The organism is Mycobacterium sp. NGS22 (assembly GCF_059813095.1).
In genome coordinates this window covers 1-56,929 of record NZ_JCALDY010000023.1, presented here as the reverse complement: position 1 = coordinate 56,929, position 56,929 = coordinate 1, and the positions used below count along the sequence as shown (strand labels likewise).

General features: G+C 67.0%; 53 protein-coding genes and 2 pseudogenes (1 of these 55 cut by a window edge). 39 read left to right on the top strand and 16 right to left on the bottom strand.

All coding sequences use genetic code 11. The features are described from left to right. The 3 genes in view from AC5Y47_RS19870 to AC5Y47_RS19860 are tightly spaced (at most 47 nt apart) and all read left to right on the top strand, a layout consistent with a single transcriptional unit that may run on beyond the window. Positions 1–2,417, top strand: the end of a protein-coding gene (locus AC5Y47_RS19870; RefSeq protein WP_499945967.1) for a type I polyketide synthase. It extends 10,009 nt beyond the left edge of the window; the window shows 2,417 of its 12,426 coding nt (coding positions 10,010–12,426); its start codon lies off the left edge, out of view; it ends in the stop codon at positions 2,415–2,417. 10 nt (positions 2,418–2,427) lie between these two features. Beyond that, the gene (locus tag AC5Y47_RS19865) at positions 2,428–4,962 is read left to right on the top strand and encodes a PEP-utilizing enzyme (protein ID WP_499945966.1); all 2,535 of its coding nucleotides are present in this window, start codon (positions 2,428–2,430) and stop codon (positions 4,960–4,962) included. A gap of 47 nt (positions 4,963–5,009) precedes the next feature. Beyond that, entirely contained in the window at positions 5,010–6,593 is a 1,584-nt protein-coding gene (locus tag AC5Y47_RS19860) for a PE family protein (RefSeq protein ID WP_499945965.1), read from the top strand. Here the strand turns inward: AC5Y47_RS19860 and AC5Y47_RS19855 are convergent. Then, entirely contained in the window at positions 6,590–7,219 is a 630-nt protein-coding gene (locus tag AC5Y47_RS19855; RefSeq protein ID WP_499945964.1) for a TetR/AcrR family transcriptional regulator, read from the bottom strand. The two genes, AC5Y47_RS19860 and AC5Y47_RS19855, sit on opposite strands and share 4 nt — an antisense overlap. Before the next feature lie 93 nt (positions 7,220–7,312). Between AC5Y47_RS19855 and AC5Y47_RS19850 the strand changes: the two genes are divergently transcribed. Both AC5Y47_RS19850 and AC5Y47_RS19845 read left to right on the top strand, forming a co-directional pair. Then, positions 7,313–8,527, top strand: a complete 1,215-nt coding sequence (locus tag AC5Y47_RS19850; protein ID WP_499945963.1) for a cytochrome P450 — start codon at positions 7,313–7,315, stop codon at positions 8,525–8,527. A gap of 2 nt (positions 8,528–8,529) precedes the next feature. Further along, positions 8,530–9,486, top strand: coding sequence for an SDR family NAD(P)-dependent oxidoreductase (locus tag AC5Y47_RS19845; protein ID WP_499945976.1), 957 nt, complete (start codon positions 8,530–8,532; stop codon positions 9,484–9,486). On the opposite strand, the gene AC5Y47_RS19840 is transcribed toward AC5Y47_RS19845, so the two are convergent. Next, positions 9,473–10,105 (bottom strand): hypothetical protein, encoded by a 633-nt coding sequence (locus AC5Y47_RS19840; protein ID WP_499945962.1) that lies wholly within the window; start codon positions 10,103–10,105, stop codon positions 9,473–9,475. The genes AC5Y47_RS19845 and AC5Y47_RS19840 overlap by 14 nt on opposite strands. Positions 10,106–10,183: 78 nt before the next feature. Between AC5Y47_RS19840 and AC5Y47_RS19835 the strand changes: the two genes are divergently transcribed. The 3 genes from AC5Y47_RS19835 to AC5Y47_RS19825 are packed head-to-tail and all read left to right on the top strand — an operon-like array spanning position 10,184 to position 14,235. Continuing rightward, positions 10,184–11,689: a carboxylesterase/lipase family protein gene (locus AC5Y47_RS19835; protein ID WP_499945961.1), complete on the top strand. Its 1,506-nt coding sequence runs from the start codon at positions 10,184–10,186 to the stop codon at positions 11,687–11,689. An 18-nt stretch (positions 11,690–11,707) separates the two neighbouring features. Beyond that, complete coding sequence (locus tag AC5Y47_RS19830; RefSeq protein ID WP_499945960.1) at positions 11,708–13,720, top strand: DUF7064 domain-containing protein; 2,013 nt, start codon at positions 11,708–11,710, stop codon at positions 13,718–13,720. Further along, the gene (locus tag AC5Y47_RS19825) at positions 13,687–14,235 is read left to right on the top strand and encodes a gluconokinase (protein WP_499945959.1); all 549 of its coding nucleotides are present in this window, start codon (positions 13,687–13,689) and stop codon (positions 14,233–14,235) included. The genes AC5Y47_RS19830 and AC5Y47_RS19825 overlap by 34 nt, the downstream gene beginning before the upstream one ends. On the opposite strand, the gene AC5Y47_RS19820 is transcribed toward AC5Y47_RS19825, so the two are convergent. Further along, on the bottom strand, positions 14,204–15,289 hold the full coding sequence (locus AC5Y47_RS19820) for a DoxX family membrane protein (protein WP_499945958.1): 1,086 nt from the start codon (positions 15,287–15,289) through the stop codon (positions 14,204–14,206). The two genes, AC5Y47_RS19825 and AC5Y47_RS19820, sit on opposite strands and share 32 nt — an antisense overlap. Positions 15,290–15,404: 115 nt before the next feature. Between AC5Y47_RS19820 and AC5Y47_RS19815 the strand changes: the two genes are divergently transcribed. The 14 genes from AC5Y47_RS19815 (at position 15,405) to AC5Y47_RS19750 (ending at position 26,789) form a co-directional block, all read left to right on the top strand. Then, a complete protein-coding gene (locus AC5Y47_RS19815) occupies positions 15,405–15,968 on the top strand; it encodes an isochorismatase family protein (RefSeq protein WP_499945957.1) in 564 nt (187 codons plus the stop codon). Further along, positions 15,965–16,762: a nuclear transport factor 2 family protein gene (locus tag AC5Y47_RS19810; protein ID WP_499945956.1), complete on the top strand. Its 798-nt coding sequence runs from the start codon at positions 15,965–15,967 to the stop codon at positions 16,760–16,762. The genes AC5Y47_RS19815 and AC5Y47_RS19810 overlap by 4 nt, the downstream gene beginning before the upstream one ends. A 134-nt stretch (positions 16,763–16,896) precedes the next feature. After that, complete coding sequence (locus AC5Y47_RS19805) at positions 16,897–18,216, top strand: ABC transporter substrate-binding protein (protein WP_499945955.1); 1,320 nt, start codon at positions 16,897–16,899, stop codon at positions 18,214–18,216. Continuing rightward, the gene (locus AC5Y47_RS19800; protein ID WP_499945954.1) at positions 18,213–19,139 is read left to right on the top strand and encodes a carbohydrate ABC transporter permease; all 927 of its coding nucleotides are present in this window, start codon (positions 18,213–18,215) and stop codon (positions 19,137–19,139) included. Before AC5Y47_RS19805 ends, AC5Y47_RS19800 begins: the two co-directional genes overlap by 4 nt. Continuing rightward, positions 19,126–19,968 (top strand): carbohydrate ABC transporter permease, encoded by an 843-nt coding sequence (locus tag AC5Y47_RS19795; RefSeq protein WP_499945953.1) that lies wholly within the window; start codon positions 19,126–19,128, stop codon positions 19,966–19,968. Before AC5Y47_RS19800 ends, AC5Y47_RS19795 begins: the two co-directional genes overlap by 14 nt. Positions 19,969–19,973: 5 nt before the next feature. Next, positions 19,974–21,074, top strand: a complete 1,101-nt coding sequence (locus AC5Y47_RS19790) for an ABC transporter ATP-binding protein (protein WP_499945952.1) — start codon at positions 19,974–19,976, stop codon at positions 21,072–21,074. Positions 21,075–21,138: 64 nt separating this feature from the next. Further along, positions 21,139–21,972, top strand: coding sequence for a DUF3097 domain-containing protein (locus tag AC5Y47_RS19785; protein WP_499945975.1), 834 nt, complete (start codon positions 21,139–21,141; stop codon positions 21,970–21,972). Positions 21,973–22,052: 80 nt separating this feature from the next. Then, entirely contained in the window at positions 22,053–22,577 is a 525-nt protein-coding gene (locus tag AC5Y47_RS19780) for an OsmC family protein (protein ID WP_499945951.1), read from the top strand. Between the two features lie 9 nt (positions 22,578–22,586). Next, positions 22,587–23,654, top strand: coding sequence for an acyl-CoA dehydrogenase family protein (locus tag AC5Y47_RS19775; RefSeq protein WP_499945950.1), 1,068 nt, complete (start codon positions 22,587–22,589; stop codon positions 23,652–23,654). 25 nt (positions 23,655–23,679) lie between these two features. Continuing rightward, positions 23,680–24,285, top strand: a complete 606-nt coding sequence (locus tag AC5Y47_RS19770) for an RNA polymerase sigma factor (protein WP_499945949.1) — start codon at positions 23,680–23,682, stop codon at positions 24,283–24,285. Further along, on the top strand, positions 24,282–24,545 hold the full coding sequence (locus AC5Y47_RS19765) for a hypothetical protein (RefSeq protein WP_499945948.1): 264 nt from the start codon (positions 24,282–24,284) through the stop codon (positions 24,543–24,545). The genes AC5Y47_RS19770 and AC5Y47_RS19765 overlap by 4 nt, the downstream gene beginning before the upstream one ends. Positions 24,546–24,667: 122 nt before the next feature. Further along, entirely contained in the window at positions 24,668–25,534 is an 867-nt protein-coding gene (locus AC5Y47_RS19760; RefSeq protein ID WP_499945947.1) for a universal stress protein, read from the top strand. A gap of 132 nt (positions 25,535–25,666) precedes the next feature. Further along, positions 25,667–26,560, top strand: coding sequence for a universal stress protein (locus AC5Y47_RS19755; RefSeq protein WP_499945946.1), 894 nt, complete (start codon positions 25,667–25,669; stop codon positions 26,558–26,560). 40 nt (positions 26,561–26,600) lie between these two features. After that, positions 26,601–26,789, top strand: a complete 189-nt coding sequence (locus tag AC5Y47_RS19750) for a hypothetical protein (RefSeq protein ID WP_499945945.1) — start codon at positions 26,601–26,603, stop codon at positions 26,787–26,789. A gap of 256 nt (positions 26,790–27,045) precedes the next feature. Here the strand turns inward: AC5Y47_RS19750 and AC5Y47_RS19745 are convergent, their stop codons facing one another. After that, on the bottom strand, positions 27,046–27,492 hold the full coding sequence (locus AC5Y47_RS19745; protein WP_499945944.1) for an Hsp20/alpha crystallin family protein: 447 nt from the start codon (positions 27,490–27,492) through the stop codon (positions 27,046–27,048). A gap of 141 nt (positions 27,493–27,633) precedes the next feature. On the opposite strand from AC5Y47_RS19745, the gene AC5Y47_RS19740 reads away from it, so the two are divergent. Then, positions 27,634–27,999, top strand: coding sequence for a MerR family transcriptional regulator (locus tag AC5Y47_RS19740; RefSeq protein ID WP_499945943.1), 366 nt, complete (start codon positions 27,634–27,636; stop codon positions 27,997–27,999). Here the strand turns inward: AC5Y47_RS19740 and AC5Y47_RS19735 are convergent, their stop codons facing one another. Beyond that, on the bottom strand, positions 28,000–29,466 hold the full coding sequence (locus tag AC5Y47_RS19735) for an aminotransferase class I/II-fold pyridoxal phosphate-dependent enzyme (RefSeq protein WP_499945942.1): 1,467 nt from the start codon (positions 29,464–29,466) through the stop codon (positions 28,000–28,002). 76 nt (positions 29,467–29,542) lie between these two features. Between AC5Y47_RS19735 and AC5Y47_RS19730 the strand changes: the two genes are divergently transcribed. From AC5Y47_RS19730 to AC5Y47_RS19705, 6 genes are read left to right on the top strand one after another with little or no spacing between them, the layout of a single operon-like run. After that, a complete protein-coding gene (locus AC5Y47_RS19730; protein ID WP_499945941.1) occupies positions 29,543–30,172 on the top strand; it encodes a flavodoxin family protein in 630 nt (209 codons plus the stop codon). Positions 30,173–30,198: 26 nt separating this feature from the next. Next, positions 30,199–30,738, top strand: coding sequence for a DUF1360 domain-containing protein (locus AC5Y47_RS19725; protein WP_499945940.1), 540 nt, complete (start codon positions 30,199–30,201; stop codon positions 30,736–30,738). Positions 30,739–30,762: 24 nt separating this feature from the next. After that, entirely contained in the window at positions 30,763–31,179 is a 417-nt protein-coding gene (locus AC5Y47_RS19720; protein ID WP_499945939.1) for a ChaB family protein, read from the top strand. A gap of 6 nt (positions 31,180–31,185) precedes the next feature. Further along, positions 31,186–31,839 carry a UdgX family uracil-DNA binding protein gene (locus AC5Y47_RS19715; protein ID WP_499945938.1) on the top strand — a complete coding sequence of 218 codons (654 nt, stop codon included), beginning with the start codon at positions 31,186–31,188 and terminating at the stop codon, positions 31,837–31,839. A 52-nt stretch (positions 31,840–31,891) separates the two neighbouring features. Continuing rightward, entirely contained in the window at positions 31,892–32,275 is a 384-nt protein-coding gene (locus AC5Y47_RS19710) for a hypothetical protein (protein ID WP_499945937.1), read from the top strand. A gap of 5 nt (positions 32,276–32,280) precedes the next feature. Next, on the top strand, positions 32,281–32,967 hold the full coding sequence (locus AC5Y47_RS19705) for an HAD family hydrolase (RefSeq protein WP_499945936.1): 687 nt from the start codon (positions 32,281–32,283) through the stop codon (positions 32,965–32,967). 50 nt (positions 32,968–33,017) lie between these two features. Here the strand turns inward: AC5Y47_RS19705 and mbp1 are convergent, their stop codons facing one another. Both mbp1 and AC5Y47_RS19695 read right to left on the bottom strand, forming a co-directional pair. Beyond that, positions 33,018–33,251 (bottom strand): microaggregate-binding protein 1, encoded by a 234-nt coding sequence (mbp1, locus tag AC5Y47_RS19700; RefSeq protein WP_499945935.1) that lies wholly within the window; start codon positions 33,249–33,251, stop codon positions 33,018–33,020. A 217-nt stretch (positions 33,252–33,468) separates the two neighbouring features. Then, positions 33,469–35,263: pseudogene (locus AC5Y47_RS19695) on the bottom strand (thiamine pyrophosphate-requiring protein). 128 nt (positions 35,264–35,391) lie between these two features. Here AC5Y47_RS19695 and AC5Y47_RS19690 point away from each other — a divergent pair. Next, a complete protein-coding gene (locus AC5Y47_RS19690) occupies positions 35,392–35,568 on the top strand; it encodes a DUF3349 domain-containing protein (RefSeq protein WP_499945934.1) in 177 nt (58 codons plus the stop codon). Positions 35,569–36,222: 654 nt separating this feature from the next. Here the strand turns inward: AC5Y47_RS19690 and AC5Y47_RS19685 are convergent. Together AC5Y47_RS19685 and AC5Y47_RS19680 are read right to left on the bottom strand one after the other, a co-directional pair. After that, on the bottom strand, positions 36,223–37,005 hold the full coding sequence (locus AC5Y47_RS19685) for an acyl-[acyl-carrier-protein] thioesterase (protein ID WP_499945933.1): 783 nt from the start codon (positions 37,003–37,005) through the stop codon (positions 36,223–36,225). Further along, positions 36,998–38,398, bottom strand: a complete 1,401-nt coding sequence (locus tag AC5Y47_RS19680; RefSeq protein WP_499945932.1) for an NAD(P)-binding protein — start codon at positions 38,396–38,398, stop codon at positions 36,998–37,000. The genes AC5Y47_RS19685 and AC5Y47_RS19680 overlap by 8 nt, the downstream gene beginning before the upstream one ends. 81 nt (positions 38,399–38,479) lie before the next feature. Here AC5Y47_RS19680 and AC5Y47_RS19675 point away from each other — a divergent pair, with 81 nt between their 5' ends. Genes AC5Y47_RS19675 through AC5Y47_RS19665 form a run of 3 tightly spaced genes read left to right on the top strand, consistent with a single transcriptional unit; the run spans position 38,480 to position 41,834 of the window. Continuing rightward, the gene (locus AC5Y47_RS19675) at positions 38,480–39,280 is read left to right on the top strand and encodes an enoyl-CoA hydratase/isomerase family protein (protein WP_499945931.1); all 801 of its coding nucleotides are present in this window, start codon (positions 38,480–38,482) and stop codon (positions 39,278–39,280) included. Further along, on the top strand, positions 39,277–40,173 hold the full coding sequence (locus AC5Y47_RS19670) for an alpha/beta hydrolase (RefSeq protein ID WP_499945930.1): 897 nt from the start codon (positions 39,277–39,279) through the stop codon (positions 40,171–40,173). Before AC5Y47_RS19675 ends, AC5Y47_RS19670 begins: the two co-directional genes overlap by 4 nt. Next, positions 40,170–41,834 carry a tetratricopeptide repeat protein gene (locus AC5Y47_RS19665; RefSeq protein ID WP_499945929.1) on the top strand — a complete coding sequence of 555 codons (1,665 nt, stop codon included), beginning with the start codon at positions 40,170–40,172 and terminating at the stop codon, positions 41,832–41,834. The genes AC5Y47_RS19670 and AC5Y47_RS19665 overlap by 4 nt, the downstream gene beginning before the upstream one ends. A 6-nt stretch (positions 41,835–41,840) precedes the next feature. On the opposite strand, the gene AC5Y47_RS19660 is transcribed toward AC5Y47_RS19665, so the two are convergent. Beyond that, entirely contained in the window at positions 41,841–44,063 is a 2,223-nt protein-coding gene (locus tag AC5Y47_RS19660; protein ID WP_499945928.1) for a molybdopterin-containing oxidoreductase family protein, read from the bottom strand. A gap of 30 nt (positions 44,064–44,093) precedes the next feature. Further along, positions 44,094–44,840 carry a GAF and ANTAR domain-containing protein gene (locus tag AC5Y47_RS19655; protein ID WP_499945927.1) on the bottom strand — a complete coding sequence of 249 codons (747 nt, stop codon included), beginning with the start codon at positions 44,838–44,840 and terminating at the stop codon, positions 44,094–44,096. Positions 44,841–45,177: 337 nt separating this feature from the next. Between AC5Y47_RS19655 and AC5Y47_RS19650 the strand changes: the two genes are divergently transcribed. Genes AC5Y47_RS19650 through AC5Y47_RS19640 form a run of 3 tightly spaced genes read left to right on the top strand, consistent with a single transcriptional unit; the run spans position 45,178 to position 46,754 of the window. After that, positions 45,178–46,044 (top strand): hypothetical protein, encoded by an 867-nt coding sequence (locus AC5Y47_RS19650; RefSeq protein WP_499945926.1) that lies wholly within the window; start codon positions 45,178–45,180, stop codon positions 46,042–46,044. Between the two features lie 42 nt (positions 46,045–46,086). Beyond that, entirely contained in the window at positions 46,087–46,353 is a 267-nt protein-coding gene (locus AC5Y47_RS19645) for a type II toxin-antitoxin system Phd/YefM family antitoxin (RefSeq protein ID WP_499945925.1), read from the top strand. 5 nt (positions 46,354–46,358) lie between these two features. Next, the gene (locus AC5Y47_RS19640) at positions 46,359–46,754 is read left to right on the top strand and encodes a type II toxin-antitoxin system VapC family toxin (protein ID WP_499945924.1); all 396 of its coding nucleotides are present in this window, start codon (positions 46,359–46,361) and stop codon (positions 46,752–46,754) included. Positions 46,755–46,764: 10 nt separating this feature from the next. On the opposite strand, the gene AC5Y47_RS19635 is transcribed toward AC5Y47_RS19640, so the two are convergent. The 5 genes from AC5Y47_RS19635 to AC5Y47_RS19615 all read right to left on the bottom strand — a co-directional run bounded on the left by AC5Y47_RS19635 (position 46,765) and on the right by AC5Y47_RS19615 (position 53,755). Beyond that, complete coding sequence (locus AC5Y47_RS19635; protein ID WP_499945923.1) at positions 46,765–49,674, bottom strand: MMPL/RND family transporter; 2,910 nt, start codon at positions 49,672–49,674, stop codon at positions 46,765–46,767. Further along, a complete protein-coding gene (locus tag AC5Y47_RS19630; protein ID WP_499945922.1) occupies positions 49,671–50,099 on the bottom strand; it encodes an MmpS family transport accessory protein in 429 nt (142 codons plus the stop codon). Before AC5Y47_RS19630 ends, AC5Y47_RS19635 begins: the two co-directional genes overlap by 4 nt. 185 nt (positions 50,100–50,284) lie before the next feature. After that, the gene (locus AC5Y47_RS19625) at positions 50,285–50,893 is read right to left on the bottom strand and encodes a TetR family transcriptional regulator (RefSeq protein ID WP_499945974.1); all 609 of its coding nucleotides are present in this window, start codon (positions 50,891–50,893) and stop codon (positions 50,285–50,287) included. Positions 50,894–50,933: 40 nt separating this feature from the next. Next, positions 50,934–52,094: an AAA family ATPase gene (locus AC5Y47_RS19620; RefSeq protein ID WP_499945921.1), complete on the bottom strand. Its 1,161-nt coding sequence runs from the start codon at positions 52,092–52,094 to the stop codon at positions 50,934–50,936. Between the two features lie 74 nt (positions 52,095–52,168). Next, positions 52,169–53,755, bottom strand: coding sequence for a PecA family PE domain-processing aspartic protease (locus AC5Y47_RS19615; RefSeq protein ID WP_499945920.1), 1,587 nt, complete (start codon positions 53,753–53,755; stop codon positions 52,169–52,171). A gap of 206 nt (positions 53,756–53,961) precedes the next feature. Between AC5Y47_RS19615 and AC5Y47_RS19610 the strand changes: the two genes are divergently transcribed. From AC5Y47_RS19610 to AC5Y47_RS19600, 3 genes and pseudogenes are all read left to right on the top strand, one after another. Beyond that, a complete protein-coding gene (locus tag AC5Y47_RS19610) occupies positions 53,962–54,966 on the top strand; it encodes a CobW family GTP-binding protein (RefSeq protein ID WP_499945919.1) in 1,005 nt (334 codons plus the stop codon). A 25-nt stretch (positions 54,967–54,991) separates the two neighbouring features. Beyond that, positions 54,992–55,814 (top strand): annotated as a pseudogene (locus tag AC5Y47_RS19605) (acyl-CoA thioesterase). 101 nt (positions 55,815–55,915) lie between these two features. After that, positions 55,916–56,929 (top strand): AbrB family transcriptional regulator (locus AC5Y47_RS19600; protein WP_499945918.1); only part of this gene is annotated, 1,014 nt, incomplete at its 3' end.

Below are 56,929 nucleotides of genomic sequence, written 5' to 3'. Positions count from 1 at the left end.
CGCAGGTCTTGTTGCGCAACGGAACCACCCACATCGCACGGGTACACGGCAGCCGCGCCGCACGCGGGCTGTTGACCCTGCCCGCCGAGGGCCCCTGGCGATTGGGCATGAGCACCCCGGGCACGTTCGAGAACCTGCGCGCCGAACCGATCCCCGACCTCGAGGGTCCGTTGCCGCCGCGTCAGGTCCGCATCGCCACCACGGCGATGGCCGCCAACTTCCGCGACGTGATGATCGCGCTGGGACTCTACCCCGACGCCCACGCGGCCATGGGCGTCGAGGCCGCCGGAACGGTGATCGAAACCGGTTCGCAGGCAACCCGTTTCGCGGTGGGCACTCGGGTCACCGGGCTGTTCCCGGACGGAACCGGGACCGTGGCCACCACCGACGAACGGCTGCTGATCGAGATACCGGCCGGGTGGTCCGACACCGCCGCGGCCACCGCCCCCGTGGTCTTCGCGACCGCCTACTACGCGCTGAAGGTCCTCGCCGATGTGCGGCCCGGGCAACGGCTGCTGGTGCATGCGGCCGCCGGCGGGGTGGGCATGGCCGCGGTGCAGCTGGCCCGGCACTGGGGTGTGGAGGTCTTCGCCACCGCCAGCAAGGGCAAGTGGGACACGTTGCGGGCCTTGGGGTTCGATGACGATCACATCGCCGATTCACGCAGCCTGGAGTTCGAGGAGAAGTTCCGCGCGGTAGCCGCCAGGGCAGGCGCAGCCGGAATGGATGTCGTGCTCGATTCACTGTCCGGCGATTTCGTCGACGCCTCGTTACGACTGGTCACCCCGGGCGGGATCTTCCTGGAAATGGGTAAGACCGACATCCGCGATGCCGCTGTGGTGGCCGAGCAACACACCGGTGTGCGCTACCGCGCCTTCGACCTGTTCGAGGCCGGGCCCGACCACATCCAGCGGATGCTGAGCGAACTGTCCGAACTGTTCGCCGCCGGCGTGCTGAATCCGTTGCCGGTTACCACGTTCGACGTTCGACGGGCACCGGCCGCGTTGCGCTACCTGAGCCAGGCGCGTCACGTCGGCAAGGTGGTGATGACCACCAGTTCTGCGGTGGCGGACGGCACGGTCCTGATCACCGGCGGCACCGGCATGGCGGGTTCCGCGCTGGCCCGGCACCTGGTCACCCGCCACCGGGCGCGCCACCTGGTGCTGGTGAGTCGTCGTGGGCCGGATGCACCGGGGGCGGCGGAACTGACCGAAGAGTTGACCGAGGCCGGCGCCGCCGTTCGGGTAATCGCCTGTGACGCCGCCGATCGGGACGCCTTGGCCGAGGTGATCGCCTCCATCCCGGCGCAGCATCCGTTGTCGGCGGTGATCCACGCGGCGGGGACCCTGGACGACGCGGTGGTGACGTCGCTGACCCCGGACCGCGTCGATGCGGCGCTGCGGGCCAAGATCGACGCGGCCTGGAACCTGCACGAGTTGACCCGCGACCTGAAACTGTCCGCGTTCGTGATGTTTTCGTCGATCGCGGGTCTGGCCGGCGCCTCCGGGCAGGCCAACTACGCGGCGGGCAACTCGTTCCTGGACGCGCTGGCCGCCCACCGGCACGCACACGGGCTGCCGGCCATCTCCCTGGGCTGGGGGCTGTGGGACCAGACCAGCAGCATGACCGGCGAATTGGGCAAGGCCGATCTGGCCCGCTTCGCCCGCGACGGCATCGTGGCGATGTCGTCGGACGAAGCACTCGAACTGCTCGACACCGCGCTGATCCTCGACGAGCCGTTCCTGCTGCCGGCCCACATCGACCTGGTGGCGCTGCGCGCCAAGTTCGACGCCGGCACGTTGCCGCCGATGTTCGTCGACCTGATCAACGCTCCGGCGCGACGGCAGGTCGACGACTCACTGGCCGCCGCCAAGTCGAAATCCGCGCTGCTGCAACGCCTGGACGGCCTGCCCGAGGATGAGCAGCACACCATCCTGCTGGATCTGGTGCGCTCGCACATCGCCACCGTACTGGGCAGCGGCACACCGGAATCCATCCATCCCGACCGCGCCTTCCAGGAACTGGGCTTCGACTCGCTGACCGCGGTCGAGATGCGTAACCGGCTCAAAGCCGCCACCGGCCTGCCGCTTTCGCCGACACTGATCTTCGACTACCCGAACTCGGCGGCGCTGGCCGGCTACTTCCGTCAGGAGTTGCTCGGCAGCGACAGCCCGCAGGCTCAACCCGCGGCGCCGGGTGAAGAGGAGCTGCAGCGCGTGGTCGCGTCCATTCCGGTGCGGCGACTGCGTCAGGCCGGCGTGCTGGATCTGTTGCTGAGCCTTGCCGACGAGGCCAACGCTACGGACGGCGACCGCAACGGCGCCCAGGACGCGCCGGGTGGGACGGCCGTGAAGGACATCGCCGACATGGACCTCGACGATCTGGTCAGCGCGGCGTTCATGGACGACGACGAATAGTGGCAATGCAGTGAGGGTCGCCGTCACCGGGGCCAGCGGAGTCCTCGGCCGCGGCCTGGTCGCCAGGCTGCTCAGCCAGGGCCACGAAGTGGTGGGGATCGGCACCCGCCGGCCCGAAAGCTGGCCGAGCGCAGCCGAGTTCGTTGCCACGGACTTCCGCGACGCGGCGACGGTGCGGCGGGCCGTTTCCGGCGCGGACGCGGTCGCGCATCTCGAGCCCGCACCCGACGCCATGTCCGACGTCCTGGAGGCCGACAGCAAACGCATCGTGTTCGCGTCCTCGGCGCGCGTCTACGGCGACGTGATCGGACCGGTGACCGAGGACGCCGTGATGGCTTCCGACGGCCCGGGAAACGCGCACGCCGAACGGCTGCTTGCGGCGTCCGGAACACCGTGGGTCGCGGTGCGTTTGCCGCTCGTGGTGGGCCGCGGTGCCGACGACGAGCTGCGCCGTGTCGCGGCGCTACCGGTGCTGCCCGTCGACTCCGCCGATCGCCGGGTGCAACTGGTGCACATCGACGACGCGCTGCGGCTGCTGAACGCAGCACTGGTGGTCGACGAGTTCGTCAGCGGCCCAGTCAATCTCGCGGCGTCAGGCTCGCTGACCTGGCGGCAGGTGGCGGCGGCCCTGGGTCGTCGGGTCCTGCCGGTCGGCACCAAACTCGCCGGGCGGAGCGGTTTCTCGGTCCTGCGGAGTGCTGCACTGCTGGATACCTCGCGGTTGCAGCACGTTTGGGAGTTCACCCCGGCCTGGACCGCCGAGGAATGCCTGGAGGATTTCGCCTTGGCGGTGCGAGGTCGAGTCACGCTGGGCAAGCGGGTGCTGTCGGTGCCGTGGCGATTGGCGCCCGTCCAGGATCTGCCGGCGGTCGACACCGCCGCAGACGACGGCGTCGTACCGCAATTGGCCGGCCCGGAAGGGGCCAACGGCGAGTTCGACACCCCGATCGACCCGCGGTTCCCGACGTTCCTGGCCACCAACTTGTCCGAGGCGCTGCCCGGGCCGTTCTCGCCGTCGTCGGCGTCGGTGACGGTACGGGGACTCCGCGCCGGCGGTGTCGGTATCGCCGAACGGTTGCGGCCGGGTGGTGTGGTGCAGAAGGAGATCGCGATGCGCACGGTCGCGGTGTTCGCGCACCGGCTCTACGGCGCGATCACGTCAGCGCACTTCATGGCCGAGACCGTCCCGTTCGCCAAACCGACGACCATCGTCAGCAACAGCGGATTCTTCGGTCCGAGCATGGCCTCGCTGCCGATCTTCGGTGACCAACGGCCACCGTCGCAGACCAATCCCGTTCGCCGCCAACTGCGGACCTTGCGCAACATCGGGGTGTTCGGCGTCAACCTGGTGGGTCTGTCCGCCGGCTCGCCGCTCGACACCGGTGACTACATCGCCGATATCGAGCGCCTGGAACAACTCGTCGGTGACGACGTCGCCGGCCTCGGCGATCGGAGGCTGCGCAGCCTGATCCTGTTGGCGCGCGACCACGTCGTGCACGGCTGGCTGCTGGCGTCGGGTTCGTTCATGCTGTGCGCGGCGTTCAACGTGTTGCTGCGCGGGTTGTGCGGACGGGACACCGCCCCGGCGGCCGGACCGGAACTGGTCAGCGCCCGGTCGGTGGAGGCGGTGCAGCGCCTGGTGGCGGCGGCCCGCTCCGATCCGACGGTGCTGCGTGTGCTCGCAGAACCCGGCGAACGACTGGACAAGCTGGCCGTGGAGGCTCCGGAGTTTCACTCCGCGGTGCTGGCCGAGCTGGCATTGATGGGACACCGCGGCCCGGCCGAAGTAGAGATGCTGTCGACGAGTTACGCCGACGATCCCGAGCTGCTGATTCGGATGGTGACCAAGACACTCGGTGCACCGCCCGCGCCGGCGCCACGACACACGCCGATTCCGTTGCGCGCCAAGCCGATTGCTGTGCTGGCCGCACGGCAGTTGCGCGACCGTGAGGTGCGCCGCGACCGGATGGTGCGCGCCATCTGGGTGCTGCGCGGGCTGCTGCGCGAGTACGGGCGTCGGCGGGCCGAGGAAGGCGTGTTCGGGTCCCCCGACGACGTGTTCTACCTGCTGGTCGACGAGCTCGACGCGTTGCCGCCCAACGTTTCCGAGTTGGTGGCCCGGCGTCGCGCCGAGCAGCGCCGCCTGATCGCCGTCGTCCCGCCGATCGTGTTCAGCGGCGCCTGGCAGCCGACCACGTCGTCGGCGGCGGTGCTGGCCGGCGGGGACACCCTGCGCGGAGTCGGTGTCTGCGGCGGCCGGGTGCGCGGGCGGGTGCGGATCGTGCGCCCGGAGACCATCGACGACCTGCAACCCGGTGAGATCCTCGTCGCCGAAGTCACCGACGTCGGTTACACCGCCGCGTTCTGTTACGCCGCCGCGGTGGTCACCGAGCTGGGCGGGCCCATGTCCCATGCCGCCGTGGTGGCCCGCGAGTTCGGGTTCCCGTGCGTCGTCGACGTGCGGGACGCGACCCGCGTGTTGCCCTCGGGTGCGCTGGTCGAAGTCGACGGCACGACGGGCGAAATCCACCTTCTCGAACCCTGATCGAGCTACTCTGTGCTGCACGTCCGACGAGGGCCGGGAGGTGCGCAATGTCGTTCGTGGTTGCGACGCCCGAGTTAATGTCGGCTGCCGCAGCGCAATTGGCGACAATCGGGTCAGCGGTCAACGCCGCCAACGCATTTGCCGCAACCCCGACGGTCGAGGTGCTCGCCGCCGGGGCCGACGAAGTGTCGGCGGCCGTGGCGGCCCTGTTCGGTCGGCACGCGCTGGGGTATCAAGCGCTCAGCGCGCAAGCGGAAACCTTCCACGCGCAGGTCGTGGCAACACTCGCCGCCGCGACCCAGGCGTATGCAGGTGCCGAAACCGCCGCCGCGGCGCCGCTGACCGACCTGCTCAACTTGATCAACACGCCGTTCCGGCTGGTGCTGGGCCGTCCGCTGATCGGCAACGGCACCGACGGGGTCGCCGGCACCGGAGCCGACGGCGGCGCCGGGGGACTGCTGTTCGGCAACGGGGGCGCCGGCGGTTCTGGCGGCGGTGCGCATCCGGCGGGCGGGCGAGGCGGCGCCGCGGGACTACTCGGCAATGGCGGGGCGGGCGGTGCGGGCGCCGAAGGAGCCGTCGGAGGTTCGGGCGGCAACGGCGGCTGGTTGTTCGGCAACGGCGGCGTCGGGGGCGCCGGCGGTGATGCTCCGCTCGGTATCGGCGGTCTCGGAGGGGCCGGCGGCCAGGCGATCCTGCTCGGCGCCGGAGGGGGCGGTGGCGCCGGCGGGCAGGGCGCCAGCGGCGGCGGCAACGGCGGTGCCGGTGGGTGGGGCGGACTGTGGGCCGGTAACGGCGGAGCCGGCGGCGCGGGCGGTTTGGCCACCGCCGCGGGTAACGGCGGGATCGGTGGCGCCGGCGGTAACGCGTGGTTGGTCGGCGACGGCGGGGCCGGCGGCCACGGTGCCGCGGCCACGGCCCCCGCAGACACTGGCGGGCTCGGCGGCGGCGGAGGTGCCGGGGGCAGCGGCGGGCTGTTGTTCGGCAACGGCGGGACCGGTGGCGGAGGCGGGACCAGCGCTGCCGGCGGCATCGGCGGCGCGGGCGGTCTCGGCGGCAATGCCGGGCTGATCGGGTCCGGCGGCGCCGGAGGCGGCGGCGGCCTGGGCGGCGGGCACTTCAGTGAAACCGGCGGCAGCGGCGGCAGCGGCGGCGCGGGTGGCTGGTTGTTCGGCAACGGCGGTGCCGGCGGAGCCGGCGGCGACGCGCTGACCCAGGCGAGCGGCGCGGGTGGTGACGGCGGTGTCGGTGGCGCGGGCGGTGCCGCCAGGCTGTTCGGCGACGGCGGGCTCGGCGGGGCGGGAGGTGCCGGCGGTCAGGCGAACGGCGCCGGCGATGCGGGGGGAGCGGGCGCGCGTGGCGGTCGCGGCGGCTCCGGTGGCTGGGTCTTCGGCAACGGCGGCGGCGGTGGTCGCGGCGGGGTCGGCGGATCGTCGGACACCGCAGCCGGCGGGCCGGGCGGGGCCGGCGGCGACGGGGGATCGACCACCCTGGTCGGCGACGGCGGCAATGGTGGCGCAGGCGGGGCCGGGGGACAGGGCGCGATCGTCGGCACCGGCGGCCCGGGCGGCACTGGTGGCGCGGCGGGGCTGCTGTTCGGCAGCGACGGCAGCACCGGCGCGGCGGGCTAGAGCGACCAGCTGTTGGGCTCGGGCCGGAAGCAGAACGCGGGCGCGGGCGGCAGCGGGCGTCGCTCACCGATCGTGATCGCGTCCATGATCAACGCGACATAGCGTTGCCAGCCGTTGCCGGTGTCCATCGTCGACAGCACGCTGTAGAGCATCGCGATCAGCCGGGGTAGGTCGTCGGCGACCAGGTCGTCGCGGATCCGGCCTTCCCGCTGCCCGCGGCGCACCAGCTCGCCGAGCGCCTCGTTCAACTCGTCCGAGACGTCGGCGGTCAGCGATCCGGCGCGTCGGGCGGCCATCAACAGGTTCTGGTCCCGGGCCCCGAGCGTGATCGCCGCTTCGATCAACTGAGTGAGGCCGCGCAGCGGGTCGGCGCAACGCAGTGCATCAGCCAGCGCCGGGCCCAGTTCCTCGCCGATGCTCTGATCCAGGGCCGCCCGGACCAGTTCGCCCTTGGTGGGGAACCGGCGGTACAAGGTCCGCTCGCCGACGCCGGCGCGACGCGCGACGGCCTCCACCGGGGCGTCCGGACCGAGTTCGCCGTAGACGTCCCGCGCGGCACGCAGAATCCGCTCGACATTGCGGGCGGCATCGGCTCGCAGAGTCGGCCGGTCTTCGACGGCTGTCACCGCTACAGCGTAACCGCCGGTTGACTGCCGATGCCGACAGCTCTACGCTCGAACAACTGGCAGACCTCTGACACTTAACGGGAATCAGCTTTGATGTCAACCACTTCCGATGTGCGCTCCGAACCGGAGCTGCCGGTGATTCCCGTCCCACGCGCGCCGCACTGCCCGCTGGCGCCGCCCGCCGACTTCGCCGACTGGCGCGACGGGCAGGGCTTGCGGCGGGTGATGTGGCACGGCCAACCGGCCTGGATGGTCAGCCGCTATCAGGACATCAGAGCGGCGTTGACCGATCCACGCCTGTCGGCGGACACCATCCCGGATTTCATGAAGCCGCAGAGCACCGAGAACACGCCGGTGATGTTCGCCCGGGTCGACGATCCCGAGCACCACCGGTTGCGCCGGATGCTGACCACCAACTTCACCTTCCGGCGCACCGAGACGATGCGTCCGCAGATCCAGGAGCTGGTCGACCATTACCTGGACCGCATGATCGACAAGGGACCCCCCGCCGACCTGGTCCGCGACTTCGGGCTGCCGGTGCCGTCCATGGTGATCGCCCTGCTGCTGGGGGTACCGCCCGCGGATCTGGAGATCTTCCAGCACCACACCACGGTCGGTCTGGACACCCGGTCTTCCGACGAAGAGAAGGCGCAGGCCTTCATGGCGATGTACTCCTACATCCAGGAGTTGGTGGATCGAAAGCAGCACGAGCCCGGCGACGACCTGATCAGCCGGCTGGTCACCGACTATGTGGCGACCGGGCAGCTCAACCGAGAGACCGCGGGCATGACCAGTGTGATCATGATGCAGGCCGGTCACGAAACCACCGCCAACATGATCTCGCTGGGAACGGTTGCGCTGCTGGAGAATCCGGAACTGTTCGCCCGTCTCGGGCAGACCGACGATCATGCCGTCATCGCCAACATCGTCGAGGAGCTGATGCGCTACCTGAGCATCGTGCACAGCCAGGTGGACCGGATAGCGACCGAAGACTTGATGCTGGGCGGTCAGTTGATCCGTGCCGGGGACGCCGTCCTGATGAATCTGCCGGCCGGAAACTGGGATGCCGACTTCGTCGACGATCCGGAAGTCCTCGATCCCGACCGAAACACCCGCGGCCACTTGGGTTTCGGCTACGGCGTGCACCAATGCATCGGGGCGAACCTGGCGCGCGTCGAGATGCAGGTTGCATTCGCGACGCTGGCGCGGCGGCTGCCCGGATTGAAGCTCGCGGTGCCGGCGGATCGGCTGCAATTCAAGGAATCATCCGACATCTACGGCATGAAAGAGTTGCCGGTCAGTTGGTGACGGTGAACGGCCTGCGCTTCGACGACCGAGTAGCCGTGATCACCGGCGCCGGTGGAGGTCTGGGTGAGCAGTACGCGTTGCTGCTGGCCTCCCGCGGCGCGCGGGTCGTGGTCAACGACATCGGATCGTCGGTGACCGGCGAAGGATCCGACGCCGCGGCGGCCGACGCGGTCGCGGAAGCGATCCGCGAACAGGGCGGCCAAGCCGTCGCCGACACGCACAGCGTCACCGACCCCCAAGGCGGACAAGCGATCATCGACACCGCGCTGGCGGCCTGGGGGCGGGTGGACATCGTGATCAACAACGCCGGGATCGTCGGTGACGCGCCGTTCGAGGACATGACCGCCGACCGTGTCCAACCGCTGCTCGACGTGCACCTCAAGGGTGCGTTCCACGTGACCCGCCCGGCGTGGAAAGTGATGCGCGAGCAGCGGTATGGACGCGTGCTCAACACCTGCTCGGCAGCCGGGATCCTGGGCGCGGAGAACATGAGCAACTACGGGGCGGCCAAGACCGGTCTGATTGGTCTGACGCGCGTGCTGGCGGCCGAAGGCGCCAAGGACAACATCAAGGTCAACGCCATCTCGCCGATCGCGCTCACCCGGATGTTGACGCATTCCATCGATCAGACCGGTGACCCGGACGATCCGGGCGCGCAGGCGGTGCTGGATGACCTTGTCGGGCAATACCTTCGGCGGCTGGATCCGGGCCTGGTGGCCCCGGTTGCGGCGTTTCTGACGCACGCGGACTGTCCGGTTTCCGGCGAGATCTACACCGTCGGCGCCGGCCACGTCGCCCGGTTCTTCGTCGGCCGGACCAGAGGTTTCTACAGTCCCACGCTGTCCGTCGAGCAGGTGCGTGACCATCTCCAGGAAATCCGCGACGAAACGGGCTATACCGTTCCCGGCGGCCCTGGCGACGAGATGACCGAACTGTTCGCCACCATCATGAGCAACTGAACGCCACACCGACACCGTCGGGTGGCGGCACCGACTTCAGACACCCGAACGGTTCGATACCCGCGGCGCTGAACCGGGCGGCGGACTGGTGGGCGTAATTCACACAGAACAGGCCGGCTTGGTCTGCGCGGCAGCGAAAGTCGCCGAAGGACACCGCGTCACCGTTGGCCAACTCCGCCCCGGTGCCGGCGAGAAACGGCCCCGGATCGGCGCGCGCCGCGCCGATCTGCAGGCGGGCGCCGTCGAAGTCGACCCACCCGCCCTTCCACTCGCCATAGGCCGTCTCGGGAGGCGGCGGGGGACTGGCCAGCTCGACCAGACACGACAGCAGGCCGGCGGTGTGCTCGGCGTCCGTCGTGCACTTGGCCTTGGCCCCCGCAGCGCTGAACGCGGTATTGCCGGCGAGCTGGTAGCGGGCCGGATCGACCGGATGAGCTGCTTCGATCCAGGCGATGACGGCACCGATCGGCGCCCCGGCCACCGGTGGGGTCGACGCCGGTTTGCTGCTGGTCGGTACGGCCGACGTGGACCCCGTCCCCGGTGTTGCCGGTTCACCGGTGTTCGAGTGCGAGCAACCGGCGACCAGCAACGGGATTGCGACCAGCGCGGCGATCCGCATGACATGAGGCTAGCCGCCAGACAGCAGATTTCGGCGCTACCCGCGCCGTGCCCGCGACGATTCCGCTACCGTCGATCTATGCATGAGCGCACCGTCCGCGCCCGTACAACCGCCGGCACCGTCGAAGGGTTCACCCGCGACGGCGTCAACCGCTGGCGATCCATTCCCTACGCCCGCCCACCGGTGGGCGCGTTGCGCTATCGCGCGCCGCAACCGGCGCAGCCCTGGTCCGGGGTGCGGCACTGCCACGGGTTCACCAACTGCGCGCCTCAGCAGCGCCGCTACACGCTGCTCGGCGTCAACCGGTACCAGCCGATGAGCGAGGACTGCCTGACCCTCAATGTCGTCGCCCCGGAACGCGGCGGCGACGGCCCGCTGCCGGTCATGGTGTTCATTCACGGCGGCGGGTACATCCTGGGCAGTTCGGCCACCCCGATCTACGACGGCGCCGCGCTGGCCCGCCGCGGCTGTGTCTATGTGTCGGTCAACTACCGGCTGGGCGCGCTGGGCTGTCTGGATCTGTCAGCACTGTCCACGGCGGACGTCACCATCGACAGCAACCTGTACCTGCGCGACCTGGTGCTGGCGTTGCGGTGGGTCAAGGACAACATCGCCGGCTTCGGCGGCGACCCGGACAACGTGACGATCTTCGGCGAGAGCGCCGGCGCGCACATCACCGCCACGATGCTCGCGGTGCCCGCCGCCGAGGGCCTGTTCCACCGGGCGATCTCGCAGAGTCCGGCGGCCGGCATGATGCGTTCGCAAGACGTCGCCGCCGAGTTCGCCACCCGCTTCGCGCGGCTTCTCGGCGCCCGCGGGCAGGACGCGGCCGACACGGTGATGCGGGCACCGGCCGCGCAACTCATCGACGCCCAGCACCAGTTGATCGACCAGGGCATGCAGCAGCGGCTGGGCGCCTTCCCGATCGGTCCGGTCTTCGGTGACGACGTGGTGCCCATCGAACCCGTCGAGGCGATGCGTTCGGGTCGGGCGCACCGGGTCCCGCTGATCGTCGGCACCAACGCCGACGAGGGCCGGCTGTTCACCCGGTTCCTCGGGATGCTGCCGACCAACCGCAAGATGGTCGAGGAGCTGCTCGCCGATCTGGAACCCGCTGCCCGCGAACGCATTACCGCCGCCTACCCCAAGTACCCCAAGCAGTCGGCGTGTATCCAGTTAGGCGGTGACTTCGCGTTCTGCACGGCGGCCTGGCAGATCGCCGACGCGCACGGCCTGCACGCGCCCACCTACCTGTACCGGTACGACTACGCGCCGCGGACCCTGCAATGGTCCGGTTTCGGGGCCACCCACGCCACCGAGTTGCTGGCGGTCTTCGACATCTACCGCACCCGGTTCGGCGCGCTGCTCACCGCCGCGGCCGACCAGCGGGCCGCCCTGCGGGTCAGCAACGACGTGCAACGACGCTGGCGGGCGTTCAGTCGTACCGGCGTCCCGGGTGACAACTGGCCGGTCCACACCGACGACGAGCGAGCGGTCCTGGTCTTCGACCGCAAGCCCCGCGTCGAGTTCGACCCGCACCAACACCGTCGGCTGGCCTGGGAGGGTTTCACGCTGGCGCGGTGACCTGGCACGCTGTCCTTCATGGGCACGAACACAGACCAAGCCATTGAGCGTCCCGGCGACCTGACCGCCGAATGGCTGACCGCGGCGGTCCGTGCCGGCGACGTCGCCGAGTTCACCGTCGAACGCATCGGTACCGGCCAGATGAGCGAGTGCTACCGCATCGGGCTGACATACGCCCACCCCGAACCCGTTGCCGGCCGCCCACATTCGGTGGTGTTGAAGGTCGCGGCGACCGACCCGGTGAGCCGACAGACGGGGCTGGCAATGGGCCTCTACGAGCGCGAGGTCCGTTTCTACCACGACATCGCGCCGCGGTTGGGTGGCGCGATCGCGACGTGCTACCACGCCGCCATCGACGTCTCCACTGGAATCTTCGATCTCCTGCTCGACGACGCGGGACCCGCCGCGGCCGGTGACGAGATCGCCGGTGCCACAACCGAACAGGCTCAGCTGGGCGTCACCGAGTTGGGCCGTCTGCACGGGCCGCTGCTGGGGGACGCGACGCTGGCCGACGCCCAGTGGCTCAACCGTGACTCGCCGCTGAACCAGGCATTGGTCACCGCGCTCTACGCCGACTTCGTCAACCGTTACCGCGATCAGATCGCACCCGAACACCGCGCGGTGTGCGAGCGTCTCGTGGAGTCGTTCGACGGATATCTGGCCCAGGAGGCTGCCCGCGGCGGAATCCAGGGCTTGGTGCACGGCGACTACCGGTTGGACAACATGCTTTTCGGTGCCCCGGGAGCCAACCGGGCACTGACGGTTGTCGATTGGCAGACCGTCTCGTGGGGACCGGCACAGACCGATCTGGCTTACTTCCTGGGCTGCGCCCTGCCGGTGGCGGACCGCCGTGACCAGTACGAGGACTTGCTGCGGGCATACCATCAGGCCCTGGGCCCGCAGCCAGCCATCACCCTGGACGAAGTCCGGGAAGGCGTACGCCGGCAGAGTTTCTTCGGCGTGATGATGGCGATCGTCTCGTCGATGCTGGTGGTGCAGACCGAGCGTGGCGACCGGATGTTCATGACGCTGCTGCAACGGCATTGCGAACATGTCCTGGATACCGACGCGTTGGCGACATTGCCCGCGGCCGCGGTACCCGAGCCGCTGCGGCCGGCACCGGAGGACGAACTCGCCCACGCCGCCACCGACGAGCCGCTGTGGAGCGAAAGCTGGTACGCCGATTTCGTCGACCCTGCGGAGGGGCTGGGCGGCTGGTTCCGGCTCGGCTGGATAGCGAACGAGCAGCAGGTGTGGATCCACGCCTTACTGTGCGGGCCGGACCTGCCCACCATCGCCGTCGATACCAAAGTGCCACTGCCACAAAGTCCTTGGGCGGTACGGTCCGACACCCTCGAACTGCACCACGCGGCCGACGACCCGCTGCGCAGCTATCGTGTCGACCTGCGCGCGCAGGGACGCTCGTACGCCGATCCGTCGGCATTGCTGCGCGGCGAAGCGGGAGAGCCCGTCGAACTCGCGATGAATCTGGTGTCGGCCACCAGCGGGATCCCCTACCGGTACCGGGTGACGACGCGGTACGAGATCCCGTGCACCGTGTCGGGCACCGTCACCGTCAAACACGCTCGCTACCAGTTGGATTCGGTCCCCGGACAGCGCGACCACTCGTGGGGGGTACGCGACTGGTGGAGCATGGACTGGATGTGGAGTGCGCTGCACCTCGACGACGGGACCCATCTGCACGCGCTGAGCCTACAGATCCCCGACACCCCGCACCTCAGCATCGGCTACGCCCAGGACGCGGCCGGCAACATCGTCGAGCTGAGCGCGGTGAGCATCCGGGAAGCGTTCGGCGGCAACGGTTTACCGCAGGACACCACACTGCAGATCGAGCCGGGGCAGCTCACCGCAGACGTCGTCGTCCGGGCGCACGCTCCGGTGCGGCTGACCGCCGTCGACGGCCGGGTCAGCCAGTTTCCCCGGGCATGGGTCGAGATCACCACCACCGACGGCCGCAACGGCGTGGGCTGGATGGAATGGAACCGCAGCCGGACCGAACAGAGCCGGTGAAACGTCCGGCGGGCCCCGTCGTCGTGATGGGGGTTTCCGGGTGCGGCAAGTCGACCGTCGGGGCGGCGCTCGCGCAGCGGTTGAATGTGGCTTTCCTGGACGCCGACGCCCTGCACCCCCCAGCAAACGTCACCAAAATGTCTGCCGGGCAACCGCTTTCGGATGCCGACCGGCATCCGTGGCTGGAGCGGGTCGGCGCCTGGCTGACCGGGCACCCTCGATGCGTGGTCAGCTGTTCTGCCCTGAAGCGCAGCTACCGCGATCAATTGCGCGGACACTGCGCCTCAGCGCAGTTCTTGCACCTGGACGGGTCGAGCGACCTGATCGGCGCACGCCTGGCCGCCAGGTCCGGTCACTTCATGCCGGCAACGTTGCTGCAGTCACAACTCGACGCGCTGGAGCCGCTGGGCGCCGACGAGCACGGTGTGGTCGTGCGACTCGCCGAGGACCAGGACGTGAACGCCGTCCTCGACGCGTTCCTCGCTAGCGTCCCCAGCGCTTGCGACGGCTGCTGAGTTCGTCGTCCAGCCGGTCGCGTGCGGTCAGGGCTAGTTCGTTGCTGCGAGCAACCGCCCGGTCGGCGAGTTCGCTGCCTCGGTGCGCGGCCCGGTCGGCGAGTTCGCTGCCCCGGTTCACCGCCCGGTCGGCGAGTTCACTGCCCCGGTGCGCGGCCCGGTCAGCGAGCTCGCTACCCCGATTGGCGGCGCGGTCGGCGAGCTCGCTGCCACGGTGGCGCGCGGTCTCGGCGAACTCCACGCCGCGGGTCTGCGCGGTGTCGGCCAACTTCTTGCCACGCTTGCGCGCCTTCTTGGCATACGGCGCGCTCTTCTCCACCGCGGTGCTGGCCAGCTCTTCTCCGCGCTTGCGGGCCTTCTTCGCGTAGGGCGCGCTCTTCTCGGCAGCCGTGCTGGCCAGTTCGCGACCGCGTTCCAGTGCCGCCTCGGCGTAGGGCTGGCTCTTTTCGGCGGCCGTGCTGGCCAACTCCCGACCACGCTCGAGCGCAGCCTCGGCGTACGGTGCGCTCTTCTCCGCGGCCGTGTTGGCCAGTTCGCGGCTGCGCTCGGCACCGGCCTGCAGGCCATGCACGATCCGCTCACCCAACTCCGAATCCAGGAACGAATCGCTGGACCCGGACACCCGGTCCGACAGCCGCTCGGCGGCGCGGCGACCACGCCAACCCAACGACGGCTTACCCGCGGTGTCGGCGGACGCGATGATCAGCCCGCCCAGCAGACTGACGTCGCCCAGGAACGCGCGCCGCTTCTCGGCCTTGCGTTCCGGGTCGGTTTCGTTCCAAAACTGGTGTGTGCCAAGGTTGCCCGGAATCACGGTCAGCGCCAGCGCCGCCGAAGCCAGCCGCGGCAGCCGGCCCGCGGCCAGCAACACCCCACCGCCGATCTGGACGGCGGCGTTGATTTGAGCGAACGTCTCGGCATCCGCGGGAATGTTGGAACTGACCGACTCCGGCAGCGACTGCAAACCGTCGACAGTCGGTTGTGCGGCTTGAGCTGCGGGTTTCGGGTTCAGCAGCGCCTCTATTCCTTGGCCGATGAAGACAGCTGACAGCATGGGTCGCGCGATTCGTCGGATCAACATGGGCGGTGTGTTCCCCGGTCGGCCAGCCCACAAACCGCTGGATTCGTGCCAATCCTCCGTCCCTGCAGCGGGGGATAGGGTGTACCCCGTGCGGGCACTGATCATCGTCGACATGCAGAACGATTTCTGCGAGAGCGGAGCGGTACCGGTGGCCGGCGCACACGCACTGGCGCAGTCGATCAACGACCATCTGACGGGTGCACCCGGCTACGACCACGTCGTCGCGACCAAAGACTTCCACATCGACCCGGGCGACCACTTCTCCGACGACCCCGACTTCGCTTCGTCGTGGCCGCCGCATTGCCGGGCCGGCAGCGTGGGAGCGCAGTTCGACCCCGATCTGGACACCCGGCCCATCGAAGCGATCTTCCGCAAAGGCGCCTACGCCGCGGCCTACAGCGGTTTCGAAGGTGTCGACGAGCGTGGCACCGCCCTGCTGGATTGGCTGCGCCGGCGCGATGTGGACGCCCTCGACGTGGTCGGCGTCGCCACCGACCACTGCGTGCGGCACACCGCGCGGGACGCGGTCCGGGCGGGGTTGACCACCACGGTCCTGTTGGACCTGACCGCGGGGGTCTCGGCCGAGTCCGTCGCACACGCACTGAGCGAGATGCGCAGCGCCGGTGTCGAGTTGATCGGGAGTCGGCGATGACCACAGCAGAGCGAGACGAGTTGCTGGCCACGGTGGAACGCTCGCCGCAGGCGGTGGCCGCGCACGACCGCGCCGCCTGGGTGCAGGTGTTCGCACACGACGGCCGGGTCGAAGACCCTGTCGGGTCGAGTCCGCACATCGGGCACGACCAGATCTATCGCTTCTACGACACCTTCATCGGTCCGCGCGACATCACGTTCCACCGGGATCTGGACATCGTCAGCGGCCGCGCCGTGTTACGCGATCTCGAACTCGAAGTCGGCATGGGTCCGGGTGTCACCATGTACATTCCCGCCTTTCTGCGTTACGACCTTCGAGAAGTCAACGGCGAGTGGCAGGTTGAGCGACTGCGGGCCTACTGGGAGCTGCCGGCGATGATGCTGCAGTTCCTCAAGACAGGTGCGCGGGCATTGCCCCCCGGCGTGCACCTCGCCCGAGGATTGCTGGGCAACCAGGGTCCGCGCGGCACCGTCGGGTTCATGACCGGGTTCCGCCGCGCCGGGGCGCGTCACAAGAAGCTCGTCGAGAACTTCCTGGGTGCGTTGACCCGACGCGACGAGACCACTGCATCGGGCGCGTTGTCGGCCACGGCCACAATCACTTTGGGTGACGACGACACGCTCGATCTGGCCGGACTCGCCGAGCGGCTCCGCGGCGGCAAGTGGACCAAAGTGATCGGCGCCGGGTCCACCGTCGTCGTGGGAGTCAGCTCCGAGCGCGGACGCGGCATCCTGTTCGCCGATGTGGCCCGGCGCGGCGATCGGATCAACCAGATCCGTTACTTCCCAGGCTGATTGGGCCTGTCGTGCCGAGCGGCACGGCCGCGGAACTCGCCGGGCGGCGACGTTGGACAACGCCGCGGCTGGTGGCGAGGAAGATAATCCCTTAAGGTCCGCTATGCCGCACTGCGGCCGACACCGGGAGCGTCATGTTCGACAAGCCGTTTGCGCGGCGCAGCCTGCTGCAGGGGGCGGGCACGGTCACCGCAGCCGCAATGGCGCCGTGGGTGAGCGGGTGTTCCTCGGACGACGACGACGCCCTGACCTTCTTCTTCGCGGCCAATCCCGACGAGATCCGGCCACGGATGCGGGTGGTCAACGAATTTCAGCGTCGGCACCCCGATATCAAGGTGCGTGCGCTGCTGTCCGGTCCGGGCGTGATGCAGCAGTTGTCGACCTTCTGTGCGGGCGGCAAATGCCCGGACGTGCTGATGACCTGGGAGTTGACCTACGCGGAACTGGCCGATCGTGGGGTGCTGCTGGATCTCAACAGTTTGTTGGCCGGTGATCGCGCCTTCGCTGCGCAACTCGTGTGGGACAGCATCGACACGCTGCAGAACTCGTTCGTGTTCAACGGCGGCCAGTACGCCCTGCCCGAGCAGTGGTCGGGGAACTTCCTGTTCTACAACAAGGAGATGTTCGCCGCGGCCGGGGTAGCGCCACCGCCGCGCGCGTGGCAACAGCATTGGAGCTTCGGCGAATTCCTCGACGCGGCTCGAGCTCTCACCCGACGCGACGCCTCGGGCCGGATCACCCAGTGGGGTTTCGTCAACGCGTGGGTCTCGTTCTATGCGGCCGGTCTGTTTGCCATGAACAACGGCGTCCGTTGGTCGACTCCGCGGACGAATCCGACGCACCTGAACTTCGACGACGACGCCTTCGTCGAGGCGGTGCAGTTCTACGCCGACCTGATCAACAAGCACAAGGTTTCGCCCAGCGCCTCCGACCAGCAGTCGATGTCCAACGCCGACTTGTTCTCGGCGGGCCGGGCGGCGATCGCGCTCGGTGGGCACTGGCGCTACCAGACTTTCGACCGCGCGCGCGGCCTGGATTTCGACGTCGCGCCGTTGCCGGTGGGTCCGAACGCACAGCAGGCTTGCTCGAACATCGGTGTCACCGGTCTGGCCATCTCGGCGACGAGTCGACGCAGGGAACAGGCCTGGCAGTTCGTCAAATTCGCCGCCGGGCCGGTCGGGCAGGCTCTGATCGGCGAATCGGGATTGTTCGTACCGGTGCTGCGGTCCGCGCTGCATTCCGAGGGGTTCGCCCGCGCACACCGACGGATCGGCAACCTCACGGTGCTCACCGACGGACCGGTGGTATCCGAAGGTCTGCCCATCACCCCGGCGTGGGAGAAAGTCGTGGCGCTGATGGACCGCAACTTCGGACCGGTGCTGCGAGGTTCCCGGCCGGCCAGTGTTCTGACCGGATTGTCGCGAGCCGTCGACGAGGTGTTGCGTAACCCATGACCGCCATCGACGCACGCCCCGAGATCCGCCGTTCGCGCCGACGTGAGTGGGCCGGTCGCCTGTTCGTCGCCCCCAACCTGGCCGCCGTCGTCGTCTTCATGGTGTTTCCGCTGGGCTTCTCCCTGTACATGAGCTTCCAGGACTGGGACATGTTCACCCCGGCTGAGTTCGTCGGAGTGGCGAACTTCCACCGCCTGTTCACCTCCGACCCGTTGTTTCTGATAGCAGTGCGCAATACGGTCATCTACACCCTGGGGACCGTCTTGCCGACCCTAGCGATCAGTCTCGTCGTCGCCGGACTGCTGAACCGGAAAATCAAGGGCATCAGTGTCTTTCGAACCCTAGTCTTCCTGCCACTGGCCATCTCTTCGGTGGTGATGGCCGTGGTCTGGCAGTTCGTCTTCAACACCGACAACGGACTGCTCAACATCATGCTCGGCTGGGTGGGGATCGGCCCGGTGCCGTGGCTGGTCGAACCGCGCTGGGCCATGGTTTCGCTGTGCCTGGTCAGCGTGTGGCGCAGCGTCCCGTTCGCCACCGTGATCCTGCTGGCCGCGATGCAAGGCGTTCCGGAGACGGTGTACGAAGCGGCGAAAGTCGATGGCGCGGGCGAGGTTCGGCAGTTCGTGTCGATCACCGTGCCGCTGATCCGGGGCGCCCTGTCGTTCGTGGTTGTCATCTCGATCATCCACGCATTCCAGGCCTTCGATCTGGTCTACGTACTGACCGGAGCCAACGGCGGTCCCGAAACCGGAACCTATGTGTTGGGCATCATGCTGTTCCAGCACGCGTTCTCGTTCCTGGAATTCGGATACGCCTCGGCGCTGGCCTGGATCGTCTTCGCCATCCTGCTGGTGTTGACGGTGCTGCAGTTGCGGATCCTTCGGCGGCGTTCCTGGGAGGATTCCCGTGGCCTCGGCTGACCGGTCGCTGTTACGCAACAGCATTCGCGCGGCAACCCTGTACGCCGCGCTCATCGGCGTCGCCTGGTGCGCGCTGTTTCCCATCCTGTGGGCGCTGTCGGGGTCGCTGAAGAAGGACGGCGAGATCAGCGAGCCCCGACTCCTCCCGTCCAGCCCGCAATGGTCCAACTACACCGAGGTGTTCGGGTTGATGCCGTTCTGGCGAATGTTCTTCAACACCGTGCTCTATGCCGGCTGCGTGACCGCGGGTCAGGTGTTCTTCTGCTCGCTGGCGGGATATGCGTTCGCGCGGCTGGACTTTCGCGGCCGTGACACGTTGTTCCTGCTTTATCTCGGCACCCTCATGGTGCCGCTGACCGTGACGGTGATTCCCCAGTTCATGCTGATGCGGGCCGCGGGCTGGGTCGACACCCCGTGGGCGATGATCGTCCCGGGATTGTTCGGCAGCGCCTTCGGCACCTATCTGATGCGGCAGTTCTTCCGCACGCTGCCAACCGATCTGGAGGAGGCCGCGATACTCGACGGTTGCTCGCCGTGGCAGATCTACTGGCGCATCCTGCTTCCCCACGCGCGGCCGGCGGTGGTGGTGCTGGCCGTGCTCACCTGGGTCAGCGTGTGGAATGACTTCCTCTGGCCGCTGCTGATGATTCAACGCAACAGCCTGGCGACGCTGACACTGGGCCTGGTCCGGCTCCGTGGCGAGTACGTCGCCCGCTGGCCGGTGTTGATGGCCACCTCGATGCTGATCCTGCTACCGCTGGTCGTCGTCTACGCGGTCGCGCAACGTTCCTTCGTCCGCGGCATCGCCATGACCGGGCTGGGCGGGTAGCGCCGATGGCTTCGGTGAGTTTCGAGCAGGCCACGCGACGCTATCCGGGCGCCGACCGGGCGGCGCTGGATCGGCTGGACCTTGAGGTCGGTGACGGTGAATTCGTCGTCCTGGTAGGGCCGTCCGGGTGCGGCAAGACGACATCGCTGCGGATGGTGGCCGGGTTGGAAACCGTTGACTCCGGCCGTATCCGGATCGGCGGGACTGACGTCACACATGTCGATCCCAAGCACCGCGACGTCGCGATGGTTTTCCAGAACTACGCGTTGTATCCGCACATGACCGTGGCGCAGAACATGGGCTTCGCCCTCAAGGTGGCCAAGACACCGAAGTCCGAGATCGGCGAACGGGTACTGGCCGCGGCGAAAATGCTTGACCTGGAACGTTTTCTGGATAGCAAGCCCAAGGAGCTATCCGGCGGGCAACGGCAGCGGGTGGCGATGGGCCGGGCCATCGTGCGCCGCCCCCGGGTGTTCCTGATGGACGAGCCGCTGTCCAACCTCGACGCCAAGCTGCGCGTGCAGACGCGCAATCAGATCGCCGCCCTGCAACGGCAACTGGGTACCACCACGGTTTACGTCACCCACGATCAGGTCGAGGCGATGACCATGGGTGACCGCGTCGCGGTGTTGTGCGACGGCGTGCTGCAACAATGCGCGCCGCCGCGCGAGCTGTACCGCAACCCCGCGAACGTGTTCGTCGCCGGCTTCATCGGGTCGCCGGCGATGAACCTGTTCACCCTGCCGGTACTGAATTCCGCGGTGTCACTCGGCGACTGGGAGATCCGGATACCGCGCGAGATTTCCGCTACGTCGACCGACATCGTCGTCGGCGTTCGACCGGAACACTTCGAGGTCGGCAGCGTCGGCATCGAGATGGAGGTCGACGTGGTCGAGGAACTGGGCGCCGACGCATACCTGTACGGGCGGGTCACCGGCTCGGACACGGTGATCGGCCGGCCCATCATCGCCCGCACCGACGGCTACGACCCGCCGGCCAAGGGCAGCCGGGTGCGTCTGCATCCGCAGCCGGGGCACCTGCATTACTTCGGCGCCGACGGTCGCCGTATCCCGTCTGCTCGCGCCACGCCCCTTCCGCGAGAGTGAAATCGGCGACACGTCCGCGGCGTGTCTCGTCGTGAAATTCACACTCGGCAAGAACTATTGCCGGGTGATCGATCGCTACGGAACCGATGTCCTGGCCGGGTCGGGACGGCGTAAGCCCCGCTCGGTCGAGCAGCCCGTCGAGCTCGGCATGGTCGTCGAGGACGCACAGACCGGCTACGTCGGCGCTGTGGTCCGCGTCGAATACGGACGCGTCGACCTCGAAGACCGGCACGGCAAGACCCGCGGGTTCCCGCTGGGGCCTGGCTTCCTGCTGGAAGGCCGACCCGTGATACTCACCGCACCACGCCGCGCGGCCCCCGCGCCCGCCGGCCGCACCGCCTCCGGGTCGGTCGCCGTGCCAGGCGTGCGCGCCCGGGTCGCCCGGGCCGGCCGAATCTACGTGGAGGGTCGCCACGACGCCGAACTCGTCGCTCAAGTCTGGGGCGAGGACCTCAAAATCGAGGGCGTCGTCGTCGAATACCTCGGTGGCGTCGACGATTTGGTCGGCATCGTGCACAAGTTCCAACCCGGCCCGCAGGCGCGGCTGGGGGTGCTGGTGGATCACCTGGTCGCCGGGTCGAAGGAGTCACGCATCGCCGAGGCGGTGCGACGGGGCCCCGGCGGCGCTGACACGTTGGTGGTCGGACATCCCTACGTGGACATCTGGCAGGCGGTCAAGCCGCAGCGGCTCGGACTGCAGGCCTGGCCGACGGTGCCCCGGCACGTCGAGTGGAAGCACGGGATATGCCAGGCGCTGGGCTGGCCGCATGCCACCCAGGCCGACATCGCGCGCGCCTGGCAGCGGATCCGGTCGAAGGTACGCGATTGGAACGACTTGGAGCCGGCACTGATCGGGCGGGTCGAAGAGCTCATCGACTTCGTGACGCAGCCGGCGTAGCGCTGTGGCGTAGATCACCGTCACGCTCTCGCAGGCGCGCGGCACCAACTCCATGAACCCGAGTGGAATGGAGGAAGTCAATGACCGACGCGCTGATCATCGATGCCGAGGGCCTCGACCGCCTGTCGTGTAACGCCAAGGCCGACCCCAGCACGGGCAAAAAGACCTTGAAGGCCAAGACGGTCTGCGAGTCCGGATTCCGGAACATGACCTACGTGCGGGATCTGGCGCCCATGCTGGTGGGCGAGCCTCCGGCGCTGCTGGGCGACGACTCGGCGCCCAATCCATCCGAAGCCTGCCTGGCTGCACTCGGATCGTGCATCTCGGTGGGCCTGTTGGCCAACGCCACCCACCGCGGCGTGACGCTGACCAAGATCGAGGTGGAGATGGAAGGCGACATCGACATCTCGGCGGTCTGGGGTGTCGGCGACACTCCGGACGGCAAGGTCCTGGGCATCACCGACGTGCGCTGCAAGGTGACTCTGGCCGGCGACGCCGACGATCAGACGCTGCAGGAGATCCACGACAACGCCATCGCGTGGTCGCCCGTGGTCAATACATTCAGGCGTCCTGTAACTGTCGACTCGGCGCTGTCCATCGGCTAGGCAGTCACAATGACCACGACGACCGACGCCGCCATCGGCCTGCTCGACTCGGAGCTGTTGGCAGACATCCGTGCCCATGCCTGCGCCCTGGACCGCGGGGAGGACACCGCCCGCCGCAGCTTCGCGGCGCTCGGTGCCGCCGGTTTGCTGGGCGTGGGAGCGCCGGGCAACGCCGACGGCAAGCTGCGCGAGATGGCCGAAGTGATCAAACTGATCTCCGCGGAGTGCATGAGCACCGGATTCGCGGTGTGGGCCAACCGGATGGCGGTGGAGTATTCGCTCAGCGCCGCAACGCCGTTCGGCCTCGAGACGGTGCCGGCACTGCTGACCGGAACCACGCTGGGGGTGACGGGCATGGCCGCGGCCTTCAAAGAATTGGCGGGCTGCGGCAGTCTCGAACTCACCGCGACCACGGTCGACGGCGGGTACCGGGTCAGTGGTCCCATCCGCTGGGCTTCCAACCTCTACGACGACTCCCTGCTGGTCACCGCGGTACGCACCGACGGTGGCGAGAAGCTGATCGTGGCGCTGCCGTTGAGCACCCCCGGAGTGACGGTCGGGGACCATTTCAAGCTGCTGGCCATGGACAGCACGGCGTCTTCGTACCTGGAGTTGACGGACGCCTACGTTCCCGACGAGCAGGTGCTGGCCACCGACTTCGAAGGTTTCCTCGGCGCGGTCCGACCCACCTTCCTGGTCCTGCAGTCCGCGATGTGCATTGGGTTAGCCAAAACCACGGTGGCACAAGCCAAGTTGGGACTCACCGGGGTGAACGCGGTGTTCGCCGGCGAGGTCGACCAGGTCGCCGAGAAACTCGACCGAGCCGAGACCGCCCTGGACGAGTTGGCCGGCGCCGTCGGGGGAGCCGAGCCGCCCAGCAAGAGAGACTTGCTCTCGCTACGGCTGTCCGCAGCCGAGACCGTCAGCGCCAGCGTGGCTTTGGAGATTCGTACCGCGGGCGGCAAGGGCTATGCCAGTAAGACTCCGGCCAGTCGTCGATATCGTGAGGCCGCATTCATCCCGGTCCAGTCGCCGTCCGAAGCTCAATTGCGCTGGGAGCTGAACGGGTGTTCTTGAACGGCCGTCGACGGTGAGTCCGCCGGTGGTCGTTCACGAGGGATTGGAACCCGAACGCCTGGTCGGGGGGATATCGGTGGCCGCATTGGTCCGCGACTACCACCGGCCGATGGTCAACTTCGCTCGCACGCTGGTCGACTCGGCTGCGCTGGCCGAGGAAGCGGTGCAAGAAGCATGGGTGCAGGTGCTGAAGTCGGCGGAGTCGTTCGAGGGTCGATCCTCGGTGGCGACCTGGTTGTTCGGGATCGTCAAACACACCGCGTCACGGCACCGCCGTCGGGAGACGCGGATCCGCGAACACGAGATGCTCGGCACCGAGGATGCCGACCCGTTGTCCGGGCGGATGCACCCGGCAGGTCACCCCGACGCCGGCCACTGGCGTCTGCCGCCATCGCGGCGCTTTCTGCCGGAAGACCAGACCATGCACCGCGAACTCGTCGGGTACGTGCGAGCGGCGCTCGACACGTTGCCGGTGCGGCAACGACAGCTGATCATCCTGCGCGATCTCGTCGGCACCTCGTCGGAGGAGGCGGCCGAGATCCTGGAGTTGTCGGCCGAGGCGCAGCGCGCGCTGCTCTACCGCGCCCGAGTAAACCTTCGCAACGAATTGGAAAAGCGGTATCAACGATGACCGGTCACGACAACACCGTCCCTGCGATCGACTGCGTCGAGTTCGTTCGGCTCGTCGACGACCTGGTCGACTCCGACCCGCGACACTGGGGCCCGATCGTCGCGCGGCATCTCCGAGACTGCCCGCCCTGCCTGGTCTATCTGCAACAGATGCTGGATCTGAAGGTGTTGCTCAATCACGTCTTCGACGGCGAGAAACTCAGCGACTCGCACGTCGCGGGGGTGGTCAATACGCTGAATACGTTGCGGGACAGGGGTTGAGGGTAGCCGCGGGAGGTCTACCGAACGGGGCCGTGCGCTCGGCCGTCGAGATTGCATCTGTGCAGCAGAACGTCGAGTGGGGACCGGCCGATTCTCCATCTGGGCGACTACTATCGGGGCTTGTGGCTGAATTCGGGATCCTGGTCGCGATCGACGGGTCGGCGGAGTCCGACGCGGCCGTAGCCTGGGCGACCCACGAGGCGGCGATGCGCAATGTGCCCCTCACCCTGCTGCACGCGGTCGCCCCGGTGGTGGTCGGCTGGCCGGTCGGCCAGCTCTACACCGAAATGCCGGACTGGCAGAAGGACAACGCTGATCACGTCGTCGCGCACGCCCGCAAAAGCGTGTCGCAAAGCGATACACAGCCGCCCGCCGTCAACGTCGAAGTGGTCTATGCCAGCGTGGTTCCCACGGTGGTCGATGCGTCCGAGCACGCCCAGATGGTGGTGGTCGGAAACCAGGGAATGGGCACGTTGGGCCGCATGTTGTTGGGCTCGGTCAGCTCCGCACTGATTCAGCACGCGCACTGCCCGGTCGCCGTCATCCGTTCCGGCGACGGCACCATCGCTCCGGACCCGCACGCGCCGGTGCTGGTGGGTATCGACGGCTCGCCGGCCTCCGAAGCCGCGACGGCGCTGGCCTTCGACGAGGCATCGCGCCGCGGTGTCGACCTGGTCGCGTTGCACGCCTGGAGTGACATCGGCGTGTTCCCGGTCCTCGGAATGGACTGGCACGACCGCCAAGATCAAGGTCAGGAAGTTCTCGCCGAACGCCTGGCGGGGTGGCAGGAACAGTATCCGGACGTCCACGTGCAGCGCTCGCTGGTGTGTGACACCCCGGCGAAGTGGTTGCTGGAAGCGGCCGAGCGGGCGCAGTTGCTGATCGTCGGCAGTCGCGGCCGCGGCGGGTTCTCCGGCCTGTTGCTCGGGTCGACCAGTTCGACGGTGGCGCACTCGGCGAAGATTCCGGTCATCGTCGTCCACTCCTAGCAGGGGCCTTTGGTCCTTGCCGTCGAAGGCCGTTCGACCGGCGCGGACAACGACCGGAACCGATACGGTGGTTGTCGACAGCTCCTTGACCGGGCGATGCCGGCCCGCATGGACTGACGAAGGGACAGCGAAATGAGCTCAGGCACAGCCGGATCCGCCAAGCCGCACGGCGTCCTGGTCGGGGCCGACGGCTCGCCCGCGTCGAAAGTCGCCGTCGTCTGGGCGGCCCGTGCTGCGGCGTTGCGAAACGTTGCACTCACCGTCGTGCATGTGGTCAACGCGGACGTGGCGACGTGGCCGCCGATGCCCTACCCGGACACCTGGGCGGTCTGGCAGGAGGACGGCGGGCGCAAGATCGTCGCCGAAGCGGTCGAGGTCGCCCAAGCGGCCGTCCCGGACCGCGAACTCACTGTCCACAGCGAGCTGGTGTTCGCGACACCGGTGGCCACCATGGTCGAAATGTCAAAGGATGCAGAGCTTTTGGTGGTGGGCTCGTCCGGTCGGGGTGCGGCGGCCCGGCTGCTGCTCGGCTCGGTCAGTGCCAGTGTGGTGCGGCACGCGGACTGTCCCGTCGCCGTCGTCCACGACGAGGACCCGCTGATGCCCAACCCGCTCGGCGCTCCCGTCTTGCTGGGCATCGACGGTTCCCCCGCCTCGGAGGCGGCCACCGCGGTTGCGTTCGACGAAGCATCGCGGCGCGGCGTCGAACTGATCGCGTTGCACGCCTGGAGTGACCGCGAAGTGATCGAGCTTCCGGGCCTGGACTGGTCGCAGGTCAAAACTCAAGCCGAGATCAGCCTCGCCGAGCGGCTGGCCGGTTGGCAGGAACGCTATCCCGATGTCACCGTGCAACGGGTGGTGGTGTGCGACCAGCCGGCCCGCCAACTCGTCGAACGGTCGGAATCGGCTCAGCTCGTCGTGGTGGGCAGTCACGGGCGCGGCGCGATCGCGGGCGCGCTGCTGGGCTCGGTGAGCAACGCCCTTGTGCACTCGGCACGCATGCCGGTGATCGTGGCCCGGGGATAGCCGGGGGTTGAAACACGGCCACGTGGGAAACCACTGTCGCATGGCTGAATTCAGAGTTATCGACCCGCACGGCGAAGTCGTCGCGACCAAGGAGATCGAAAGCGCCGACGATGCCCACGCGTGGTTCGTCGACACGGTCGCCGACAATTCCGAGCTGGGTTGGCGGATGGAAGTGAACTCCGACGGCGAATGGTCGTTCTTCGACGACACCGAAGGCGCATCGAAGTAGGGTCAGGCCTGGCCCACGCGGGCGGAGGCGGTCAGTAGCAACTGGTCGAAGTCGCTCGCGACGGCACGGCGTGCGGGACCCCGCGGAAGTCTTCGACAATCTGCTAGGCCAACACCCGCAGCTTGACATTGGACTCGTGCATCTGCTGCAGCTGATTGGACCATTCCCAGCTCCGGTAGGCGAAGAGGAAACGAAACCAACCGCGGTCCGGGCGACGACCGGCAGCTAGGTCGCCGACCCGAACTGCGGGGTGTGATTAGGCGTTAATGACTTCGCGCTTGGTCTCGTCGTTGATCGCATGGTGCCCGTTGCCGCGACCGACGGAGATCTTGCGCGGCTTTGCCCGCTCGGCCACCGGTATGCGCAGTCGCAGCACGCCGCCGTCGTAGTTGGCTTCTATCCGCTCGGTGTCGAGATTCTCACCGAGGACCAGCTGACGGCTGAAGACGCCACGGGGCCGTTCGGCAGCCAACATCTCGCGGTCCGGGTCCACGCTTGGACGCTCGGCTCGCACGGTCACCACGTTGCGTTCGATGTCGATGTCAAGGGTGTCGGCGTCGACACCGGGAAGGTCGAACTCGACCACGAACTCTTCACCTTCGCGCCACGCGTCCATCGGCATCACCGCTGGCCGGGCGGCGGTTCCCAGCACCTGCTGGGCGAAGCGGTCCAGTTCACGGAACGGGTCAGTACGCATCAGCATGGCGGTCACCTCTCACTCCAATCTGTATTCTGGGCGACATAGTGATCTATGTCAGATGGCATAGATTTCTTATAACACCTTGGCTAGAAGATCGCAAGTGTGGTAAATAAGTTTTCTGTCGTATGACGGAGGGGACTACTGATGAGCGAGCGTCCTGGCGGCGCCGGAGCGCCGGCACCCGAGCACGGTGTGTACGGGATCTCCGTTGCCGCGGAACTCTCCGGCGTCGCGGTGCAGTCACTCCGCCTCTACGAGCGTCACGGCTTGGTCACCCCCGCCCGCAGCGATGGAGGAACACGGCGCTACAGCGCGCGCGACCTGGCCCGGTTGCAACGCATCAGCGCCCTGGTCGACGCCGGGGTCAACCTGGCCGGAATCGCACGGATCCTGAGCCTTGAAGACGACAACGCCGAACTGTCCGCGGCCAACACCGATCTGCGTTCGGCCAACCGTAGCCTGCGCAGCGCGGTACGGGACGCTCGCGACGACGGCCGACCGCCGGCGTGATCAGCCTCGGGCGACCACCCGAAATTGCTGCATGCTCTGATCCGCCGCGTCGGGCAGGTTCATGCCCGCTTCGACACCGGAGCGCAAGTAGTCGATGACGGCCTCGTTGAGACGCTCGCCGGGCACCACCGCCGGGATCCCGGGCGGATACGGGGTGATCTGCTCTGCGGCGATCCGGCCGGCGGCCTTCTCGGCGGGCACCATCTCGGCCGGCCCGAAAAACGCGTCGCGGGGAAGTTGCACCGAATCCAGCTGCAGCTCGTCGGGTGACGGCAGCCGGATCTGCGGTGGCTTCTCGAAATCGTCTGCGGCCCTGCGCCATTGGGTCATGGCAGACACCAGTCGCTCGGCGGTGTGCTCGTCGTCGGCAAACGACATCGTCGCCAGGATCCGGCGATGGTCACTCATCCCCACATCCACCTGGCAGTTCTCGCGCAGCCAGTCCGCGGCCTGGTACCCCGATGTCCCGGTGGCCGAGACGTCCATCAGGACCTGAGTCCGGTCCAGGTCCTTCGACGCCTCCTCGCCCAGCAACTCGTCTTCGAGCACCAGGACATCGGGGATGTCGGCGAGCCTGGCCCGCAAATTGTGGGCCAACTCGAGTTCGGCGCCCAGCAACTCCTGGCCGTGCTCGACCATCTGGCGGCGCCACCCGTCCAGCGCGGCGTAGATCATCACGTTGGGACTGGTGGTCATCAGCAGGTCGGCGCACGCCGAAAGATGCTGCCCATCGACCAGGTCCCCCTGCACGTGAAAGACCGATCCCTGCTCGAACCCGGCCCCCATCTTGTGCACGCTGACCACGCAGACGTCGGCGCCGGCATCCATCGCCCACGTCGGCAGGTCCTCGTGGAACGGCAAGTGCGCACCCCAGGCCTCGTCGAGGATCAGAGGCTTCCCGTAACTGTGACAAACCTCGGCGATGCCCTCGATGTCGGCGCAGGTGCCGTACGGACTCGGGCTGACGATCAGCGCACCGGCGGCGTCGGGGTGCTTTTCCCAGGCATCGCGCACCTGCTCCGGCGACGGGGGATGGGTGAAGTGGTGTGCATCGTCCCAGCGGGGTGTGATCCAGCACGGCCGCACCCCGGAGAAGATCAGCCCGGCAACGATCGACTTGTGGCTGTCGCGGGCTACCAGCAAGCCGCCCTCGGCACATCCGGCCACGGCCATCATCGCCGCTTTCACCGACAGCGAGCTACCGCAGGTGGAGAAGAACGCGGTATCGGCACCCACCGCGTGGGCCATCAATTCCTCGGCGCGCGAAAGGTATTTCCCGCGGCTGAGCCGGTCGTCGAGTCCGCCGCTGGCCAGCACGTCGCTGCGGAACGGGTCCTTGCCCAGGACTGCCAGCACCCGGTCGTCGGTTCCGGCGCCCTGTCGGTGACCGGGAGGGGTGAACCCGTAGCGGTTGTAGCGGTGATAGTCGAGTAAAGCGTCCAGCAGCGGTGCCTGCGACTGATCCATCCCGGACGGGTACCCTGCCCGGACGGCGCCTACCCGGCCAAGTTTTGTCGATCGATATGCGGGTATGAACCCCACCATGACCGACCCTGCGCTGGTTCCGCTGCGTGCCGTTGCCCTGGTGTGCAGCCTCAAGCCCAGTCCCGGGGAATCGAGCAGTGAACTGATGGCCAAGCACGTCACCGGGCAGCTGGGCAAAGCAGGCGTCGAATCCGAGTTGATCCGCTGCGTGGATCACAACATTCTGCCCGGTGTCGAGGACGACATGGGCGAGGGCGACGAGTGGCCCGGCATCCGTCGCAAGATCCTCGACGCCGACATCCTGCTGATCAGCACGCCCATCTGGCTCGGTCACCCCTCGAGCGTCACCCAACGTGTCCTGGAACGCCTCGATGCGGAGTTGTCCAATACCGACGACGACGGCAGACCGGCCATGGTCGGCAAGGTAGGCGTCGTCAGTGTGGTGGGTAACGAGGACGGTGCGCACAAGGTCATCGCGGACGTGTTCCAAGGGCTCAACGACATCGGCTTCAGCATTCCGGCCCAAGGCGGTACCTATTGGACCGGCCGCGCGATGGAGTCGGTCAATTACGACGACCTCGACGAGGTGCCCGATCCGGTGGCATCGACGACGGCGGCGCTGGCCCGCAACGCCGCCCACCTGGCCCGGGCGCTGAAGCAGCAGCGCTATCCGGCGTACGAAACGTAATCCATTCTCGTGCAAGGGTGTATCAAATGAGTGACGTGAGCGAGGCCGGTGCCGAGTTGATCGCGCGCGCCCAGCGGGAAGCCGACGAGTATCGCGGCGACGAGACGCGGCCGATGGCAGGGTACGTGGCGTCCATGACGGCTTACAGCCTGTTGGTGGTCGCGGCGACGGTACTGGCAGTCGCGACCGGGCGCCGGTTGCCGAATCGCTGGCGATTGCAGGATCTTGCCCTGGTCACGGTGGGTACCCACAAGCTGTCCCGGACGATCGCCAAGGACCCCGTCACCAGTCCGATTCGCGCGCCGTTCACGCAGTATGAGGGTGCCGGCGGGCCCGCCGAGGTCAACGAAGAAGCCCGGCACGACAGCCAGCTGCGTCACACCCTCGGCGAACTGCTGACCTGCCCGTTCTGCCTCGACATGTGGATCGCCACCGGCTTCGCGATCGGACTGATCTTCGCGCCCAAGTTCACCCGCCTGGTGGCCGGCACCTTCACCGCGCTGGCAGGGGCCGATTTCCTGCAACTGGCCTATACGATGGTGCAGCAGAAAGCCGAAAGTTCCTGAGTTCGAACAGAACCGAGGTGTGAGATGCCCAAGACCACGAAGAGCGGCGCGGTCAAGAAGGACGAAATTCCCGGCACGCTGCGCCGCTCCAGTGCCAAGGCGCAACGCACCTTCGCCAAAGCTCACGACGCGGCCGCCGAGCAGTACGGCAGCGAGGAGCGGGCGCACCGGGTCGCCTTTGCCGCGGTGAAGCACAGTTACGAGAAAGTCGGCGACCACTGGGAAGCCAAGGAACAACGCGGTCCCTCCGACGACCGAGCCGAGCGCGGTGGTCTGGCCAATCCGTTGCCCTCGCAGGAAGGCGTCGACGCCAACGCCAGCAAGAAACACCTGCTCGACATCGCGCGACGGCTGGACGTGTCCGGCCGGTCCAAGATGACGAAAGACGAACTGGTGGAAGCGATCAAGAAGGAAAACCGCCGGGCCACTCGGCGACGGTGAGGTCCGATGGCGACGGCACCGGCGGTGGGCGCGGAGAACTTCCTGCCCGACAACCACGCGCTGAGTTCCCTCGAACACGCGGCAAGCACCTGTCAGGGGTGTGCGCTGTATCAGGACGCCACGCAGACGGTGTTCGGGCACGGCCCCGGCGACGCACCGTTGATGCTGGTGGGCGAACAGCCTGGCGATCACGAGGACCAGCAGGGACTTCCGTTCGTCGGGCCGGCCGGTCGGCTGCTGCAGCGCGCGCTGGAGGATGCCGACATCGACCCTGATCGGACCTACAAGACCAACGCCGTCAAGCATTTCAAGTTCAGCCGGGAGGGCAAGCGGCGCATCCACCAGAAACCCGGCCGAATCGAAGTCGTCGCCTGTCAACCCTGGCTGTTGGCCGAGATCGAAGCGGTGCAACCGTCAGTGATCCTCTGCCTTGGCGCAACAGCCGCACAGTCGTTGTTGGGCAACAAGTTTCGGGTAACCGCCCAGCGCGGTGAACGCCTGCAACTGCCGGCAGCGCTCGGTATCGAGCTGGCACCGGAACCGGCGGTGATGGCGACGGTGCACCCGTCGGCGTTGTTGCGTGACCGCAGTGACCGTCGACAGCAGAACTACGACCTGTTCGTCGAAGACCTGCGCCGGGCGGGCGCGGGCCTGCGTTAGCCGCTCGGGTTCGTCGATGTTTCGGCCCAGCGCACTTGGGTAGTCGACCAGGATGAGCCTGCAACAGAAGGAAACCGCTGAGGAGATCTCCAATCAGAGCCTTCCGCAGACTGCGGACGACGGTGACGGACGGATCCGTGCCCGGCGTGGAGTGGTCAACTGGGTGCTCGCGCTCCTGACGGTTCCTGCCGCAGCGCTGATCATGATTTCGGCGGTCGGTGCGGCGATGAGCATGGCCGCATGCAGTTCGAACTGCCCCAACCTGGGTCCTAACGGCATCCTCTACGGCGTCTTGCTCTACGGCGCTCCGGTGATAGCGGGGTTGACGATCATCGTGTCCTTCTTCACCGCGTTGCGCCGGCGCGGATTCATCGTGCCCGTAGTCGGGTTGGCGTTGCTGCTCGCCGACTTCGCCGCCATCGCGCTGCTGTTCTGACGGCCTTGTCCGGCAACGAATCCGACGGCCGCGCGGCCGTCCTGTTCGATATCGACGGCACCCTCGTCGACTCCAATTACCTGCATGTCCAAGCCTGGCAGCGGGCTTTCGCCGAAGTCGGTGTGGGCGTGGAGACCTGGCGTGTCCACCGTTCGATCGGCATGGACGGCTCGACACTGGTCAAGTCGTTGTCCGACGACGCCCCCGACGACGTGCAATCGCGGCTCAAAGACCTGCACACGCGCTACTACAAAGATGCCGCACCGCTGTTGCGCCCGCTGCCCGGCGCCCGCGCGCTGCTGCAGCGGGTCGCCGACCTCGGGATCCAGGTAGTGTTCGCCACCTCGGCACCACCGGACGAATTAGCGATGCTGCGGAAGGTGCTCGACAGCGACGACCTGGTCGCGGCCGTCACCTCCGCAGACGACGTCGACACCGCCAAGCCGAAGCCGGACATCGTGGAAGTCGCCCTGCGCAAGGCCGGGGTCACGGCCGAGCGGGCTGTCTTCGTCGGCGACGCGGTCTGGGATGTCGAAGCGTGCGTGCGGGCCGAGCTGGCCTGCATCGGCGTGCTCAGCGGCGGGGTGTCCCGGGGAGAACTCGAAAACGCCGGTGCTATAGCGGTTTTCGAGAACACCGAAGAGTTGCTGCAGGAACTCGACGAGACGCCGATAGGCCGGTTGGCCAACTGAGACGAAAGGCCCGGTCCGTGCGGACCGGGCCTTTCGCTTCGAGCAACGAATTACTGGTTGGCCTTCTGGCGCTGTTCGGCTGCCTCCGCGCCACCGCGGGCGGATTCGGCCTCGGCCTCTTTCTTCGCCGCGTCACGCTGCGCGTCAGCCTTGTCCTGCTGCGCCTCGCCCTCGCGCTTCACGTCGTCGCGGCCGGTAACGGTCCCGATGACTTCCTTGGCCTTGCCCTTCACGCCCTCGACGACACCCTCGATGCCCTCCTGCGGGCCACTCTTCTCCGCCATGAATCCTCCTATTGCTCACTTGCTTCACATGGCGACTTCGCGCTGTTGATCGATTGCGCTCAGTCAACAGGGCCGGTCCAAAAACGCTTCCCCTGCTTGGTGAGGTGTTTCCGAATGCCGTGGCGGTCAAACCTGTGGGCTGTGTCACGTCGCCAACGGCACAGGCCCTACCGCGAGGATCGTATTCGCTTCTGGCTGAGCAGATATGGCGAGGCAATCATTTGCGCCGGTGTGGAAGGAATTCCTGGGCCTTGATCTTGACGCCCTCTTTGATGATGCCGAACGCATCCTCGTCACCGCGCAGCACGGCGCTGGCGGCGCTCTTCATCTGTTCGAAGGTCGCATGCGGCGGCACGGGTGGGATATCCGGGTCACAGTGCACGTCCAGCACCGTGGGCCTGTCGGCCCTCAGTGCCCGGTCCCAGGCGGGGGCGATCTGCTCGGGATCGGTCAACGTGGGGTACCCCAGCCCGAGGCTGGCCGCAAAACCGGCGTAGTCGACGTCGGGAAGCGTCTGGGACTCGGCGAACTTGGGTGCTCCGCCCATCGCGCGCATCTCCCAGGTGACCTGGTTGAGGTCATTGTTGTGCAACACCGCCACCACCAACCGCGGATCCGACCACTGTCTCCAGTAGTGCGCGATAGTGATCAGCTCGGCCAACCCGTTCATCTGCATCGCGCCCGTCGCCGGAGAACGCGATCACCGGCCGGTCCGGTCGGGCGAACTTGGCCCCGATGGCGTAGGGGACTGCCGGACCCATGGTGGCCAGCGTGCCGGACAACGACCCGCGCATGTTGCCGCGGAACTTCAGTTGCCGCGCATACCAATTCGCCGCGGAACCCGAGTCGGCGGTGACGATCGCATTGTCCGGCAGTTGGGGTGACAGTTCGGCGAACAGTCGCATCGGATTGATCGGATCGGCGGACACGCCAGCCTCCATCGCCATCGTCTCCCACCACCGACCCACGTTGGCTTCGATTTTGTCCCGCCACGAACGATCGGTCTTGCGTTGCAGCAGCGGCAATAACGCCCGCACGGTCGCTGCCGCGTCACCGACGAGGTTCACTTCGTTCGGATAACGCATCCCGATCAACGTCGGATCGATGTCGATCTGCACGCCGCGAGCCTGGCCGTAGGGCGGCAGGAACTGCGAGTAGGGGAAGCTGGACCCGATCGTCAGCAAGGTGTCGCAGTCGCGCATCATTTCATAACTCGGGCGGGTGCCCAGTAACCCGATAGACCCTGTCACCCAAGGCAATTCGTCGGACAGCACGTCCTTGCCCAGCAACGCCTTGGCGACGCCGGCGCCCAGCACGTCGGCGAGTTCGGTGACTTCGGCGACCGCGCCGCGGGCGCCGCAACCGGCCAGCATCGCCACGCGCTCGCCCGCGTTGAGGACGTCGGCGGCTTGCTGCAGACCCTGCGGCGACGGCTCCACCACGGGTTGTTCGAATCCCAGACTCGACGGCACCATCTTGAACTCGTGTGCCGGCGGTGAATATTCGAGGTCCTGCACATCGGCGGGAATGATGAGTGCGGTCGGCGCGCGCCTGGTCAGCGCGGTGCGGATGGCGCGGTCCAGCACGTTGGGCAGTTGCTCGGGCACGGTGACCATCTGCAGGTAATCGCTGGCGACGTCCTTGAACAGGCTCATCAAGTCGACCTCCTGCTGGTAGGAGCCACCCATCGCGGAGCGGTTCGTCTGCCCGACGATCGCCAGCGCCGGGACCCGGTCCAGTTTGGCGTCGTAGAGGCCGTTGAGCAGGTGGATCGCACCGGGACCGGAGGTCGCCGCGCAAACCCCTAGTCCGCCAGCGAATTTCGCGTAACCGACCGCTTCGAACGCAGCCATTTCCTCGTGCCGGGCCTGGATGAACATCGGTTTGTTGTCCGCCCGGCCCCACGCCGCCAGCAGGCCGTTAATCCCGTCGCCCGGGTAGGCGAAGACTTTGTCCACCCGCCACTCACGCAGTCGTTGCAGTATGAAGTCGCCGACCTCCATGGCTGCCATCAGACACCCTCCCTGTTTCGCGTCTTCGGTCGCGTTTACCCATTTGGCCAGGATGTGAACGCGCCGCGATGTTTGACCAGGCGATTTCGGGGAATGCCTGATGCCTCTCGGGCAAGGAGCTGAAGCGCATGTTTGTGGTCAACGCCGTGGTCAGGATGGTGGACTTCTTGCGGGCCGCGTACCCGCAGGGCGTTCCGTCGACCGATACCTTCCCGGTCTTGGCGGTGTTGCCACACCGGCTGTCGCATGCCGAACTCGCCCCGGCCGGCCGGGGAAGCCTCGCGGACGTTCCAGCCACGGCATAACCCGGTCACGTCGCGTGCGGCGTGAATCCTGGGCTTTGGGCGTGAATCCTTGGCTTTGAACGTGAATCCTTGGCTTTGAACGTGAATCCTTGGCTTTGAACGTGAATCCTTGGCTTTGAACGTGAATCCTTGGCGTTGAGGGTGAAGCCTGGGCGGGATCTCGTCGATTCTTCCGCCGTGGCTTCACCCCGAAAGCCGTCAGTGCACAATCAACGCTGCCAGCCACGGCATAACACGGTCGCGTCGCGCCCGGCGTGAATCCTTGGCGTTGAGGGTGAATCCTTGGCTTTGAGGGTGAAGCCTGGGCGGGATCTCGTCGATTCTTCCGCCGTGGCTTCACCCCGAAAGCCGTCAGTGCACAATCAACGCTGCCAGCCACGGCATGACCCGGTCACGTCGCGTCCGGCGTGAATCCTGGGCTTTGAGGGTGAAGCCTTGGCGTTGAGGGTGAAGCCTGGGCGGGATCTCGTCGATTCTTCCGCCGTGGCTTCACCCCGAAAGCCGTCAGTGCACAATCAACGGCCAGGCTTCACCCTGAAAGCCCTCATTGCACAATCAACGCCGAGGATTCACCCCCGAAGGCGTGGCATGTCGCAAGCCGCCCCCTGCGATGCTGACGCCTCGGCCAATCAAGGGCCTGACCGCGAACATCACTCACGGGATGTCGGGCGCTGCCATCCTGCGGACCAGCGCGGCCGCGCGCACGTCGTCACCGACGGTGAACTGCATGCGCACCGCATCGTCGCCGACGTGGTAACGGATGGTCAGGTCTTCGCCGTATTTGATCGGACTGCGGTATTCGAGCACCGCGCGGTAGGGGCGTTGCTCCAATTCGGGTACCAGGCCGAGGATTTCGTGTACACCATGCCAGTAGATCGTGTTGTTGACATGCTCGAACAGGTCGATATCGGTGCGGCGCAACGGAAACGGGATCACCTCGGCGTCGTGGATCGGCGCGGTGAGCCAGGGGCGCCATTTGAGGCGGTGGTCGTCGGTGGTGCTGCCGAAGCGCGCGACGCAGTCGTCGGACAGGCGCGAAGGCGTCAACGTGTCCTTGTTCATGCAGATCCAGAAGCCGGCTGTCTCGATCCGGCCGCCCTGGGCGCCGATCAGCTGCACCCGCATGTTGCACCATCTGCTGGAAAGCCCTGCGCACCAACGGCGGAAGACGATCTCGCTGGGTATCTCGATCGGCTCGAGGACGTCTATCACCGTGCGTAGCACGATCCAATGCGGATGAACTTCGGCCAGTTGCGCATCATTGAGATGCTCGGCCCCGACTTCCTGGATGTAGCGTGCGACGCCGTCCAGCCGTAGCCGCCGGTGCTCGTCGATGTCGGACGTGCCCAGCCGCCAGCCGGTTCGATACACGTAACCCTGGTCCGGGACGTCGACCAGCGGCAGCTCTGCATCGGGATGACAGGACGGCTCACTCATTGCTGACCTCGCTGAGCAACTTCTCCAGCTGTTCGCCCGCGGCATTGAGTTTGGACTGGAACATCGAAACCACCCGCTCGCGCACCCGCGGCTTGTGCGACAGCGGCGGCAACAATTCGGCGAGCAGATTCAGCCGCGCCGCGGCGAGCCAGTCGGTCAGCTCGGAATCGTCGAGCCAGCGGGAAAAATTCAGCAGATCCGACCGGGTGAGCCGCAACCAGTCCACGTCCCGGTCCGGGTGCGGAATCGGTTCGCACAGTTCGTTTTTCACCACATCGTCGGTGTAGGCGAACTCGCAGTGGGCGATGAACGCGGCACTGAATACCTGCTGGCATCCGCGCACCGCCTGCAGCGTCATGCGGTCGCCGTCGAACACCGGCACCGCCGGGCGTTCCGGCGCGCCGTCGGCGGTGCAGTCGATGTAGAGGGCCGACGGGGACGCGGTGACCGACCCGCCGTCCAGCACGATGGTGTCCGGTTCGATGCGTTGGACGTGGCCGAGCCGCACGACGTCCTCGATGCGGCGGAGCTGGTCGTACTCGGGTTGCGACACGGTCGCGCACCGGTACATGGTGGGCCGGACCGAGCCGTCGAAGCGGAGCAACGTGCCCGCGGCCTCCAACCGGCCGAACAAGTCCTCGACCGACGACGCGGCGTCGATCGCTTCGAGGGTCGCGCCGTAGTTGTCCCGGAACTTCTTGATGAACGTGGGCCCCGGCTGCAGGGTGACCCGGTCGATCAGCCACGAGTCGCGCGGCATGATCCAGGTCAACCGCTGCGGGCTCACCCCGTTGCGCAGCAGCCACAGGCAGACATCCATCCCGGTTTTTCCGGCGCCGACGATCACGTACCGTTCCCGTGCCGCGAACTTGGGTAGCTCGTTGGGCGGGATGCAATCGACGCCGGGGGCGACGGCGTAGGGCGCGGGCCGCATGGACGGCACCACGGCGCGCAGGTAGGTGGCATCCACGACGCGGCGCGCGACGTTGACGACGTATTCGTCGCCCGCCAGCGTCCGGAACCGGCCTTCGCCAAGATATTCGGTCATCGGGAAGTACTCGACCCGCCCCGAGGGCAGGAACTGTTGCTGCATGACGGCGTCGAAGTAGGCGCAGATCTCGCCGACGGGTGCCAGTTCGTTCAGTCCCTGATTCCACCCCACGCTGTCGATGGTGTTGTTGCCCAGCGCTCTTGAGTTCACCCCGTAGTAGGCCGACGGCTGGTGCAGCCGCACGAACGGGTAGGCGGTGGTCCAATGCCCGCCGGGCTGGTGTGCCCGATCGACCATCACGACGCGCGCCTCGGACTCGGCGATCAGCGTATCGGTGAACGCCATCCCCATGGCTCCGGCACCGATCACCAGATAGTCGGTGTCCAAAGTTTGGACACTCATCGCGCGTCCGCTCCCATTCGCCCTCCCTATTGCGGCAACCGTTGCGCCACGATAGCGCCTGACCCGGGTAAGTTCCCGTAGATGGGCGCCGATCTCACCGTCGCGATCGAGGACGGTGTCGCGCTGTTGACCCTGAACCGGCCCGAACGACGCAACGCCTACACCGCCGAGATGGGCGCGCTGCTCAACCGCGCGTACCGGCAGTGCGACGAGGACGACGCGGTGCGCGCGATCGTGCTCACCGGCGCCGGGGACGCGTTTTGCGTCGGTGCCGACTTTGCCGCCGAAACCAGCCCGTTCGATGCGCCGTCGGGCGAATCCGCTTTCACCGCATCTCCGACCGACCCCGCGGCTTTCGAACTGCGCACTCCCGTCATTGCCGCCGTCAACGGGCACGCCATCGGCATCGGCCTGACGATCGCGCTGCAGGCCGATATCCGGATCATGGCCGATGACGCCAAATACGCGGTGGCACAAGTTCGTCGGGGTGTCATACCGGACTGCATGTCGCACTGGACGCTGCCGCATCTGGCGGGCGCGGCCGTCGCGGCGGACTTGCTGTTGACCGGCCGAACGTTCGACGGAAAAGAGGCGGTGGCAATGGGTCTGGCCACGCGCGCACTGCCGGCCGTCGAGGTCCTGGACCATGCGATGACGGTGGCGCGCGATATCGCGGTGAACGTGGCGCCGATGTCGGCTGCGCTGAGCAAACGCCTGCTGTGGGACACCGTGATCAACGGCTACCCCCCGCGCCGTGTCGCCGACCTGGAAACACGGCTGCATCACCTGGTGATGGGCAGCGCGGACGCCCGGGAGGGCGTGGAGGCGTTCCTGCAGCGCCGCACCCCACGCTGGAGCGGCTCGGGAAGGATGAACGGGTGACGAGCTGGAGAAGTCGGGCGCTGCCGGCGCTCCTTCGGTTCACGGGACGGACCCGCCCCTACGCCAGCGCCGAGACGGCCCGCGCGCACATCGAGCAGCGCGCCGAGCATCGGCAGCTTTTCGGCCCGCCCCCTCGGTTACGGCGCGACGTATCGCTGGCCTTCCAACACGGGTCGGGATGGCCCACGTACACCTTGACACCCAAGCGAGGCAGGAATGGTCCGTCCCAACGAACGGTGATCTACCTGCACGGCGGCGCGTGGGTGAACGAAATCGCCAGTCAGCATTGGCGTTTGGCGGTGCAGATCGCAGCCGAAGCCTACGCGAAGGTGATCGTTCCCATCTATCCGTTGGTGCCGTTCGCCACCGCCGTCGACGTCGTGCCGCAGGTGGTGGCGATGGTGACGCACAGCATGAGCGCGGGACAAAGCGTGTGTCTGGCCGGTGATTCCGCCGGCGGCCAGATCGCGTTGTCCGCGGCATTGCTGCTGCGCGACGACCACCATGTCACCCTTCCGCAAACCGTCCTGATCTCGCCGGTCGTCGACCTCTCGCTGACCAACCCGCTGATCGGTGCCGTCGACGACCCGTGGTTGGGCCGCGATGCCCTGCACGTGTTCGCCGAGCGGTGGCGTGGCGAACTTGCGGTGGACGATCCGCGGGTGAGCCCGCTGGCGGCCGAACTGAGCGGGCTGGGGCCGATCACGCTGTTCACCGGCACCCGCGACATGCTTAACCCGGACGCCCGGCTGCTCGCCGAAAAGGCAACTGCGGCAGGCGTAGAAGTCGATTTTCACGAACAGCCGGGTTTGCTGCACGTCTATCCGCTGACACCCACGCCGGAGGGTCGTGCCGCGCGGGCCGTGATCGTCGAGCGGCTGGGTCGGCCATGACTTCCGACGAGCAGTACTACGACCTCGGCAGCTACGGTCGTCGGGTCGGGACCGCAGTCGCGGAGTCGCAGACCTGGTTCGACCGCGGCCTGGTATGGGCGTATGCGTTCAACCATGAAGAGGCGATCCGCTGCTTCGAGCGCGCTCTGCGGGCCGACCCGGATCTGGCCATCGCCCGCTGGGGAATCGCCTACTCGATCGGACCCAACTACAACAAAGCCTGGGAAGCCTTCGATCCGCTGGATCGGAAAGCCTCGTTGGCTCGTGCGCGTGCCGAACTAAGCCGGGCGGCAGGGGGGCGGCTCAGCGAGGTCGAACGCTGCCTGATCGGCGCGCTGTGGGCTCGTTTCCCCACCGGCAACCCGGACAACACCGATGCGCTGGAAGCCGGGGCCGTCGGCTATGCCGACGCGATGAAAGTGCTCGCCGCGGCTTACCCGCACGACCTGGACATCCAGGCGCTGACCGCCGATGCACTGCTCAACGTCACCCCGTGGGCGCTGTGGGACACCAGCACCGGGGAACCCGCGGCGGGCTCGCGTGTAGTCGAAGCCCGCGGAATTCTCGAGCGGGCGCTGGCCGGGGCGGCCGGCCGGGCACATCCCGGCATCCTGCACCTGTACCTGCACGCGATGGAGATGTCGCCGACGCCGGAGGTGGCGTTGCCGGCTGCCGACCTGCTGCGCGACCTGGTTCCCGATGCCGGGCACCTGCGGCACATGCCCAGCCACATCGACGTGCTGTGCGGTGACTACGGCAACTCCGTGGCTGCCAATGTTGCCGCCGTGCAAGCGGATCGACGATTCGTCGAGCGCGCGGGACCGCTGAACTTCTACTCGCTGTACCGCGCGCACGACCTGCATTTCATCGTGTATTCCGCGATGTTCCAGGGCAAGTCGCGAATCGCTCTTAGCGCCGCCGACGAGCTCGCCGGGCAGCTGACGCCGGAGTTGCTGACGATCGACTCGCCGCCGATGGCCGACTGGTTGGAGGCGTTCGTGCCTCTTCGGACCCATGTGCTGGTGCGGTTCGGTCGCTGGGCGGAGTTGATCGCGCAACCCCTGCCCGAGAACCCGGACCTGTATTGCACCACCGCGGCCACCATGCGCTACGGGCGCGGTATCGCGCTGGCGGCGACCGGACGGCTCGCGCAGGCCGAAGAAGAACGTGCCGCATTCGGCGAAGCGTATGCCCGCATACCGGAGTCCCGATACCTGTTCAACAACACCAGCCGCGACATCCTGGCGGTGGCCGCAGCCATGCTCGACGGTGAGATCGACTACCGCGCAGGGCGTTACGACGAAGCATTCGGCCACCTGCGACACGCCGTCGACCTCGACGACGCCCTGCCGTATGACGAGCCATGGGCCTGGATGCAGCCCACCCGGCACGCGTACGGGGCGCTGCTGCTCGAACAGGGGCACGTCGAAGAGGCGGCCGCGGTGTACGCCGCCGACCTCGGGCTGGACCCGACGCTGGCCAGGTGCTGTCAGCATCCCGGCAACGTGTGGAGTCTGCACGGCTACCGCGAATGCCTGAACCGATTGGGCCGCAACGACGAAGCCCGCATCGTCGATCAGCAATTCAGGCTTGCCGCCGCCCGCGCCGACGTACCGATCCGGGCCTCATGCGCGTGCCGGCTGGACGCGTGCTGCGAATGAGCGCGATCAGAGTGCCGGTCCGGGCGGCTGCCGGCTCAGTTCGACGGCCACATAGGTCGAACTCATCGCCGGGGTCTGCGACAGCGGATCCACCGGTTCACCGTCGATCAGCAGGTTGCGGTTCACCCCGAACGACTGCGGCGCGTCGCGGCCGCGCGGATCGAAAACCCGTGAGCCCCAACCATGATCCAGCACGATCAGTCCACGTCGGGGCCGGTCGCTCAGCGAGGCCCGGACCCGGACCTCACCCGTGGGGGAGTGCACCCGCACCAGGTCGCCGTCGCTGACGCCCAGGGCGGCGGCGTCGGCCGGATGGATCAGCACGACACTGCCTTTGCCACCGGGATGCAGCCCGGGCAAGTCGTTGAGAAACGAGTTCATGGAGTGGCGGTGCCGGCGGTTGCCGATCTGAAAGGGATAGCCGGCCGGGGGCTCGGGCGGCGCCGCGGCGAGCAACTCGCGGGTCCGCGCCACCAACTCCGGCGGCGCCACCTGCACCCGCTTGTCGGCGGTCCGTAGCGCGGCCGAGAAGTGGCCGTATTCGCGGGGGCCGAGCACCAGGCCGTGCGGGTGAGCCAACAGGTCGCGCCATTTGAGCCTGCGGCCGTTCACCTTTCGGGACATGGCGATGATCAGCCGGTTGATCCAGTGCGGCGAGAACGCCAGTGCCGGGCGGCGGGTGGCCCGGGCCAGTCGGCGGCTCCCCTTGACGAACGCGTTGACGCCCTTGACGCCGAACAGCGGGACCTCCATCGCCAACGCCAGATCGACGAAGATGCGCCACTCTTCGCGCGCGCTCGTCGGTGGATCGACCGCGCGCACGCCATACTGCACGTAGGGTTCGTCGTGCAGATTGCTGGTCAGCGCGAGCAGGTCGTCGCGTTCCAGCCAGTGCACCGCGGGCAGCAACCAGTGTGCGTGCCGGTGACTTTCGCGTTGCACGAAGTCGATTGCCACCAGTAGGTCGAGCTGCCCCAGTGCCTCATCCAACGCCGCGCCGCCGGGGCCGGAAACGACCGGGTTGCCCGAGTTGATGACCAGGGCGCGGATCTGACCGGGCCCCGGGGTGGTGATCTCGGCGGGCAATTCGCTCAGAGCATGCGCGCCGGCCACCATCGGCCGGCCGGTCAACCTGCTGCGGTGCCCGGAAGGCTTGGCCGCCGCGGCAAGTTTCAGCGCGTCGATGTAACCGGGTTCGAAGCGACGACCCCCGGGGCGGTCCATTCGCCCGGTGATCACGTTGAGCACGTGCCCCAGCCATTCGCCCACGGTGCCGGACACATGCAGCGAGATCCCCGTCCGGGTCACCGCCATCGCCGCCCGGGCGGTAGCGAAATCTCTTGCGGTGGATTCGATTTGCGCACGCGGCACGCCGCACCGGTCGGCGAGGTCGTCAAGGTCGGCCTCGGCGGTCAGCGCGCGCAGCGTAGGCAGGCCGGCGGCGAGTTGTGCGCAGTCGAGGCGATGTTCAAGGCCCTCGGCGAGAATGACTTTGACCATGCCCAGCAGCAGCGCCCAGTCCTGGCCGGGCCGCACCGCGATGTGCACATCGGCCTTGTCGGCGGACTCGGTGCGCAACGGGTCGACGACGACGATCTTGGCCCCCAGTTTCTGCCGGGCCAGCGCACGCTTCCACCCGCCGGGCACGCTCTCCACCCAATTCCAGGCGCTCACAGCCGGATTCGCGCCGACCAACAGAAAATAGTCGCAGTTGTCGATGTCGGAAACGGGCACCATGATCGACGACCCGTACATCGCCTCGGCCACCACGTGCAGCGCGTTCTGATCGACCGAGCCCACCGCATAACGATTCTGGGTGCCCACGGCGTCCAGCCAGCCGTTCATGAAGATCAGGTTCGACGACGAATACGCCGCGGGATTGCCGTAATACGCGCCGATCGCGTCCGGCCCGTCGGCGTCGATCAGCGCATTCATCCGACCCGCGATGTCTGCGATGGCCTCGTCCCAGGTCGCCTCGACATAGTGGTCGCCGACCCGGCGCATCGGCGCCAGGATCCGGCGGGGATGTTCGACGAGTTGCGCGGCGTTGCGACCCTTGGCGCAGAAGTCCTGCCAACTGTGCGGGTTCTGCTTGTCCGGAGAGATCCTGCGCACCCGGTTGCCCTCGACGCTCACCTCGATACCGCAGGAGGCCAGGCAATAGCGGCAGAAGGTGAATACCGTCCGGGTGCCCGTGTGGTTCACCCCCTGGTCTTGTCCCACCGTCACAGCGTGACAGTAGGCCGATATTTTGTATAGCTAACAGCGGGTGGCGTCTCGGATCATCTGTCGCCGGCGGTCGCCGTCGGTATGACTAAGTTCGCTGACCGCGATTTTGCTTGCTTTGTCTGCCCCTTGCTTCACGCTGATCCGGCGCGACACCTCGGCAACGGAGATGTGGGAGTCCTCCGAGAGCCGTCTCAGCAACGAGAACGCGTCTTCCGCGGTGACGTTGTAGCGCTCCATCAGGATGCCCTTGGCCTGGCCGATCACGTCCCGGGAAGCGACCGCGCGACGGAGTTGACTCCTGGTGCGCACGGTACTCCAGGCCAGTGCGGCGTGAACGGCAAAGATCTTGGCGATCTCGACCGCTTCGGTGTCGAATGCCTGGCGCTGCTCGGCGAATACGCTGAGCACCGTCGCCGCGTACTGGTCGGGCAGCAACCCCGCCGACACCAGCGACTTCACCGGCGTCCTGGCCCCTGCTTCGCGTCGCAACAGCGGCCATCTCGGATCGCTCGTCAAGTCGTCGACGTGGACGGGAACGCGGCTGCGAACGGCATCCAGGCATGGTCCCTGCCCGGCACGCTTCTGCAAGTTGTCCAGCACGGCGGGATACGTGCCGTTCGCGGCGACCGTCTGCAACTGCCCCCGGCGGCGGATGAGTGTGATGCCGGCATGCTGCGCGCCCGGAACGAAATCGACGGCAGCGTCGACCAGTTCGCTACCACACGCATGGAGGTCGTCGCTGTACCGCTCGCACACGGCTCGGACGCGTTCCGCCATCGCGGAATAAAGGTTTCGTGGGCTCGCGTCAATCAAGGTGTCCCCCTCTCCGCTGTTGGCAGCTACGCGGTAGCCGGAGCCGTCAGAGTGGATGTGCCCGACACAAAAGGTCCGCCTGCGACGACAACAATGGCGCGCCGCGACAGGCGCTCGTGCTCAACGCCCGCAGTCAGATACCCGGTGCACAGCTGTACAAACGTCGAATCCGGCCGGGCGAACCGCCTGTCCATACCGCGAAGCCGAGCGGCCACGACGCGCGCCAAAGACGCTGTACAGTCGCTCAGCATTACTGTTACAGTCCGCAGTCACAGCACTGTTGCGGGAAGAAGGAACAGCAGTGACCGAACGACTGCGCGACATCCGCGAGTTGGCCGACGACACCGACGCCTACCGCGACGAGCTGTACCGGCGCTGGACCGGTCTGCTCAGCTACCGCTACATCGGCCGCAAGCATTCCTCGATGGACCTCGGCGACGTCGACAACACGGTGACCATCCGCCGGGACATGCGCAACGAAGCCGGCGGCATCCTGGTTGCCCCGCTTGCCATCTCGTCGCCGGAAGGCTGCCAGACCGACATGGTGGCGGTGCCCAACCCGGTCATCGCGTCGGTGCAGATCGTGGACCCCGGATACGACGTGTCCCGGATCGAGATCGCCGATTCCGGCATCGTGCACCAGGGCCGCACCATGGGGTACGGCCGGTGCAAGATCGTCGACGCCGACAACCCCGACCGGGTGATCGCGTTCAACGAAGGGCAGGGCGCGATCATCGGCATTCCGCCGGAAGGTCTTGACCGGATGGATGTTTCGGGCACCGAACTCGTGATCGAGGACTCGCCGGACCTGCCGCCGCTGTGGCAGGCGTTCGGTGCCGCCAAGCGCGACGACGGGCACTGGGTGTTGCCGCCGCTGAGCGTCGAGTACGCCTCACCGGATGCGGCGCTGCACATCGGCCCGCAGCACGTCGTACTCGAAACGGCGGCAACAGATTTCGCCGCCGACCTCGCCGGGACCCGCAAGCTGCAGGTGGTCAGCTGGCATGTGATGTTCATGTCGCGTGGCAAGGTCGGCCCGTTCCGCGTCGACGGCACCGCGCACCGGGGCGGGTCCGGCCGGGTGGGGGTGCGGATGCTGCTGCACGACGAGGGCAACGCGGACAAGGCGGTCACCTCGGCCGCGGCGGTCTTCGACGTCGTGGAGTAAATGTACCGTTCGAGGTGCCTGCAATGTGCTACTGTGTAGCACATGCGCTCGATCGGGGTACGTGAGCTGCGGCAAAACGCCAGCACGTACTTGAAGGCGGTCGCATCAGGAGAGTCAATCGAGATCACTGATCGCGGCAACCCAGTTGCTCGTCTGGTCCCGATATCGGGTGATCCTTGGGAAGACTTGATCGGCGCGGGTGAGGTTGTCCGCGCGACACGTGCGCTCGATGTCGACGAAGTCGTCCCCCGCGACTACCCGCACAGCGGCTCCGAAGCCCTCGAGCGACTGCGCGAGGACGAGCGCTAGCGCCGATGCGGATCTATCTCGATACCTCGGCGTTGGTCAAACTCGTCGTTCGGGAAAACGAAACCGATTCGCTGCGTGATTATTTGCGCAATCACACCGACGACAACCTGTTTTCGTCGGCTCTGGCGCGCACCGAACTGATTCGCGCGGTCGGTCCGTCCGGTTCTCGAGCGGTGGCCGACGCGAAGCGGTTGTTGGAAGGTCTGGACCTGGTCGTCTTGAGTCCGCGACTGCTCGACGACGCCGGCGTTCTACAACCTGTGCGACTCCGCAGTCTCGACGCGATTCACCTCGTATCCGCACAACGGGCCCGCGACGATCTGCGCACCGTCATCACGTATGACGTCCGAATGCTGGCTGCGGCCGAGGAACTCGGCATCCCCGCGGCCTCGCCCCGCTGACATACTGGGGTCAAACCGACGTCAGCGCTTCGGTTTTCTCCGTGCTTCGGGCGTTCCCGGACGGCCAGGGGGAGGGGACCGGCCGCTGCCGGACCCGTTGCGGCCACCAGAACCACTTGCCCAGCAATGCCGCGATCGACGGTGTCATCAGCGATCGCACGATCAGGGTGTCGAACAACAGACCCAGCCCGATCGTGGTGCCCACCTGGCCGATGACCGTCAGCTCGCTGACCGCCATCGTCATCATCGTGAACGCGAACACCAGGCCCGCCGAGGTGACCACCGAACCTGTTCCGCCCATAGCCCGGATGATCCCGGTGTTCAGCCCGGCATGGATCTCCTCTTTGAACCGGGACACCAGCAGCAGGTTGTAGTCGGCACCCACGGCCAGCAGGATGATCACCGACATGGCCAGCACCATCCAGTGCAGTTCGATGCCGATGAGGTGCTGCCAGATCAGTACCGAAAGCCCGAAAGACGCACCGAGGGAAAGCAATACGGTGCCCACGATGACCGCCGAGGCCACCACGCTGCGGGTCAGGATCAGCATGATGATGAAAATCAGGCACATCGACGCGATCCCGGCGATCAGCAGGTCGTAGTTGCTGCCTTCCTGCATGTCCTTGAAGGTGGCCGCGGTGCCACCGAGCAGGATCTTGGAGCCCTCCATCGGGGTGCCCTTGAGCGACTCGTAGGCGGCCTTCTTGATCGCGTCAATGTGCGAAATGCCTTCTGCGGACATCGGATCGCCGTCGTGGCTGATGATGAAGCGCACGGCGTGGCCGTCGGGGGAGATGAAGTTCTTCATCCCCTTCTTGAATTCGGGGTTGTCGAAGGTCTCCGGCGGCAGATAGAACGAGTCGTCGTTCTTGGACGCATCAAATGCCCTGCCCATGGCGGAGGAGTCGCGCTGTGCCCGCTGCTGCTGTTCCAGCAGCCCCTTCTGGGTCGAATACATGGTCAGCATCATGGTTTTCATGTTCTTCATGTTCTGGATCATCTCGGGCATCAGCGCGTTCATCCGCGGCATCAGCGTGTCCAGGTGCTCCATGACGGGGATCAGGCTCTGGATGTCGTCGGTCATCGTGTCGACGCCGTCCAGGGCGTCGAAGACCGACCGCAGCGAGAAACACACCGGAATGTCGTAGCAGTGCTTCTCCCAGTAGAAGTAGGAGCGGATCGGCCGGAAGAAGTCCTCGAAATCGGCCATGTGGTCGCGCAATTCGGCGACGTCCATGGTCATGCTCTTCATCTTGCCGACCATGATGTGCATGTCATTGGTCATCTGCGCGGTGATGTCCTGCATCTCGACCATGCTGTTGATGGTCGTCTGCATCTCTTCGGACTGCTTGAGCATGTCGGCGATCTGGTCTTCTTGATACTTCTGCGTCATCTGCTGACTGACGCCCTGCATGCTGATCTGGAACGGGATCGAGGTGTGCTCGATCGGCGTGCCCTCGGGCCGGGTGATGGCCTGCACTCGACTGATGCCCGGCACCCGGAAGATGGCCTTCGCGATCTTGTCGATGACCAGGAAGTCCGCGGAATTGCGCAGATCGTGATCGCTTTCGATCATCAGCAATTCGGGGTTCATCCGCGCCTTGGAGAAGTGGCGGTCGGCGGCGGCGTAGCCGGCGTTGGCGGGCAGGTCGGCGGGCAGATAGTTGCGGTCGTTGTAGTTGGTCCGGTACCCGGGCAGGGTGAGCAGGCCGATCAGCGCGATGCCGATGGTGACGACCAGGACCGGGCCGGGCCAGCGGACGACGAGTGCGCCGATCTTGCGCCAACCGCGAATCCGCTGCGCGCGCTTGGGTTCCAGCGTCTGCCGGAAGCGCGACGCCACCGAGATGACCGCGGGGCCGAGCGTCAGCGCCGCGAGCACCACCACCACCATGCCGATGGCCAGCGGGACACCCAGCGTCTGGAAGTACGGCAGGTTGGTGAAGTGCAGGCAGAAGGTGGCACCGGCGATGGTGAGGCCGGACCCGAGCACCACGTGGGCGGTGCCGTGGAACATGGTGTAGTAGGCGTCTTCTCGTGATTCGCCGACCGACCTGGCTTCCTGATATCGGCCGATCAGGAAGATCGCGTAGTCGGTCGCGGCCGCGATCGCCAACGTGACCAACAGGTTGCAGGCGAACGTGGACAGCCCGATGATCTGGTGGTAGCCCAGGAAGGCGACCGCGCCGCGTGCGGCGGCCAATTCGAACACGACCATCGCCAGCGTGAGCAGCACCGTGACGATCGAACGGTAGACCATCAGCAGCATGGCGATGATCACGACGAAGGTCGCCATCGTGATCACCTGCAGGCTGCGGTCGCCGGCCAGATGCTGGTCGGCTTCCAGCGCCGAGGGACCGGTGACGTACGCCTTGACCCCGTTGGGCGGCGTCACTTCTTTGACGATGGCCTGGACGGCCTCGACCGAATCGTTGGCCTTCGTCTCGCCCATGTTCCCGGCCAGGTAGACCTGGACGTAGGCAGCCTTGCCGTCGTTGCTCTGGGCACCCGCCCCGGTCAGCGGATCACTCCAGAAGTCCTGAACATGCTCGACGTGCTTGTTGTCGGCCTCGAGTTTCCGCACGATCTGGTCGTAGAAGGCGTGCGCCTCGGCGCCGAGCGCGTTCTGGCCCTCCAGCACGATCATCACCGAGCTGTTGGACTTGTACTCCTGAAACACCTCGCCGACCCGCTTGGTCGCGATCACCGACTGCGCGTCATCGGGACTCATCGAGACCGACCGCAGCTTGCCGACCTCGTCGAGCTGGGGGACGACGACGTTCAGCAGCGCGATCAGCGCGATCCAGCCCAGGATGATCGGCACGGCGAACTTACGAATGAAACGCGGGATCGCAGGGCGTGCAGCGTGTTTGGCGACCGGGATGGAGTCCGTCGGTGCGTCGTGGGTGGCAGTGCTCATGCGGATTTCACCAGGCAGGAGGTCAGGGCGTGCACGCCGTTGGATGTTTGTTCGTCCTTGACTTCGTCGTCGACGGTGATGCGACAGCCCAGGTAATCGCCGTCGCTCTGCGCCGAGATGTTGGGAAAGACCGACGGTGCGGTGGTGCTGAGCACCAATGTCCAGGGCAGCGGCGCGCCGTCCAACCGTTGTGGTTCGGCGCTGAGGTCGAGGTAGTTCACGTTTGCGTGGGCGGCCGAACCGAAGATCTCGTACTTGACGACCTTGGGCTTGAACGGCTTGGAGTCGTCGACCTTCGAGCTGGTCAAGGTGTCCTCCTGCTGGAGCGCGTAGAACGACTTGACCCGGGCGACGGTGAAACCGCCGATGGCGACGACGGCCACGATCAACAGCGGCAACCAGGCATTACGCACGAGCTTTGCCATCTGCACTTACGTGAGCCTTTCCGGTCGCACGACGAATTGCGTTGCACCACAAGCGATCTAGAGGACGCGTTGGGTACGCAGCCCGATGGGGCCGGAGCCATTAGTTATATGTGCTAACCGGACCACCCGTACATCATCTGCATATTTTGCAGACGATGCAACTTTCTGTAATCCTGGTCACGCTCTCACTGCGTGAAGATGCTGTTGACCAGCGCAGCGGCGCGCTCGACGTAGGGCATCGGCGTGTCGCCGGCATCCTCCGGCTCACTGCTCGACCAGCGTTCGATGCCCGAACGCACCGCCGTCAGGGCCAGCGCCGAGATCAGCGCCGGGATCTCGTCGTCGGACGGCACTCCCTGACGCTTGGCGACGATGTCGGTCAACTGCGTCTGAAACCGCTCCAAGTCGGCTAGGAACGCGGCCAGCACCGCAGGGGTCGTTTTCGCCAGGTCCAGCATGCAAACGGCCTGCTCACGCTGGGGTGGCATGTCACGCAGATGGTGTGCCGCCAGGGTGATCAACTCGGCCAGCACCACCGGGTAGGGCGCGGCACCGGCGGCGACGAACTCGTCGGCCAACTCGGCCGGCAGGTCCGAGGGGCCGTAGGCGATCGCGGCTTCCTTGTTCGGGAAGTAGTTGAAGAACGTGCGGGTGGAGATGCCGGCTTGCGTGCAGATCTCCTCGACGGTGACCCGGTCCCAGCCGCGTGCCTGCGCCAGTCGCACCGCAGCCCCGCGGATGTCGGCGCTGGTCTGGCGACGACGTCGCTCGCGAAGACCCAACTGGTTGGCCATAGTCTCCAATAGTTGCACGTTCTGCACATTTTGCGCACATTCAGCGTTTGCCCCAGTCCCACGGTGGGGTCGTCAGCAAACTCTGGCCGGAGATCCGCGTCTCGCCGAAATCCTTGTACAGCTCGATTTCAACGGTGTCTTCGTTCTGCAGGGACTCCCGTAGCGAACGGGAGTGCGTGACAACCACCACTTGGGTGTGTGCGGAGGCCGCTCGAATCAGTGCGGCCAGCGGACCGACCAGGCTCGGGTGCAGTGAGGTCTCCGGTTCGTTGAGCACTATCAGCGACGGCCGCTGCGGGCTCAGTAGCGCAGCCGCCCACAGCAGGAATCGCAGTGTGCCGTCGGATAATTCGGCCGCGCGCAGCGGTCGCAGCATGCCGGGTTGTTGCAGCTGCAGATCGAACAGGCCGTTGCCGACGTCGACCGAGAGGGTGGCGCCGTCGAATGCGTCGGCGACGGCACGGGTCAGGTCGTCGAAGCCGGCCTCGATGATCGTTTGAATGGCGGCGGCCAAGTCGCGGCCGTCGTCGGACAGCACCGGGGTGCGGGTACCCACCTGCGGTTGCCGTGCCGGTGCGCCGGCATCGACCCGGAATCCGTCGTAGAACCGCCAGCCGCGCAACCGCTCACGCACGGCCGCGAGTTCGGGAAGCGCTTGTGGGTGGGCGAATTCGGCGAGCACGCTGCGATACGACGGCAAGGTACGGGATACCTCGTCGAACCCGCGGCCGGAATCGCTGGTGGCTTCGACGAATTCGCGGGTGCGCTGCACCAACGTGGTACTGCGCCGCAAGGTGGATCCGACGAAGACCGCCTCGCGCTTGATCTCCGGATCGCGGGCGAACGCACTGCGGTGCCCTGCCATCTGCGGTATCCCGAGGTCGACGAGATAGCCGAAATCGTCTGCGGCGAAACCGAGTTCGAGGGACACCGGCCGGGTGCGGGTGGTGCCCTGCGCCTTGCCTTCCCGACGGGCGCCGTTGAGTTGCTCGGGACCGGCCCACAATACCGATTCCAGTCCGCCCTCGCGGGCCAGCGAGCCGATGACCTCGCCGCGACCGCAGTCGGCCAGCAGACGCAGCGCCCGGTAGACCGATGATTTGCCGGTTCCGTTGGCGCCGGTGACAACCGACAGTCGGCCCAGCGGCAGCACCACCTCACGCAGCGAGCGGTAGCCGCGGATCGCGACGGTCTGGAGCATGCGGAAGACTCTAATTGGTGTCGCCGACAAGCCTCGAATTGCCAGTCCGACAGGAGATTTGGCGGCAGAAGCGTCTAGGATCCTTCTTCGGTAAATACCGTTCTGCCGACACCGGCTGGGCTGTAGTCAATGTAGATAGGTTGCTGTGAGAACGGCAAATAGCCGGTATTCATCAGACCAGATGAGATCACGGTTGGCTGGTAATTGTTTGTGTCGAACGAGTACAGCAATTTGCGGCCTGGGCCGGGGCTGTCGTAGACCTCGATGGTCTTGCCTGCGGGCAGAGTTGATGAACCGATCACAGACGATGGGATGGTTCCGTAGACGCCACCGGAGTCGATGATTGAGGGGACCGCTACAGCAGGTTGGCCATCGTACTCAACCCACAGCGTGGATATGGGTGCTCCCGGAACCACGATATTGTCCGGGCTAACCAGCGGGTTGGGGCCGAATCGGAGTTGCTCGGCGGGCATATTAACCAGGACACCCTGACTGAGGTCTCCCGGCAGGAACTGATTCGGAACGCTCGGCCCCGGTCCTACGGCATTCGTGCCGATACCCAAGACGCCGTCGACTCCGGCCGTTCGGAAGTAGGCGTCGAACGGGGTGACGAAGGGGTTCTCCAGGAAAGCGTTGAAGTATTGGCCGATCGCGAACGGTGTTGTCGGAACGGAGAGCAGCACCACATTGACGCCGGTGGGCGGGGTGACGATGCCGTTTCCGAAGTCCACTGTCGCCGGGAAGGTCGCATACAGATAGGTCAACCCGCCGCTGTAGGCGCTGATATTGAGTCCGGTGGGCAGGCCCATGCGCAGCAACCCCAGCGGTCCGCCGACGTCTTTCATCTGGACGACGAGACCTTCGGATCCGGTGTCAACCAAGATCGGCGTCGGCGCGTGGCCGTTCACCTGCATATTCACCACCGGCTCGGTGACAGCAACGGTCGGCATCGAAACGGTCCTGCCGTCCCAGCCGGCCCCGCTGACCCCGTGAGCGCCCCAGAGCATGCCGCCGCTGCCGGCAATGCCGCCGTAGCCCCTTGGGAAGGTGCCACCGACCGTGAGCCCGCCGGCGCCGCCGTTGCCGCCGGTGCCGATCAGCCACCCAGCGTTGCCGCCGGCTCCGCCGGCGCCACCATCGGGACCACCCGCACCACCCGGTCCGCCGTTGCCGATCAAGAAGGCCGAACCGCCGGCGCCACCGGTCTGTCCCGACCCCGTCGCGTTATAGCCCGCGCCACCGTTGCCCCACAGGATCCCGCCGGCCCCGCCGTTCGGGTTCGCGGCGGTACCCGGTGCGCCGTCACCGATCAGCGGCCGGCCCAACAACAGCTGAGTCGGCGCATTGATCACCGCAAAGAACGGATCCAGCACTGTCGCTGCCGTCGCCTCGGCGGAAGCGTACGACCCCGCGGCCGCGCCCAGCGTTTGCAGGAACTGTGCGTGATACGCGCTGACCTGGGAATTTATCGCCTGAAACTCGTCGCCGAACTCGCCGAACAACGCCGCCACCGCGGCGGACACCTCGTCGGCAGCCGCAGCGGCAAGCCCGGTGGTCGGCACGGCGGCGGCCGCACTCGCGGAGTTCAGCGCCGAACCGATGCTCTCCAGATTCACCGTCGCCGACGTCAACCAGTCCGGCGACACGGTTAGAAACGACACGTCGCCCCCTTAACGTCGACCACCGATGTGCCCATAGAGCCTATCGAGTTCCCGTCCCGACATCCCGGCTTTCCGCACTCCGGTCCTTGCTACATCAGATACTCACACAAAATCCCGGTCGGGGCTGTGCGAAGGGCAAATCGGCCGGCACCGCTACCGTGCCTGCAGACTGAAGTCTCGGGTCACCAACGGCGAAGGGACAAGCCTTGTCTGCGATACCGGTGATCGCACTGACCGGTCACCTCGGAGCCGGCAAGACGACGCTGCTCAACCATCTGCTGCGAACTCCCGGCACGCGAATCGGCGTGGTGATCAACGATTTCGGCGAGCTCAACATCGACGCCGGATTGGTGGCCGGCCAGATCGACGAGCCGGCCTCGATCGCCGGTGGATGCATCTGCTGTCTGCCTGATGACGGCGGTTTGGACGACGTGCTCGCCAAGCTCGCGGACCCGGCGCGGCGGCTTGATGCCATCGTCGTCGAAGCCAGCGGACTGGCCGAGCCGGTGACGATCGCGCGGATCATCGGTTTCAGCGAGTTGCCCGGCATCCGAAGCGGCGGCCTTGTCGACGTCGTCGACGCTGTCAACCACTTCGACACCGTCGACCGCGTCCAGGTACCGCCGGCGCGATACGGTGCCGCCTCGCTGATCGTGGTCAACAAGCTCGACCAGGTGCCCGAGGGTGAGCGCCCGCTGCTGCTGCAACGTGTCAAAGAGCGGGTGGCGCAACGCAATCCGCGCGTCCATGTGGTGGGCACCACGGGTGGCCGGATCGATCCCGCGCTGCTGTTCGACGCATCGGAACTCGACCAAGAGCCCGGGCAACTTTCGATCTTGGGGCTGCTGCGCGACTCCGAACCCGTACACGATCACGTCCACGCCGATGCCGTCACCGTCAGCAGCACCGGCTGCATCGACCTCGATGCGCTCTTCGACCTCCTGGAGAAGCCGCCCCCGAACGTCTTCCGGCTCAAAGGCGTGGTGGCCGTGCGCCACGGCGCCGCGGGCAGGAACTACGTGGTCAACCTGGTAGGCAGTGCCATCCATATCGCCAAGGCGCCGCCGCGGGCGGTCGCCAACTCCCTGGTGGCGATCGGAATGCATCTCGACGTCGACGATGTGCGCGCGCAACTGACCGCCACGCTGCAGCCCGCCGCCGGGAAGCCGTCCGCGCCGGCGCTGCGCCGGTTGCGTTCATTCAGCCGCTGAGTGCCGTCAGGCAAGATACGTCCCGATGTCCTCCTCACTCGTCGACGTACTCGCCACCATGGAACTCGCCCGGACCGACCAGTGGCTGTTCGTCGGGCAACAGTTGCCCGCGCCCGCCAACCACATCCTGGGTGGCCACATCTCTGCCCAGGCGCTGCTGGCAGCCAGTTACACCGCGCCCGGCCGCGCGCCGCACAGCGTGCACACCTACTTTCTGCGGCCCGGTGATTCCCGTCGACCGGTGGACTTCGAAGTGGTGGATCTGCAAGAGGGACGGACGTTTTCAGCGCGCCGGGTCACTGCCCGGCAGGACGGCAAAATCCTGATGGAAGCGATGTCGTCGTTCAAGGTCGCCGACCCGACCGCGGCTCAAGTGGCCTATCAGCCGTCGATTCCGCGCGCGCCCGAGCCCGAAGCGTTGCCGCCGGTGGCGCCACACCTGGCCGAGTCCGACAAGCGCACCCAGGGCCGGTGGGCGAGCCTGCGCTGGTTCGAACGCCGCATCGTCGACACCGAACACGCGCCTCCGGCCCGGTCACCGATGTGGTGGCGACCGGACGGCGACGTTCCCGACGATCCGGCGCTGACCGCGAGTTTGGTGGCATACCTGTCGGCGGTGACGTTGACCGCCGGCGTTCGCGGCGCGCGGCGGTGTCGGTGAATCCGCCCAGCGTGACCACTCGGTCTGGTTCCACGCACCGGCGGTGCTCTCCGATTGGCTGCTGTTCGAACGGTCTTCGCCCAGCAGCGCCGATTCGCTCGCGCTCGCCAGCGGCACGATGTTCAACCGCAACGGCACCCTGGTGTGCACCGTGCGCCAAGAGATGTACTTCCCGCCGCAGCGCTGAGCCGGATCCTCAGCCGGCTGAGCCGCGCGGACCCGCAACGGCAAGGGCGCCTAACCTGGGTTTCAAGAATTCATCAAGGCCGGTGTTAGACCTTTTACGCCATGAACACCATCGACCTTGCCATTGTCGGCATCGGCTGCGGAATCTTCGCCTGGGCGCTGGCCCGGTGCGCGCCGAAAGCGGTTTCTGGAATGGGCCTGGCCGCTCAAGGCGTGCTCGGTGTCTACACCGGCCTCATGGTGCGCGACATCTCGTTCGCGGCGCTGGGTTCGCACTGGCCGATCGTCATCGCGATCACCGTCAGCACCCTGATCGTCAGCGTCGCCGGCGGTGCGCTGCTCGGTTTGCACAAAGACGTCAGCCCGCTGACCGGCGGACTGGCTCTGGTGGCCGGCGGTTCGTCCGGGCTGGTCGCCATCGCACGCGACCTCGGCGGCGACGACCGCGTCGTCGCGGCGGTTCAATACCTGCGCGTTGCGCTGATCACGGCCGCCATGCCGGTGGTCGCGACCGTCTTCTACCACGGCAGCGCCGCACAGGGATCGCACCCGAGCGAAACCTCTTCTTTGCCTTTGTCTTTCGGCCTGCCGCTGATCGCCGGCATTGTGCTGGTCGGCGCGACGGCCGGACGTGCGGTACGCGTCCCGGGAGCTGGGCTGCTGGGGCCGATGGCGATCACCATCGCGCTGGAGTTCTCCGGACTGATCCACGGTTTGGCCGTTCCGATGCTGCTGGTTCAGGCCGGAATCATGATGATCGTCTGGCAGACGCTGCTGGCATTCGACCGCGAGTCGCTGCGGGCGATTCGCCGGATCCTGCCCGGTGCGTTCGCTCTGATCATGGTGCTGAACCTCGCCGCGGCCGGTCTGGGTGTGGTGCTGGCCGACGAGGCCGGACTGAGCATGCTGGACGGCTACCTGGCGACCAGTCCCGGCGGCATCTACGCGGTGCTGGGCACCGCCGCGGGCTCGGGCTCCAACGTGACGTTCGTGATGGCCGCCCAAGTCATCCGGGTCGTGTTGATGCTGCTCGCCGCGCCCTTCGTCGCCCGGTTGTTCATGCGGTTCGCCCCGCAGGGCGCGCCGATGCGCCGGCCGAGCCGGGAGCTTGTCCCG

Bases quoted from the DNA above. Each gene is read 5' to 3' on its own strand.
- AC5Y47_RS19820 (WP_499945958.1), bottom strand. From the start codon at position 15,289: ATGCTGTCAGCTGTCTTCATCGGCCAAGGAATAGAGGCGCTGCTGAAC.
- AC5Y47_RS19750 (WP_499945945.1), top strand. From the start codon at position 26,601: ATGGCTGAATTCAGAGTTATCGACCCGCACGGCGAAGTCGTCGCGACC.
- AC5Y47_RS19675 (WP_499945931.1), top strand. From the start codon at position 38,480: ATGGGCGCCGATCTCACCGTCGCGATCGAGGACGGTGTCGCGCTGTTG.
- AC5Y47_RS19720 (WP_499945939.1), top strand. From the start codon at position 30,763: ATGCCCAAGACCACGAAGAGCGGCGCGGTCAAGAAGGACGAAATTCCC.
- AC5Y47_RS19800 (WP_499945954.1), top strand. From the start codon at position 18,213: ATGACCGCCATCGACGCACGCCCCGAGATCCGCCGTTCGCGCCGACGT.
- AC5Y47_RS19725 (WP_499945940.1), top strand. From the start codon at position 30,199: ATGAGTGACGTGAGCGAGGCCGGTGCCGAGTTGATCGCGCGCGCCCAG.
- AC5Y47_RS19715 (WP_499945938.1), top strand. From the start codon at position 31,186: ATGGCGACGGCACCGGCGGTGGGCGCGGAGAACTTCCTGCCCGACAAC.
- AC5Y47_RS19850 (WP_499945963.1), top strand. From the start codon at position 7,313: ATGTCAACCACTTCCGATGTGCGCTCCGAACCGGAGCTGCCGGTGATT.
- AC5Y47_RS19835 (WP_499945961.1), top strand. From the start codon at position 10,184: ATGCATGAGCGCACCGTCCGCGCCCGTACAACCGCCGGCACCGTCGAA.
- AC5Y47_RS19805 (WP_499945955.1), top strand. From the start codon at position 16,897: ATGTTCGACAAGCCGTTTGCGCGGCGCAGCCTGCTGCAGGGGGCGGGC.
- AC5Y47_RS19740 (WP_499945943.1), top strand. From the start codon at position 27,634: ATGAGCGAGCGTCCTGGCGGCGCCGGAGCGCCGGCACCCGAGCACGGT.
- AC5Y47_RS19655 (WP_499945927.1), bottom strand. From the start codon at position 44,840: ATGGCGGAACGCGTCCGAGCCGTGTGCGAGCGGTACAGCGACGACCTC.
- AC5Y47_RS19690 (WP_499945934.1), top strand. From the start codon at position 35,392: ATGTTTGTGGTCAACGCCGTGGTCAGGATGGTGGACTTCTTGCGGGCC.
- AC5Y47_RS19665 (WP_499945929.1), top strand. From the start codon at position 40,170: ATGACTTCCGACGAGCAGTACTACGACCTCGGCAGCTACGGTCGTCGG.
- AC5Y47_RS19630 (WP_499945922.1), bottom strand. From the start codon at position 50,099: ATGGCAAAGCTCGTGCGTAATGCCTGGTTGCCGCTGTTGATCGTGGCC.
- AC5Y47_RS19730 (WP_499945941.1), top strand. From the start codon at position 29,543: ATGACCGACCCTGCGCTGGTTCCGCTGCGTGCCGTTGCCCTGGTGTGC.
- AC5Y47_RS19620 (WP_499945921.1), bottom strand. From the start codon at position 52,094: ATGCTCCAGACCGTCGCGATCCGCGGCTACCGCTCGCTGCGTGAGGTG.
- AC5Y47_RS19755 (WP_499945946.1), top strand. From the start codon at position 25,667: ATGAGCTCAGGCACAGCCGGATCCGCCAAGCCGCACGGCGTCCTGGTC.
- AC5Y47_RS19840 (WP_499945962.1), bottom strand. From the start codon at position 10,105: ATGCGGATCGCCGCGCTGGTCGCAATCCCGTTGCTGGTCGCCGGTTGC.
- AC5Y47_RS19685 (WP_499945933.1), bottom strand. From the start codon at position 37,005: ATGAGTGAGCCGTCCTGTCATCCCGATGCAGAGCTGCCGCTGGTCGAC.
- AC5Y47_RS19810 (WP_499945956.1), top strand. From the start codon at position 15,965: ATGACCACAGCAGAGCGAGACGAGTTGCTGGCCACGGTGGAACGCTCG.
- AC5Y47_RS19680 (WP_499945932.1), bottom strand. From the start codon at position 38,398: ATGAGTGTCCAAACTTTGGACACCGACTATCTGGTGATCGGTGCCGGA.
- mbp1 (WP_499945935.1), bottom strand. From the start codon at position 33,251: ATGGCGGAGAAGAGTGGCCCGCAGGAGGGCATCGAGGGTGTCGTCGAG.
- AC5Y47_RS19745 (WP_499945944.1), bottom strand. From the start codon at position 27,492: ATGCTGATGCGTACTGACCCGTTCCGTGAACTGGACCGCTTCGCCCAG.
- AC5Y47_RS19645 (WP_499945925.1), top strand. From the start codon at position 46,087: ATGCGCTCGATCGGGGTACGTGAGCTGCGGCAAAACGCCAGCACGTAC.
- AC5Y47_RS19790 (WP_499945952.1), top strand. From the start codon at position 19,974: ATGGCTTCGGTGAGTTTCGAGCAGGCCACGCGACGCTATCCGGGCGCC.
- AC5Y47_RS19765 (WP_499945948.1), top strand. From the start codon at position 24,282: ATGACCGGTCACGACAACACCGTCCCTGCGATCGACTGCGTCGAGTTC.
- AC5Y47_RS19710 (WP_499945937.1), top strand. From the start codon at position 31,892: ATGAGCCTGCAACAGAAGGAAACCGCTGAGGAGATCTCCAATCAGAGC.
- AC5Y47_RS19640 (WP_499945924.1), top strand. From the start codon at position 46,359: ATGCGGATCTATCTCGATACCTCGGCGTTGGTCAAACTCGTCGTTCGG.
- AC5Y47_RS19635 (WP_499945923.1), bottom strand. From the start codon at position 49,674: ATGAGCACTGCCACCCACGACGCACCGACGGACTCCATCCCGGTCGCC.
- AC5Y47_RS19775 (WP_499945950.1), top strand. From the start codon at position 22,587: ATGACCACGACGACCGACGCCGCCATCGGCCTGCTCGACTCGGAGCTG.
- AC5Y47_RS19860 (WP_499945965.1), top strand. From the start codon at position 5,010: ATGTCGTTCGTGGTTGCGACGCCCGAGTTAATGTCGGCTGCCGCAGCG.
- AC5Y47_RS19780 (WP_499945951.1), top strand. From the start codon at position 22,053: ATGACCGACGCGCTGATCATCGATGCCGAGGGCCTCGACCGCCTGTCG.
- AC5Y47_RS19825 (WP_499945959.1), top strand. From the start codon at position 13,687: ATGGAACCGCAGCCGGACCGAACAGAGCCGGTGAAACGTCCGGCGGGC.
- AC5Y47_RS19830 (WP_499945960.1), top strand. From the start codon at position 11,708: ATGGGCACGAACACAGACCAAGCCATTGAGCGTCCCGGCGACCTGACC.
- AC5Y47_RS19735 (WP_499945942.1), bottom strand. From the start codon at position 29,466: ATGGATCAGTCGCAGGCACCGCTGCTGGACGCTTTACTCGACTATCAC.
- AC5Y47_RS19625 (WP_499945974.1), bottom strand. From the start codon at position 50,893: ATGGCCAACCAGTTGGGTCTTCGCGAGCGACGTCGTCGCCAGACCAGC.